This is a genomic window from Paenibacillus sp. sgz302191, assembly GCF_057749925.1.
In genome coordinates this window covers 1-56,874 of sequence record NZ_JBYLHY010000027.1, presented here as the reverse complement: position 1 = coordinate 56,874, position 56,874 = coordinate 1, and the positions used below count along the sequence as shown (strand labels likewise).

General features: G+C 52.9%; 59 protein-coding genes (1 of these 59 only partly in view). 54 read left to right on the top strand and 5 right to left on the bottom strand.

The window, feature by feature from the left end; all coding sequences use genetic code 11:
* From AC3G2T_RS29400 to AC3G2T_RS29285, 24 genes are all read left to right on the top strand, one after another.
* Positions 1-777, top strand: the 3' portion of a protein-coding gene (locus tag AC3G2T_RS29400) for a heptaprenyl diphosphate synthase component 1 (RefSeq protein WP_488437780.1). The gene continues 87 nt to the left of window position 1, outside the view; the window shows 777 of its 864 coding nt (coding positions 88-864); its start codon lies off the left edge, out of view; it ends in the stop codon at positions 775-777.
* A gap of 13 nt (positions 778-790) precedes the next feature.
* Positions 791-1,516, top strand: a complete 726-nt coding sequence (locus tag AC3G2T_RS29395) for a demethylmenaquinone methyltransferase (RefSeq protein ID WP_474681412.1) — start codon at positions 791-793, stop codon at positions 1,514-1,516.
* A gap of 6 nt (positions 1,517-1,522) precedes the next feature.
* Positions 1,523-2,398 carry a UbiA-like polyprenyltransferase gene (locus AC3G2T_RS29390; protein ID WP_488437779.1) on the top strand — a complete coding sequence of 292 codons (876 nt, stop codon included), beginning with the start codon at positions 1,523-1,525 and terminating at the stop codon, positions 2,396-2,398.
* Complete coding sequence (locus tag AC3G2T_RS29385; protein WP_488437778.1) at positions 2,395-3,015, top strand: UbiX family flavin prenyltransferase; 621 nt, start codon at positions 2,395-2,397, stop codon at positions 3,013-3,015. The genes AC3G2T_RS29390 and AC3G2T_RS29385 overlap by 4 nt, the downstream gene beginning before the upstream one ends.
* A complete protein-coding gene (locus AC3G2T_RS29380; RefSeq protein WP_488437777.1) occupies positions 2,996-3,859 on the top strand; it encodes a menaquinone biosynthetic enzyme MqnA/MqnD family protein in 864 nt (287 codons plus the stop codon). Before AC3G2T_RS29385 ends, AC3G2T_RS29380 begins: the two co-directional genes overlap by 20 nt.
* On the top strand, positions 3,856-4,833 hold the full coding sequence (locus AC3G2T_RS29375; protein ID WP_488437776.1) for a polyprenyl synthetase family protein: 978 nt from the start codon (positions 3,856-3,858) through the stop codon (positions 4,831-4,833). Before AC3G2T_RS29380 ends, AC3G2T_RS29375 begins: the two co-directional genes overlap by 4 nt.
* A gap of 92 nt (positions 4,834-4,925) precedes the next feature.
* Complete coding sequence (ndk, locus tag AC3G2T_RS29370; protein ID WP_488437775.1) at positions 4,926-5,369, top strand: nucleoside-diphosphate kinase; 444 nt, start codon at positions 4,926-4,928, stop codon at positions 5,367-5,369.
* A gap of 808 nt (positions 5,370-6,177) precedes the next feature.
* Complete coding sequence (locus AC3G2T_RS29365; RefSeq protein WP_474681406.1) at positions 6,178-6,957, top strand: CheR family methyltransferase; 780 nt, start codon at positions 6,178-6,180, stop codon at positions 6,955-6,957.
* Positions 6,958-7,171: 214 nt separating this feature from the next.
* The gene (locus AC3G2T_RS29360; protein ID WP_488437774.1) at positions 7,172-7,336 is read left to right on the top strand and encodes a hypothetical protein; all 165 of its coding nucleotides are present in this window, start codon (positions 7,172-7,174) and stop codon (positions 7,334-7,336) included.
* A gap of 300 nt (positions 7,337-7,636) precedes the next feature.
* Positions 7,637-8,800 carry a chorismate synthase gene (gene aroC, locus AC3G2T_RS29355; RefSeq protein ID WP_474681404.1) on the top strand — a complete coding sequence of 388 codons (1,164 nt, stop codon included), beginning with the start codon at positions 7,637-7,639 and terminating at the stop codon, positions 8,798-8,800.
* Between the two features lies 1 nt (position 8,801).
* Positions 8,802-9,896: a 3-dehydroquinate synthase gene (gene aroB / locus AC3G2T_RS29350; protein ID WP_474681403.1), complete on the top strand. Its 1,095-nt coding sequence runs from the start codon at positions 8,802-8,804 to the stop codon at positions 9,894-9,896.
* A 3-nt stretch (positions 9,897-9,899) separates the two neighbouring features.
* Entirely contained in the window at positions 9,900-10,277 is a 378-nt protein-coding gene (gene aroH / locus AC3G2T_RS29345) for a chorismate mutase (protein WP_474681402.1), read from the top strand.
* 882 nt (positions 10,278-11,159) lie between these two features.
* Positions 11,160-12,707 (top strand): anthranilate synthase component I, encoded by a 1,548-nt coding sequence (gene trpE, locus AC3G2T_RS29340; protein ID WP_488437773.1) that lies wholly within the window; start codon positions 11,160-11,162, stop codon positions 12,705-12,707.
* A 27-nt stretch (positions 12,708-12,734) separates the two neighbouring features.
* The gene (gene trpD, locus AC3G2T_RS29335; RefSeq protein WP_474681400.1) at positions 12,735-13,775 is read left to right on the top strand and encodes an anthranilate phosphoribosyltransferase; all 1,041 of its coding nucleotides are present in this window, start codon (positions 12,735-12,737) and stop codon (positions 13,773-13,775) included.
* Positions 13,765-14,550 carry an indole-3-glycerol phosphate synthase TrpC gene (gene trpC, locus AC3G2T_RS29330; protein WP_474681399.1) on the top strand — a complete coding sequence of 262 codons (786 nt, stop codon included), beginning with the start codon at positions 13,765-13,767 and terminating at the stop codon, positions 14,548-14,550. The genes trpD and trpC overlap by 11 nt, the downstream gene beginning before the upstream one ends.
* A 37-nt stretch (positions 14,551-14,587) precedes the next feature.
* Positions 14,588-15,286: a phosphoribosylanthranilate isomerase gene (locus AC3G2T_RS29325; protein ID WP_488437772.1), complete on the top strand. Its 699-nt coding sequence runs from the start codon at positions 14,588-14,590 to the stop codon at positions 15,284-15,286.
* Entirely contained in the window at positions 15,283-16,479 is a 1,197-nt protein-coding gene (gene trpB / locus AC3G2T_RS29320; protein WP_488437771.1) for a tryptophan synthase subunit beta, read from the top strand. Before AC3G2T_RS29325 ends, trpB begins: the two co-directional genes overlap by 4 nt.
* 3 nt (positions 16,480-16,482) lie before the next feature.
* Entirely contained in the window at positions 16,483-17,304 is an 822-nt protein-coding gene (gene trpA, locus AC3G2T_RS29315; protein WP_488437770.1) for a tryptophan synthase subunit alpha, read from the top strand.
* A gap of 10 nt (positions 17,305-17,314) precedes the next feature.
* Positions 17,315-18,415, top strand: coding sequence for a histidinol-phosphate transaminase (gene hisC / locus AC3G2T_RS29310; protein WP_488437769.1), 1,101 nt, complete (start codon positions 17,315-17,317; stop codon positions 18,413-18,415).
* A gap of 23 nt (positions 18,416-18,438) precedes the next feature.
* Entirely contained in the window at positions 18,439-19,527 is a 1,089-nt protein-coding gene (locus AC3G2T_RS29305) for a prephenate dehydrogenase (protein WP_488437768.1), read from the top strand.
* Positions 19,528-19,653: 126 nt separating this feature from the next.
* Positions 19,654-20,538, top strand: coding sequence for a polysaccharide deacetylase family protein (locus tag AC3G2T_RS29300; protein ID WP_474681393.1), 885 nt, complete (start codon positions 19,654-19,656; stop codon positions 20,536-20,538).
* A 474-nt stretch (positions 20,539-21,012) separates the two neighbouring features.
* Positions 21,013-21,594, top strand: a complete 582-nt coding sequence (locus AC3G2T_RS29295) for an RNA polymerase sigma factor (RefSeq protein WP_474681392.1) — start codon at positions 21,013-21,015, stop codon at positions 21,592-21,594.
* A 7-nt stretch (positions 21,595-21,601) separates the two neighbouring features.
* Positions 21,602-22,231, top strand: a complete 630-nt coding sequence (locus AC3G2T_RS29290; RefSeq protein ID WP_474681391.1) for an anti-sigma factor family protein — start codon at positions 21,602-21,604, stop codon at positions 22,229-22,231.
* A gap of 289 nt (positions 22,232-22,520) precedes the next feature.
* Positions 22,521-23,096, top strand: coding sequence for a histidine phosphatase family protein (locus AC3G2T_RS29285; RefSeq protein ID WP_474681390.1), 576 nt, complete (start codon positions 22,521-22,523; stop codon positions 23,094-23,096).
* Between the two features lie 459 nt (positions 23,097-23,555).
* Here AC3G2T_RS29285 and AC3G2T_RS29280 read toward each other — a convergent pair whose 3' ends face one another.
* Complete coding sequence (locus tag AC3G2T_RS29280; RefSeq protein WP_474681389.1) at positions 23,556-23,867, bottom strand: hypothetical protein; 312 nt, start codon at positions 23,865-23,867, stop codon at positions 23,556-23,558.
* Between the two features lie 871 nt (positions 23,868-24,738).
* Between AC3G2T_RS29280 and AC3G2T_RS29275 the strand changes: the two genes are divergently transcribed.
* From AC3G2T_RS29275 to AC3G2T_RS29235, 9 genes are all read left to right on the top strand, one after another.
* The gene (locus AC3G2T_RS29275) at positions 24,739-25,884 is read left to right on the top strand and encodes a hypothetical protein (RefSeq protein ID WP_474681677.1); all 1,146 of its coding nucleotides are present in this window, start codon (positions 24,739-24,741) and stop codon (positions 25,882-25,884) included.
* A 177-nt stretch (positions 25,885-26,061) separates the two neighbouring features.
* The gene (locus tag AC3G2T_RS29270) at positions 26,062-26,250 is read left to right on the top strand and encodes an IDEAL domain-containing protein (protein ID WP_474681388.1); all 189 of its coding nucleotides are present in this window, start codon (positions 26,062-26,064) and stop codon (positions 26,248-26,250) included.
* Positions 26,251-26,403: 153 nt separating this feature from the next.
* Positions 26,404-27,438, top strand: a complete 1,035-nt coding sequence (locus AC3G2T_RS29265) for an LCP family protein (protein ID WP_474681387.1) — start codon at positions 26,404-26,406, stop codon at positions 27,436-27,438.
* Between the two features lie 68 nt (positions 27,439-27,506).
* A complete protein-coding gene (locus tag AC3G2T_RS29260) occupies positions 27,507-27,950 on the top strand; it encodes a DUF2487 family protein (protein ID WP_474681386.1) in 444 nt (147 codons plus the stop codon).
* A 269-nt stretch (positions 27,951-28,219) separates the two neighbouring features.
* A complete protein-coding gene (locus AC3G2T_RS29255) occupies positions 28,220-28,765 on the top strand; it encodes a QcrA and Rieske domain-containing protein (RefSeq protein WP_474681385.1) in 546 nt (181 codons plus the stop codon).
* 17 nt (positions 28,766-28,782) lie between these two features.
* The gene (qcrB, locus tag AC3G2T_RS29250; protein ID WP_474681384.1) at positions 28,783-29,454 is read left to right on the top strand and encodes a menaquinol-cytochrome c reductase cytochrome b subunit; all 672 of its coding nucleotides are present in this window, start codon (positions 28,783-28,785) and stop codon (positions 29,452-29,454) included.
* Positions 29,455-29,474: 20 nt separating this feature from the next.
* The gene (locus AC3G2T_RS29245; protein ID WP_474681383.1) at positions 29,475-30,365 is read left to right on the top strand and encodes a c-type cytochrome; all 891 of its coding nucleotides are present in this window, start codon (positions 29,475-29,477) and stop codon (positions 30,363-30,365) included.
* A gap of 69 nt (positions 30,366-30,434) precedes the next feature.
* A complete protein-coding gene (locus tag AC3G2T_RS29240; RefSeq protein WP_474681382.1) occupies positions 30,435-31,103 on the top strand; it encodes a DUF1405 domain-containing protein in 669 nt (222 codons plus the stop codon).
* 55 nt (positions 31,104-31,158) lie between these two features.
* Positions 31,159-32,037: a sporulation protein YpjB gene (locus tag AC3G2T_RS29235; protein ID WP_474681381.1), complete on the top strand. Its 879-nt coding sequence runs from the start codon at positions 31,159-31,161 to the stop codon at positions 32,035-32,037.
* A gap of 57 nt (positions 32,038-32,094) precedes the next feature.
* On the opposite strand, the gene AC3G2T_RS29230 is transcribed toward AC3G2T_RS29235, so the two are convergent.
* Positions 32,095-32,964: a YitT family protein gene (locus AC3G2T_RS29230; protein ID WP_474681380.1), complete on the bottom strand. Its 870-nt coding sequence runs from the start codon at positions 32,962-32,964 to the stop codon at positions 32,095-32,097.
* Between the two features lie 144 nt (positions 32,965-33,108).
* Between AC3G2T_RS29230 and AC3G2T_RS29225 the strand changes: the two genes are divergently transcribed.
* From AC3G2T_RS29225 to AC3G2T_RS29160, 14 genes are all read left to right on the top strand, one after another.
* On the top strand, positions 33,109-33,447 hold the full coding sequence (locus AC3G2T_RS29225; RefSeq protein ID WP_474681379.1) for a nucleotide pyrophosphohydrolase: 339 nt from the start codon (positions 33,109-33,111) through the stop codon (positions 33,445-33,447).
* Positions 33,448-33,536: 89 nt separating this feature from the next.
* On the top strand, positions 33,537-34,037 hold the full coding sequence (locus AC3G2T_RS29220) for a tetratricopeptide repeat protein (protein ID WP_474681378.1): 501 nt from the start codon (positions 33,537-33,539) through the stop codon (positions 34,035-34,037).
* Between the two features lie 30 nt (positions 34,038-34,067).
* Positions 34,068-34,871, top strand: a complete 804-nt coding sequence (dapB, locus tag AC3G2T_RS29215) for a 4-hydroxy-tetrahydrodipicolinate reductase (protein WP_474681377.1) — start codon at positions 34,068-34,070, stop codon at positions 34,869-34,871.
* A gap of 14 nt (positions 34,872-34,885) precedes the next feature.
* Positions 34,886-35,314, top strand: a complete 429-nt coding sequence (locus AC3G2T_RS29210) for a methylglyoxal synthase (protein ID WP_474681376.1) — start codon at positions 34,886-34,888, stop codon at positions 35,312-35,314.
* Complete coding sequence (gene bshB1, locus AC3G2T_RS29205; protein WP_474681375.1) at positions 35,307-35,999, top strand: bacillithiol biosynthesis deacetylase BshB1; 693 nt, start codon at positions 35,307-35,309, stop codon at positions 35,997-35,999. Before AC3G2T_RS29210 ends, bshB1 begins: the two co-directional genes overlap by 8 nt.
* 16 nt (positions 36,000-36,015) lie before the next feature.
* Positions 36,016-37,188, top strand: a complete 1,173-nt coding sequence (bshA, locus tag AC3G2T_RS29200) for an N-acetyl-alpha-D-glucosaminyl L-malate synthase BshA (protein WP_474681374.1) — start codon at positions 36,016-36,018, stop codon at positions 37,186-37,188.
* Between the two features lie 19 nt (positions 37,189-37,207).
* The gene (locus AC3G2T_RS29195) at positions 37,208-38,500 is read left to right on the top strand and encodes a CCA tRNA nucleotidyltransferase (protein ID WP_488437767.1); all 1,293 of its coding nucleotides are present in this window, start codon (positions 37,208-37,210) and stop codon (positions 38,498-38,500) included.
* 98 nt (positions 38,501-38,598) lie between these two features.
* Positions 38,599-39,567, top strand: coding sequence for a biotin--[acetyl-CoA-carboxylase] ligase (locus tag AC3G2T_RS29190; protein WP_488437813.1), 969 nt, complete (start codon positions 38,599-38,601; stop codon positions 39,565-39,567).
* A gap of 295 nt (positions 39,568-39,862) precedes the next feature.
* Positions 39,863-40,717, top strand: a complete 855-nt coding sequence (gene panB / locus AC3G2T_RS29185; protein WP_488437766.1) for a 3-methyl-2-oxobutanoate hydroxymethyltransferase — start codon at positions 39,863-39,865, stop codon at positions 40,715-40,717.
* 32 nt (positions 40,718-40,749) lie between these two features.
* Positions 40,750-41,619, top strand: a complete 870-nt coding sequence (gene panC / locus AC3G2T_RS29180) for a pantoate--beta-alanine ligase (RefSeq protein WP_488437812.1) — start codon at positions 40,750-40,752, stop codon at positions 41,617-41,619.
* Positions 41,620-41,624: 5 nt separating this feature from the next.
* Entirely contained in the window at positions 41,625-42,008 is a 384-nt protein-coding gene (gene panD, locus AC3G2T_RS29175; RefSeq protein WP_474681371.1) for an aspartate 1-decarboxylase, read from the top strand.
* A 101-nt stretch (positions 42,009-42,109) separates the two neighbouring features.
* The gene (locus tag AC3G2T_RS29170; protein ID WP_488437765.1) at positions 42,110-42,703 is read left to right on the top strand and encodes a tetratricopeptide repeat protein; all 594 of its coding nucleotides are present in this window, start codon (positions 42,110-42,112) and stop codon (positions 42,701-42,703) included.
* A gap of 85 nt (positions 42,704-42,788) precedes the next feature.
* Complete coding sequence (gene dinG / locus AC3G2T_RS29165) at positions 42,789-45,653, top strand: ATP-dependent DNA helicase DinG (RefSeq protein WP_488437764.1); 2,865 nt, start codon at positions 42,789-42,791, stop codon at positions 45,651-45,653.
* Complete coding sequence (locus AC3G2T_RS29160) at positions 45,650-46,270, top strand: redox-sensing transcriptional repressor Rex (protein ID WP_474681368.1); 621 nt, start codon at positions 45,650-45,652, stop codon at positions 46,268-46,270. The genes dinG and AC3G2T_RS29160 overlap by 4 nt, the downstream gene beginning before the upstream one ends.
* 37 nt (positions 46,271-46,307) lie before the next feature.
* On the opposite strand, the gene AC3G2T_RS29155 is transcribed toward AC3G2T_RS29160, so the two are convergent.
* From AC3G2T_RS29155 to AC3G2T_RS29145, 3 genes are all read right to left on the bottom strand, one after another.
* Complete coding sequence (locus tag AC3G2T_RS29155) at positions 46,308-46,721, bottom strand: hypothetical protein (RefSeq protein WP_488437763.1); 414 nt, start codon at positions 46,719-46,721, stop codon at positions 46,308-46,310.
* An 808-nt stretch (positions 46,722-47,529) separates the two neighbouring features.
* Entirely contained in the window at positions 47,530-48,528 is a 999-nt protein-coding gene (locus AC3G2T_RS29150; RefSeq protein WP_488437762.1) for an inorganic phosphate transporter, read from the bottom strand.
* Between the two features lie 22 nt (positions 48,529-48,550).
* Positions 48,551-49,177 carry a DUF47 domain-containing protein gene (locus tag AC3G2T_RS29145; protein ID WP_474681365.1) on the bottom strand — a complete coding sequence of 209 codons (627 nt, stop codon included), beginning with the start codon at positions 49,175-49,177 and terminating at the stop codon, positions 48,551-48,553.
* 232 nt (positions 49,178-49,409) lie between these two features.
* Here AC3G2T_RS29145 and AC3G2T_RS29140 point away from each other — a divergent pair, with 232 nt between their 5' ends.
* The 7 genes from AC3G2T_RS29140 to AC3G2T_RS29110 all read left to right on the top strand — a co-directional run bounded on the left by AC3G2T_RS29140 (position 49,410) and on the right by AC3G2T_RS29110 (position 56,565).
* On the top strand, positions 49,410-50,705 hold the full coding sequence (locus AC3G2T_RS29140) for an amidohydrolase (RefSeq protein ID WP_488437761.1): 1,296 nt from the start codon (positions 49,410-49,412) through the stop codon (positions 50,703-50,705).
* A gap of 40 nt (positions 50,706-50,745) precedes the next feature.
* On the top strand, positions 50,746-51,234 hold the full coding sequence (locus AC3G2T_RS29135) for a cell wall elongation regulator TseB-like domain-containing protein (protein ID WP_488437760.1): 489 nt from the start codon (positions 50,746-50,748) through the stop codon (positions 51,232-51,234).
* 122 nt (positions 51,235-51,356) lie between these two features.
* Complete coding sequence (locus AC3G2T_RS29130) at positions 51,357-51,890, top strand: hypothetical protein (protein ID WP_474681362.1); 534 nt, start codon at positions 51,357-51,359, stop codon at positions 51,888-51,890.
* On the top strand, positions 51,883-53,385 hold the full coding sequence (locus AC3G2T_RS29125; RefSeq protein ID WP_488437759.1) for an AAA family ATPase: 1,503 nt from the start codon (positions 51,883-51,885) through the stop codon (positions 53,383-53,385). The genes AC3G2T_RS29130 and AC3G2T_RS29125 overlap by 8 nt, the downstream gene beginning before the upstream one ends.
* Positions 53,386-53,579: 194 nt before the next feature.
* The gene (locus AC3G2T_RS29120) at positions 53,580-54,452 is read left to right on the top strand and encodes a 3-hydroxyacyl-CoA dehydrogenase family protein (protein ID WP_474681360.1); all 873 of its coding nucleotides are present in this window, start codon (positions 53,580-53,582) and stop codon (positions 54,450-54,452) included.
* Positions 54,449-55,651 (top strand): acetate/propionate family kinase, encoded by a 1,203-nt coding sequence (locus AC3G2T_RS29115; protein ID WP_474681359.1) that lies wholly within the window; start codon positions 54,449-54,451, stop codon positions 55,649-55,651. The genes AC3G2T_RS29120 and AC3G2T_RS29115 overlap by 4 nt, the downstream gene beginning before the upstream one ends.
* A 233-nt stretch (positions 55,652-55,884) precedes the next feature.
* Positions 55,885-56,565: a DnaD domain protein gene (locus AC3G2T_RS29110; RefSeq protein WP_474681358.1), complete on the top strand. Its 681-nt coding sequence runs from the start codon at positions 55,885-55,887 to the stop codon at positions 56,563-56,565.
* The last annotated feature ends 309 nt before the right edge of the window (positions 56,566-56,874 follow it).

The window sequence follows — 56,874 nt, the reverse complement described above, 5'->3', positions numbered from 1 at the left end:
GAGCTTCGCACACGTTTGCTGTTTGCCTTTTTGAACGGAAATACGAAGTTTAGCGGGGAAAGCGAACTGTATTCGCTGGCGACCTCACTCGTGCAGTTGGCGCTGGATACGCATGAGCAAGTGTCTCCGGGAAACGAGCTGAAGGAGAAGAAGGCGGCGCGTTCGCGGCAGCTCAAAGTGCTGGCTGGCGATTATTTCAGCTCGCGATTTTACCATCTTCTGTCGCAGGCGGGCCATATCGATACGATCAAGCAGCTGGCCGGCGCTATTTGCGATGTGAACCGGATGAAGATGAGTGTATATACCAAAATGAAGCAGTTCAAAATGACGGCAGAAGATTATATTCACCATTCGGTGGAGATTAAGTCTCAGCTTTTTTTGTCTTTTTCGGAATATATGGCGGGCGTATACGACCGTGCCTGGCCGGAAATTTTAAACGGCTACACGAAGTGCGAAGTGCTGTCCGAAGAAATTTTCCGGGCCGAGACGACGGCTAATTTTCACGGAAGCTGGGGATTCTGGCACATTTTGCAGCACGGCACGAAGGAAGAGCGGAACCAGCTTCATGCCGAAGAAACGGATCAAGCCAAAATCCGCCTGCTGATGCATAAATATAACGTCTCATCGCAGCTTTACCAAATGCTCGAAACGAATGTCAAGCATTTGCATACGTTGATCGCACAGTTGGATTCCGATAAGCTCGTAAGTGAACTGTTTCACATTGGGGAGCCGTTCCTGCGGTTTTTGTCCAAACCTAAAGTGCTTGAAGAAATATGAGGTGACCTTCCTGATGACGACAAAATCCAAAGAGGAATTCGTTCATTCCGTGTTTGAGCGGATCGCTCCGAAGTACGATTTGATGAACGATATTTTGAGCTTCCGCCGGCATAAGGCGTGGCGGAAGTTCACGATGAACAAAATCCAAGTTAAGCCAGGCTCTACTGCGATCGATATCTGCTGCGGAACGTGCGACTGGACGATCAGTCTGGCGCAGGCAAGCGGAACCGGCGAGATGGTAGGGCTTGATTTTAGCCAGCAAATGCTTGACGTCGGGGCGGACAAAATCAGCCGGCTGGGGATGGACAAGCAGATCCGCCTCATCCGCGGGAACGCCATGTCGCTCCCTTTCGAGGACAACAGCTTCGATTATGCGACGATCGGCTTCGCGCTCCGCAACGTACCCGATCTGGCGCAAGTCATCCGCGAGATGCGGCGGGTGGTCAAGCCGGGCGGGCTGGTCGTGTCGCTGGAACTGTCCAAGCCGACTTGGCAGCCTTTTAAGTCGATCTACTACTTTTACTTTCAGCGCGTGCTGCCCGTTCTGGGCAAGCTGCTGGCCAAAAGCTACGAGCAGTACAAGTGGCTGCCGGAATCATTAATTCATTTTCCCGATCATAAAGAGCTGGCTGCCATATTCGCCAAGCAGGGTTTGCAGGAAGTGCAAGCTTACCCGCTGACCGGCGGCATCGCGGCGCTGCACATCGGCACCAAGGGGAAAACTAATTCGGGAGTGTAATACGATATGTTTACAAAACTAAAAGTATTTTTGGAAATGATCAAATTCGAGCATTCGCTGTTTGCGCTGCCGTTCGCTTTCATGGGAGCGATACTCGGCTCCGTGGTGCTGACAGGGCATCTGCCGACCTGGATGCAGATTCTTTGGATATCGCTGGCGATGGTCGGAGCCAGAACCGCCGCAATGGCTTTGAACCGCGTTATCGACCGCGCGATCGACAAAAAAAATCCGCGGACGGCGAACCGCGCCATTCCGGCAGGCTTGATATCGGTTAGACAAGTAATCATCTATATCATTCTATCGTTTGCGCTGCTGTTTTGGGCAACTTACAATTTAAACGCTTTAGCGATGAAACTGCTGCCGATTGCAGTGTTTTTTCTTGTTTTCTACTCCTACACCAAAAGATTTACGTGGACATGCCATTTCATTCTCGGCCTGACGCTCGGACTTGCGCCGCTCGGCGGCTGGGTGGCAGTTACCGGGCATATCACCTGGTCGTCGATCGTCTTTTATTTGACGGTTGCCTGCTGGAGCGCCGGCTTCGACCTCATCTACGCGTGCCAGGATACGGATTTTGACCGCAAGGAAGGGCTGTATTCGCTGCCCGGCCGGTTCGGTATCAAGGCGGCTCTGGTGACGGCCCGCGTGCTGCATGCGCTTACGGCCGTCGGTTTGGTCACGTTATTTTTCATGACGCATCTCAGCTGGTTTTATTTAATCGGACTGGTTATCGCTTACGTATTGTTGTACAAAGAACACAGACTGGTCTCACCCGACGATTTATCCAAGTTGAATACGGCCTTCTTCACGATGAACGGCGTGCTTAGCGTAGTCGTATTCGCGTTTACGCTGCTGGACGTCGTCGTCTCCAACCATCCATGAGCGGCAATAGCGGCAATTGGGTCGTAGGGATAACCGGCGCAAGCGGAGCGGTCTATGGGGTGAGACTGTGCAAAGCGATGCTGGCGCAAGGTTTGGACGTGCATCTGATGATTACGGAAGCCGGCTGGAGAGTTCTGCACGATGAGCTGGATTGGAACGCAGGCAAGCGGAAAGAAATGCTTCAGGAGCATTTCGGCGGGTTTGCGGGAACGTATACGTATCATCCGATCGCCGATATCGGAGCTTCCGTAGCCAGCGGCTCCTTTCGAACGAAAGGGATGGTCGTCGTCCCGTGCTCGATGGGGACATTATCGGGGATCGCTCACGGCGCTTCCGACAATTTGCTGGAGCGGACGGCTGACGTGATGCTCAAAGAGGGAAGAAAACTGATTTTGGTGCCAAGGGAAACGCCGCTGCATGCGATACATCTTGAAAATATGCTCACCTTGTCGAAGATGGGCGTGCGTATTATTCCGGCGATGCCGGCTTTTTACAACCGTCCCGGCTCGATCGGCGAAATGGTCGACTTTTTAGTGGGCAAAGTGCTGGACAGTATGGACATTGAGCATTCCTTGTACCGAAGATGGGGAGAAAACGATGAACAACCAGGAAGCTAAAATAAGAATCGGCCGTATCGACTATACGAATGTTTGGCCCATCTACTATTATTTCCCCGAGCTGATGACAAGCGGGGAGGTCGACATTATCGAACAAGTGCCCACCTCTCTGAATCGGGCGATGGCCGCGGGCGAGATCGATATGGGGCCGATTTCGTCATTCGCCTACGGCCAATCGTTCGAGCATTACATGCTCTATCCCGATTTATCCGTCAGCGCCTACGGCGACGTCAATTCGATTCTGCTGTTTCACGAGAAGCCGCTGCGGGAAATTACGAACGGGCGCATTGCGTTGCCGACCACATCGGCGACCTCGGTCAATCTGTTGAAAGTCATTATCGAAAAGTTTTACGGCGGCAAGCCGGAATACCACGATGCGGCCCCGAATCTGGAAGAGATGATCAAAGATTCGGACGCAGCGCTCCTGATCGGCGACGATGCCATTAAGGAAAGCTGGCGGAACGACAAGTATATGATTACCGATCTTGGGCAAGAATGGGCGAAATGGACCGGACAATGGATGTCTTTTGCCGTCTGGGCGATCCGCAGGGATACTGTGGATCGCTATCCGGAGCTGGTATCCGAAGTGTTCGCGGCGTTTGTAAAAAGCAAGGAAATGGCGCACCGCCAGCCGGAAGCGATGATCCGGGACGCCCGGGAGAGCGTCGGCGGAACGGAAGACTACTGGAATCACTATTTTCATACGTTATGCTACGATTTCGGTCAGGAACAATGGCAAGGCCTTCAGCTGTATTATCAGTACTGCTATGAGCTTGGCTTTTTACCGAAACAGGCGAAGATTGAGCTTTGGTCAGAGAAAGATAAAGCACGGGTGACAGAATGAAAAACCTATTGGATATTTATGCAAGAAAGAAAAAAGACATCGCCTCGATCGAAAGAGAGCTGGAAGAAAGCGTATATACCGATCATGCGATGCTGAAACAAACCTCGCTGCACCTGCTGAAAGCGGGGGGCAAGCGGCTTCGCCCCGCGATTGTTCTGTTGTCCGGCGAATTCGGGACCTACAGGCTGCAAACGATGAAACACGTCGCCGTATCGCTGGAGCTCATCCATATGGCTTCGCTTGTGCACGATGACGTGATCGATGATGCGAATACGCGCCGGGGCCAGCTGACGGTCCGTTCCAAGTGGGACAACCGGATCGCGATGTATACGGGAGACTATATTTTCGCCAAAGCGCTGACCGTCATTACTCAAATCCGGAAGCCTGCCGTGCATCAGGTCATGTCCAAGGCGATCGTGGAAATGTCGATCGGCGAAATGGAGCAAATCCGCTTCTTCTACCATGCGGAGCAGTCGGTTCGCGACTATTTGCTGCGGATCCGCCGCAAAACGGCGCTGCTTATCGCCATCAGCTGCCAGCTCGGGGCGATGGCTGCTGACAGCGAGGATTGGACGAGCAGCAAGCTCTATGCTTTCGGCTACAACGTCGGCATGGCGTTTCAGATCCGCGACGATATTTTGGATTTGACGGGAACGGAGAAGCAAATAGGCAAGCCGCCGGGCAGCGATATCAAGCAGGGGAACATTACGATTCCCGTCATTTTCGCGCTGCAGGATCCGTTGCTTAAGCCGCAACTGCTGCAGGAGCTGGACAGGATTCAGCAGTTGGACGGGCAGACGGACGTCACCCGCTTTCTCGATCTCATTCGCGGCAGCGAAGGCATTCGCAAAGCCGAAGAGCTGGCGCAAAAATATATCGACAAAGCGATCGCAGCGCTGGTTAGGCTTCCCGACATTCAAGCCAAAAAAGATCTTATCGAAGTTGCGCATTTTATTGGCAATCGTTCTTATTAACCGGTTCCCGTATCGTATATTTGAGAAATGCTTCCAAGAAGTGTAAACTATAGAGTGATGTACGTGTAAATATGATCAGGAGGCGATGATGCATGGAGAGAACGTTTTTAATGGTGAAGCCTGACGGTGTGCAGCGCGGGCTGATCGGCGAAATCGTAAAGCGGTTTGAGCAAAAGGGCTTTGAGCTCATTGGCGGCAAGCTGATGGTCATTACGAGAGAGCAGGCGGAATATCACTACGCGGAGCACAAAGGTAAAGATTTTTTTGAAAGATTGGTCAATTTTATTACGTCCGGCCCGGTTTTTGCAATGGTCTGGCAGGGCGAGCAGGTTATAGCGCTGTCCCGCACAATGATCGGCAAAACGAACTCGCTGGAAGCTCTTCCCGGAACTATTCGCGGAGATTTCGCCGTACATACGAATTTGAACCTGATCCACGGATCGGACTCCCCGGCCAGCGCGGAGCGCGAAATCGGCAACTTTTTCAGCCCGAACGAGCTCTGCGAGTATGCCAAAGCGATCGGTCCATGGATTTGATATAAACATACATAACATGGAGCCGGTCTCCGGAATAAGACAGCCTGCTGCTTAAGCCAGCGGGCTGTTTTTTGCTGCGTGGCTTGGTCGCCTGCGAATTCTGCAAGTCCCGCAAGTCCTGCAAGTCCTGCAAACCCAGCAAACCCAGCAAACCCTGTAAAAGTCAGGCTGTTGAGAAAACGTACACTGGAGAGACCCATCTCTATTAACGCGTAGAAATTCCGCAACAATCAGATAGTTAGTATACTGACTGGCTAGTGGCATCAGTGGTGGCGCAACCTCTCTTCGACAATTGCACGGGTTGCGGCGCTGAAGTGGGGGGCACAAGGTGGCTTGGCAGAGAGAAAACCTGCGAAAGTGCAGGCTTTCTCCGTGAAAAGGGGTCATTTCAGCGAAAAGCCTGCGATAGTGCAGGAATTTTCCGTGAAAAAGACTCTGAGCCCATATTTGCGTTGAAAAGCCTGCACAATTGCAGGAATTTTTCATTGCCAACGTATCAAGGCACAAATTCCTGTACTTTTGCAGGTTTTCTTCATGCAACCAGTCAGATTGTGCGACCGGCTCTGGCGTGCGGGTGGTTTCTGGGCATGTGGCCGATCAACTGCCGTCATGCAGCGCAACACCACGTACCGGGAGACGTCGCCCCACAGAATGAAAAGAATTCAAGTTTGCTATACACGGCCAAGCAGTTGCAGGTTTTTTTGCGCTCGGCAAGGCGAGTCTTACAGTCTTTGTCGTTATTTGCAGGAATTCTGTTTTATTTTACAGAATCCCTATAGTCAGCAAATGGTCAAGGCGGGTGAACAGCATGGAAGATCAGGATTTTTCCCTCTTTATAAAAAAAGTCAAAGATTATACGGCTATCGATCTTGCACAGTATAAAGAAGCGCAGATGAAAAGGCGTCTGACGACGCTTCGGATGAAGCGCGGATACAACACGTTCGTCGCTTTTTTCGATGCAATGATGAAGGACAAGGAACTGTTCTATGAGTTTCTCGACAGAATGACGATCAACGTATCGGAGTTTTGGCGCAACCCGAATCGCTGGGAGCTCGTCGAGCAGCGGTTCGTTCCCGAGATGCTGCGCAAAAACCGCCGCCTGAAAATTTGGAGCGCCGCGTGCTCGACAGGCGAAGAGCCTTATACGCTGGCGATGATTTTAGCGGAGCAGGGCGCACTTGCGGATACTCATCTGCAAGCTACGGACATCGACGACGGAGCGCTGGACAAAGCGCGCAAGGGCATCTACCTCGATCGCTCGCTGCGCGACGTGCCGGACAAGTACGTCAAAAAATATTTCCGCCAGGACCAGGTCATGTACAGCGTTTCGGACGAGCTGAAACGATCGATCAAATTTCAGAAGCAGAACCTGCTTGTCGATGCGTTTGACACGGGCTTCGATCTGATCGTGTGCCGCAATGTGATTATCTATTTTACCGAAGAAGCGAAACATGTGCTCTATCAAAAGTTTTCGAAGGCGCTGAAGCCGGGCGGGCTGCTGTTTGTCGGCTCTACCGAGCAAATTTTCTCCCCGGGACAATACGATTTCGAACCTGCGGAGACGTTCTTTTACCGTAAAAAGGGGTAGCTTCGCGCAGCGGCTGGTATAACTTTTTCCATATCTTCCTATACTAAGAATACTTATCCTTACGGCGGCGGCTCTGCAAAAGCAAGGCAGCGCTCGGCCGGCGCTTACGATGCAAGTTTTCTTGGAGTTTGGCGGGTGAACCCAGTAGCAGGCGGTATGCACACAAGCAGCTCCGTCGACAGACTCTCGGGCGAAAACTTTTAGGAGGGGCTTTATGGACAAAAGAAAAGTGATTACCGCCTACCGAAGGGGAATGATCACGATTCAGGAGTGCGCGCAAATACTGGGCATCGATTCGGTACAGCTCATGGGGCTGATGAACGACCCGCAGATGGCCGACATTCCGAGAGTGATTCAAAAACAGCACATGCACGGTTAAATGCGGATGCAGCGCGTATAGACACGCCTCGCAGAGAGAAGCTTTCTCCCTGATGAAGCGTGTTTTTGCTGTATGCAGACGGCTGCGCGGGGATGTTCCGTTACGGTAGCCGCCGATGGGTTCGTATCATTTCGGGAGCTTTGGCAGGTTGCCAAACGGGGAGAGCTATACTATAATGACAAAAGGTAATTACGCGTCAAAGCGCTAAAGTGTTTGGCGGACGCGTAAGGAGGAGTCAGGAGATCGGGAATGCTTGCGAAGCAGGTTGTTCTCGAAAAACTCTTTAGGGGGAAACGGAAAATGAGATACTTGACGGCTGGAGAAACGCACGGTCCGCAGCTCACGGCAATTATTGAGGGGTTCCCGAGCAATGTGACCCTGAATTTCGATGAATTGAACTTTCAATTACATAGACGTCAAAAAGGCTACGGCCGCGGTCGTCGGATGCAGATTGAAAAAGATACCGCCGACATCGTCGGAGGCGTACGCCATGGCAAAACGACAGGCGCGCCGATCGCGCTCGTTGTCGTGAACAACGATTGGAAGCATTGGACGACCGTAATGGGCATCGAGCCTGTGGAAGAGGATAACGAGGGCAAACGCCGGGTCAACCGTCCCCGTCCGGGACACGCCGATTTGAACGGCGGCCTTAAATACAATCAGAAAGATTTGCGCAACATTTTGGAGCGTTCCAGCGCCCGCGAAACGACGATGCGCGTGGCGACCGGCGCGGTTGCCCGCCAACTGCTTGCGGAATTCGGCATTAAAGTAGCCGGGCAAGTCATCCGCATCGGAGACGTTGAAGCTCAGCGCAAGGAACTGCCGATCGACGAGCTGATCCGGCTTACGGAGGAATCGCCGGTTCGCGTCGTGGATAAAGACGCGGAAGCGAAAATGATCGCCGCCATCGACGCAGCGAAAGATGACGGCGACACGCTGGGCGGCATCGTGGAAGTAATCATCGAAGGCGTGCCGGTCGGACTCGGCAGCCACGTGCAGTGGGACCGCAAGCTGGACGGCAAAATCGCGCAGGCGGTGCTTTCCATTCAAGCCTTCAAGGGCGTTGAATTCGGCATCGGCTTCGAAGCCGCAGAGCGCAGAGGCTCCAATGTGCACGATGAAATTTTGTACACGCCGGAAGGCGGCTTCCGACGCGCTACGAACCGCGCAGGCGGCTTCGAGGGCGGAATGACGACGGGCGAGCAAATCGTCGTGCGCGGCGTCATGAAGCCTATCTCTACGCTGTATAAGCCGCTGCAAAGCGTGGATATCGACACGAAGGAAGTGTTCACCGCCCAGGTGGAACGCTCCGATACGTGTGCGGTTCCGGCAGCCGGCGTCATCATGGAGAACGTTATCGCGTGGGAAGTGGCGAACGCGTTTCTCGATAAATTCGGCGGAGATTCGCTGGAAGAGATCCGCGCGAACTTGAACAATTACCTGGCGCAAGTGGGGAGCTACTAGGATGAGAGAGCTGACCGTCGATCTGGGAGAACGCTCTTATCCTATCTATATCGGCCAAGGCATTCTCGGCGATATCGCCGAACTGTTCGAGCGGCATAAGCTGAGCCGCAAATCGCCGCTGCTCGTCGTCACGGACGACGCAGTGGCTCCGCTGCACCTGGAGCGCGTGATGACGCGGCTCCGCGAGGGCGGCTATGCCGCCGAGGCCTGCGTCGTGCCCGCAGGCGAAACGTCCAAATCCCTCGCGCAGCTCGAGGGAATCGTCTCGGCCGCCCTCCGGGCGGGTCTCGATCGCAAATCCGCGATCGTCGCCCTCGGAGGGGGCGTGGTCGGCGACCTCGCCGGCTTCGCCGCGGCGAGCTTCATGCGCGGGATCCGCTTCGTGCAGATCCCGACGACGATCCTTGCCCACGACAGCAGTGTCGGCGGCAAGGTGGCCGTGAACCATCCGATGGCGAAGAACATCATCGGCGCGTTTCACCAGCCTGAGCTTGTCCTGTTCGACCTCGACACGCTGCTGACGCTGCCCGACCGCCAGGTGAAGGCCGGGCTGTCGGAAGTGATCAAGCACGGCTTGATCTGGGACGCCGCTTTTACCCAGTGGTGCGACGACAACGCAGACAAGCTGCTCGGCCTCGACTCGGATGCGCTAGGCTATGCGCTGTATCAAGGGTGCAAAGTCAAGGCCATCGTCGTCTCGCAGGATGAGCGGGAGAACGATCTTCGCGCCATTCTCAATCTCGGACATACGATCGGACATGCTTTGGAAGCTGTGGCCGGATACGGCGAGCTGCTTCACGGGGAAGCCATATCTATCGGTATGGTCGGCGCGGCCAAGCTGGCTCAGCAATTCGGTTACAGTGAGGACATCCATACGATCACGCGCAATTTGTTTCTGAAATTCGGTTTGCCTGTGCAGATTCCACCGCACCTGGATACGGATAGTATCATGAGCGCTATGATGCATGACAAGAAGTTCCAGGAAGGGACGATGGTCTACATCATACCGACCGAAATCGGCAAGGTGGAAATCCGCAAGGATGTGACCGTGGATCAGGTCAGACAAATTGTGGATTATTTAAAAGGGGAGAGCTAGTCTATGTTCGTCAGGGGAATTCGCGGTGCGACGACAGTGGAGCACAACGAAGAACAAGAGATTTTAGCGGCAACATCGGAGCTGCTTCATGCCATTATAGAAGCTAACGATTTTAGACCGGATGAGATTTGCTCCGTATTCATTACGGTTACGCAGGATCTTACAGCGACTTTTCCGGCGCGCGCCATTCGTTCGATGGCAGGATGGGATCTCGTTCCCCTCATGTGCTCGTTGGAAATTCCTGTGGAAAACAGCTTGCCCAGATGCATCCGCTTCATGGTGCAGGTGAATACGACTAAAAGTCAGTCCGAAATGAACCACGTCTATTTGAAAGAGGCGCAAGCGCTTCGTCCTGATATTGTAAAATTGACAAACCAATAAAAGTGGTAGTATATTGGTTGTAGTTGAGTAAGTAGCGAGTAGAGCCGAGTATAGTTATAGTAGAGCTGAGCGAAGTTGAGTGGAGAATGCAAAGTGGAACCCGGAGTCCGGATACGGATTTTTTTGATGCGGGAATTGTCTGCCCGTCCGGTGCAATCTTGTTTTCTTTGATTCAATTCATGCTGCCTTTCTGCTTATAACATGATCACCTCTACTTCGGTAGAGGTTTTTTTATTTGACTCCGTTCCTGGGGAGCTTGCCTGTTGCTTCAACGACTGGAGCAGGCGCCCCCCGCCGGCTTTGAAAGTGAGGATCGGCTGATCGCAATTAGCATTGCCGCGCCGAAACTGGCTTCGAACAACTCGCTGTACAGGATGGGAAACTTTTCAGAATGTTGAGAAAGTCTCGCCACGCTGTCAGGGCCGTTTCGTAGACGGCCTGGTACCTTGCGCCCGGCCCGGCCCCCTGGCAAAACCTGCGAAAGTGCAGGCTTTTTCCATAAAAGCAGCTTGTTTTGGCGAAAAACCTGCAATTGTGCAGGAATTTTCGGTCATTGCGGCTCAAGGTGCGAGTTTAGGGGGAAAAACCTGCAGTTTTGCAGGAATATTTCGAGGCAAGCGGATCTGCGGACAAAAAGCTGCACTTTTGCAGGTTTTCTGCATACGCCGGTAGATGTGATAGCTTTAGCGAGGAAATTCTACGGTAGTCTTGCTTTTGCAGGCTTTCCCGCGTTGCCAGGCAGATCATGCGGTCGACCGACCGCCGTCATGAAGCGCAATACCGCATGCCGGGAGCGGTGCGAAAGTGCGGGCGGCGCGCGCGATCGAGTTTCTCGGGCAGTCTGAATTTTAACAGGGATTTATTGAAAGGGGATGCCAAACCATGTACACACCGGAAATTCAAGAAGTCATACGTCTGGCAAAGGATTATAATCTGATACCCGTAGTCCGCAATTTGCTGGCCGATACGGAAACGCCGATTCGCGTCTTTCAGCATCTGTACTCGGAACCGCGCGCTTTTCTGCTGGAAAGTGTGGAGGGCGGCGTAAAATGGGCGAGATATTCGTTTATCGGCAGCGATCCGTTTTTGATGATCCGGGCGAAGCATGGCCAAACGGAAGTGCAGACGGCGGTGGAGACGAAGGTGACGGCGGATAAGCCGATCGATGTGCTCAAAGCTTATCTGCGCTCTTTTTCAAGCCCGCAGCTTCCCGATCTGCCGCGTTTTACGGGCGGCGCCGTCGGATTTTTCGGCTACGATCTGCTGCAATATTACGAGAACCTGCCGGCCCACCGGATCGACGATTTGCAAATGAACGACATCCAGTTCATGTTCTGCGACCAGGTAGTCGTATTCGACCACTTCAAGCAGCAGATCAAAGTCATTGCGAACGTGCATGTGGCGCAGTTTGCCACGGAAGAAGATATCGTCAGAGCTTACCACGAAACTTGCGCGAAGATCGACGTGACGATCGACAAAATCAAACGTCCTCTCAGCGTGGACACGATGACGCACAATCCGATTGCCGCTGAGCCCGAACTCGGCGAGATCCGTTCCAACATTACGAAGGAGAAGTTTATCGCCAATGTGGAAAAAGCGAAGGAATATATTCGCGCCGGCGATATTTTCCAAGTCGTGCTGTCCCAGCGGTTTGAAATCGAAACGGCGGTTTCGCCGCTTCAGGTGTACCGCGTGCTGCGCACGATGAACCCGTCCCCGTACATGTATGTGCTGAAAATGGACGACGAAGTCGTAGTCGGCACTTCGCCGGAGCTTCTCGTCCGCGTCGAGGAGGAGAAAGTCGAGACGCGGCCGATTGCCGGCACCAGGCCGAGAGGGAAGACGCCGGAGGAGGATCTGGCGCTCGAACGGGAGCTGCTCGCCGACGAGAAAGAATGCGCCGAGCATTTGATGCTCGTCGATCTCGGACGCAACGATATCGGCCGCGTGTCGGAGTTCGGCTCGGTCAAATGCGATACGTTCATGGATATCGAGCGATACTCGCATGTGATGCATATCGTCTCCAACGTATCCGGTAAGCTCGCGCCAAATAAAGATTTCTTCGACGCCTTCTTGTCCTGCTTGCCGGCGGGGACCGTATCCGGTGCGCCCAAGCTGAGAGCGATGGAAATCATCGCTGAGCTTGAGCCCGAAGCGCGCGGCGCTTATGCCGGAGCGATCGGCTATCTCGGCTTTTCCGGCAATCTGGATACGTGCATTACGATCCGGACGATCATTTTCAAACACGGCAAAGCTTACGTGCAGGCGGGAGCGGGCATCGTCTGGGATTCCGTGCCGGAGAGCGAGTACCAGGAGACCGTCAACAAAGCGAAGGCGCTTTTGAAGTCGATTCGCATGGCTGAGGCGATGTTCAGCCCGGCGCCGAAACCGGTAAGCGACATTAATAAAGATTACTATGTAAATTCCTAAGCGGGAATCGGGAGAAGGAGGACGCGTATGAACGGGCATATTTCGGTACAGGCGGCAATTGCCAAAGTTGTGAGCGGCGGGCATCTGAATCGCGCTGAGGCGCGCACTGTCATGGCGGAAATTATGGAAGGTGCGGCGACGCAAGCCCAGATCGGCAGCCTGCTTACGGCACTGAGAATCAAAGGCGAGACGCTGGATGAAATTACCGGCTTTGCCGAGACGATGCGCAGCAAGGCGACGCAGGTTCGCGTAGCCCAGGCGAACTTGCTGGATACGTGCGGAACCGGCGGCGACGGAGCGGATACGTTCAACATTTCAACGGCGGCTGCATTCGTGGCGGCGGCCGGCGGCATCCGCGTCGCAAAGCACGGCAACCGCGCGATGTCGAGCAAAAGCGGCAGCGCCGACGTGCTTGAAGCGCTCGGCGTCAACATTACGATCAACGGCGAGCAGGCGGCCCGCTGTTTGAACGAGACCGGCATCTGCTTCATGTTCGCCCAGGCGTACCATCAATCGATGAAGCACGTAGCGGCGCCCCGCAGAGAGCTGGGCATCCGCACCGTGTTCAACCTGCTCGGGCCGCTGACGAACCCGGCCTGCGCCGACCGCCAGGTACTGGGCGTGTTCGACCGTTCCAAAACGGAGCTGGTCGCGCATGCGCTGCAAAACCTGGGCCTCAAACGGGCGCTGGTGCTTGCCAGCGAAGACGGCTTGGACGAAATCAGCATCTCGGCGCCGACCAAAGTGACCGAGCTGAAGGTCGACACGGTTTCAACTTACATGGTCACGCCGGACGAACTTGGGCTGAAAGCCCACAGCATCAAAGATGTGGCGGGCGGCGACGCGCAGATGAATGCGGAAATTATCCGTCATATTTTCGCCGGTGACAAAGGCGCTCACCGCGATATCGTGCTGGCGAATGCCGCAGCATGCTTTTATGTAACGGGCCATTGCGGAACTTTGCAGCAAGGGGTCAAGCTTGCGGCCGACATTATCGACGCGGGCAAAGCGGAGCAAAAGCTGAACGAATACATTCAATTTACGGGAGAATTGAGCCATGTTTCTTGATAAAATCGTAGTCACCAAGCAAGCGGAAGTGGAAGCGATGAAGGACAGCTTTTCCGTGCGGGATGCGGAGAAAAAAATCGCCGAGCTGCCTCCGTGCCTCGGATTCGAAAAGGCGCTCACGGAGCGCAAAAACCGCCCGATGGGGCTGATCGCGGAAGTGAAGAAAGCATCGCCGTCCAAAGGCTTGATACGCCCCGATTTTGAGCCTGTGGCGCTGGCGCAGGCGTACGAGCGGGCCGGAGCGGACTGCATATCCGTTCTGACCGATGTCCAGTACTTTCAAGGCAGTAACGATTACTTGAGCGCAGTGCGCAAGGCGGTGGGCATCCCGCTGCTGCGGAAAGATTTTACGATCGACGAAAAGCAGATTTATGAAGCCCGTCTGATCGGTGCGGACGCCATTTTGCTGATCGCAGCGATATTGACTACGGAGCAAATGAAGCGGTTTTTGGCACTTGCAGGCGATCTTGGCCTGGATGCCCTTGTGGAGGTGCACGACCGCGAGGAACTGGAACGCGCTCTGGAGCTGGATACGCAGCTGATCGGCATCAACAACCGCAATCTGAAAACGTTCGTGACGGATTTGCGGACGACGGAAGAGCTGATCCGCCACATTCCGGCCGGCAAAACGGTCGTCAGCGAAAGCGGCATTTCTTCTGTGCAGGACATGGCTTACTTGCAGCAGATCGGGTCCCATGCGGTACTGATCGGCGAGCATTTTATGCGCCAGCCTGTCGTGGAGCAGGCGGTTCATGATTTGATGGGCGCGGTTTGACGCCATAACGAAGCTGTAACGGAAAGAGGCGGATAAGATGGCTGTACAGGCAGCTCCAACCGTAAAAATTTGTGGACTTCAAAGCGTTGAAGTGTTAAAATCAATCGTACATTTGCCGATAGACCATATCGGTTTTGTTTTTGCGCCAAGCAAGCGTCAGGTTACCCCCGAACAGGCGGGCGAACTGATTGCTTTTTTACGATCGGAGGCTGACCGCGGTGCCAGGACGCCGCTTGCCGTCGGGGTTTTTGTCAATCCCGGGGAAGCGGAGCTGGAACGGACGCTGGCGGCGGCTCCGCTAGATGTCGTTCAATTGCACGGACAGGAAACGCCGGAATTTTGCAGTCGGGTTCGGCAGCATTTTGGCGTGCTTGTATTTAAATCGGTGCCGATTTCCAAGTCGGCCGATGCTGCGCCTGCTTTCGAAGCTGTTGCAGCGCAGCTCGATCCTTATCGGGATTCGGTCGATGCCATCCTGCTCGACACGTTTGATCCGGTGTATGGAGGCGGCTCAGGCAAGACGTTTGCCTGGGACTGCATACCTGTATACCAGGAATGGGCCCGCCAGGCCGGAATCAAGCTGCTCGTTGCCGGCGGACTGCAGCCTGACAATGTCGAACTGCTCGTTCGCGAGTACGCGCCAGACGGCGTCGATGTGTCCAGCGGCGTCGAGACGGACGGCGTGAAAGACGTATCCAAAATAACAGCATTTGTGGAAAGGGTGACCCGTAAGTGACGCAAGTACCTGATGCTCAAGGCAGGTTTGGTAAGTTCGGAGGCCGTTATGTGCCGGAGACGCTGATGAATGCGCTCATCGAGCTGGAAGAAGCCTACAATCGATATAAAGACGATCCTGAATTCATAGAGGAAGTCCGCTATTTGCAAAAGCAGTATTCGGGCAGGCCGACTCCGCTTTATTATGCGGAAAGGCTGACGGAGAAGCTGGGCGGCGCCAAAATTTACTTGAAGCGCGAAGACCTGAACCATACAGGGGCGCATAAAATCAATAATACGATCGGACAAGCCGTCCTCGCCAAGCGGATGGGGAAAAAGAAGGTCATCGCAGAGACGGGCGCAGGCCAGCACGGCGTGGCCTCGGCTACGGTAGCCGCGCTGCTCGGCCTTGAATGCAAAGTGTTCATGGGCGAGGAGGATACGAAGCGCCAGCAGCTCAACGTATTCCGGATGAAGCTGCTCGGCTCCGAAGTGATTCCGGTCACTTCCGGCACGAGAACGCTGAAAGACGCATGTAACGAAACGCTGCGCTACTGGGTCAGCAACGTGCAGGATACGTACTATATCCTCGGTTCCGTAACCGGTCCGCATCCTTACCCGATGATGGTCCGCGACTTCCAGCGGGTTATCGGCGACGAGTCGCGCGAGCAGATTTTGGAAACGGAAGGCCGCTTGCCCGATGCGGTAATCGCCTGTGTGGGCGGAGGCAGCAACGCGATGGGCATCTTTTATCCGTTTGTCGGCGACGCGAGCGTCAAGCTGATCGGCGTGGAAGCAGCCGGACGCGGCGTCGATACGGACGAGCATGCCGCTACGATGACGATGGGAACGCCGGGGGTATTCCAGGGCTCGATGAGCTACTTGCTGCAGGATGAATTCGGCCAGGTGCAGCCTGCTCATTCGATCTCGGCAGGGCTTGACTACCCGGGCATCGGACCGGAGCACGCGTATTTGAAAGATATCGAGCGCGCCAGGTATTTCCCGATTACGGACCAGGAGGCGCTTGACGCGCTCCAACTGCTCAGCCGCACCGAAGGCATTATCCCTGCTCTGGAAAGCGCGCATGCGATTGCACAAGTGGTCAAGACGGCGCCTGCCATGAGCAAAGATCAAATTATCGTCGTGAGCTTGTCCGGACGCGGAGACAAAGACGTGGAAGCGATTATGGGCTATCTTGGGGTAGGGAGAGAATAAGCGATGAACCGTATAGATCAACGATTTGCCGAGTTGAAGGAGCGCGGGGAAACCGCATTGATTCCTTTCTTAACGATCGGAGACCCGTCCCTGGAGGCGTCTGTGGAGCTCATTCTTGAGATGGAGCGGGCGGGCGCCGATCTGATCGAGCTCGGGGTGCCGTATTCCGACCCGCTTGCAGACGGGCCTGTCATTCAGCGTTCGTCCGAACGGGCGCTGCAGCGCCGCATCACGATCTTCGATGTGATCGATACCGCCGGCCGGGCGCGAAGCAGAGGCTCCAAACTGCCATTTATTTTATTTACTTATTACAATCCGGTTCTGCAAATCGGGCTTGAAAAAATTTTCAAGCTGATGCGGGATCAAGACATAAGCGGCATCATTATACCTGATCTGCCTCTGGAAGAAGACGGCGAGACGAGAGCGATTGCAGAGAGCTTCGGCATCCATTTGATCCCGCTCGTCGCCCCGACATCGAATGAACGGGTAAAGCGGATTGCCGCGAACGCCAAAGGGTTCGTCTACTGCGTATCCTCGCTCGGCGTTACGGGCGTCCGTTCCGAATTTTTTGGCGGCATCGACGAGTTTCTCGCTACAGTGAGGGAAGCCGCTCAAGTGCCGATCGTTGTCGGCTTCGGCATATCCAGCCGCGAGCAGGTACAGCGTTTTGAAACACAATGCGACGGCGTCGTCGTAGGAAGCGCGATCGTCCGTAAGATTGAGGACGCGCTGCCGCATCTGCAAGCCGATGCCGCTCATCCGGAAGGACTCTTGCAAATTCATAATTTTGTGTCACAATTAAAAGGTTCGAATATTTCTGGATGAGGTGACTCAGGTGAAGCCGAAACAAACGATCGTCCATTTACCGGTGTATCAGCCGGGCAAGCCTATTGAGGAAGTGAAACGGGAACTGGGGCTCACGGAAGTCATCAAGCTTGCTTCCAACGAGAACCCGTTCGGAAGCTCCCCGAAAGCGAGAGCGGCCATCGAAGCCGAGCTTTCCAATATCAGCTTGTACCCCGACGGCGGCGCTGTGCAACTGACTGCGGCCGTGGCCAAGTATTTGGGCGTAGAAACGAATCAAATCATTTTTGGAGCAGGCTCGGACGAAGTGATTCTGATGCTGGCCAGAGCTTATTTGGTGCAGGGCGATGAAACGGTCATGGCTTCGCACACGTTCCCGCAATATAAGCATAACTGCGAGATCGAGGGTGCGGTATGCATTGAGGTTCCTTTGAAAGAAGGAACGCACGATCTGGACGCCATGCTGGACAAAATTACGGATCGCACCAAAATCGTCTGGATTTGCAATCCGAACAATCCGACAGGCACGATGAACACCGAAGCCGAAATCAAGGCGTTTCTGGCCAAAGTTCCGGCTCATGTGCTCGTTGTACTGGACGAAGCCTACTGCGAGTACAATACGACCGATGAATATCCGGACAGCATCGAGCTGATCAAGCAGTACCCTAACGTTATTGCGCTGCGCACGTTTTCCAAAATTTACGGACTTGCTTCCCTGCGTATCGGTTACGGCGTAGGTGACGCCGCTGTCATTCGTACGATCAATCAGGTTCGCGAGCCGTTCAACACGACCCGTTTCGCGCAAGCGGCGGCGATTGCTTCGATTCAGGACGACGAGTTCATCGCCCGCTGCCGCGAGGCGAACACGGCCGGCTTGAACTACCTGACCGGGGAATTCGCCAAATTGGGTTTGACAGCCTTCCCGGCTCACGGCAATTTTGTTATGGTTGACGTAGGGCGCCCGGCTGCCGCTGTATTCGAGGGGCTTTTGCGGCGGGGAATCATTGTCCGCGGCGGCCACCAGCTCGGTTTCCCGACTTCCCTGCGCGTGACGATCGGCAGCAGCGAACAAAACGAAAAATTTATTGCAGCATTAACGCAAGTACTTGCCGAGACAGCTGTGCAAGCCTAATTTCATGGTTAAAGGTTGATTTCATGACGAAAATTGCGATATTCGGCGTAGGGCTGATCGGCGGTTCGCTGGCCTTATGCTACAAAGGAAAGCCAAGTTTTACCGTCGTAGGACATTCGCCGAACCCGAAGTCTGTGGAAAAGCTGTTGAAACGCGGCGTTGTGGATGACGCGACGACTTCCATGGAGGAGGCGGCTCAGGACGCCGACTATATTTTCCTTTGCGTTCCGGTCGGACTGCTGGAAGATTATTTGCGGCAGTTGGTCAAGCTGCCTTTGAAGCAGGGCTGCATCATTACGGATGTCGGCAGCACCAAAGCTTCTGTTACGGAATGCGCAGCCGCTTTGGATTTGGGAGGCGCCTATTTTATCGGCGGCCACCCGATGGCGGGTTCCGAGAGACACGGTGTGGAAGCGGCCTCTTCCCACTTGTTTGAGAATGCTTTTTACGTGTTGACGCCGGCCGAAGGAACTCCCCAGGAGGCTGTGGATCGCTTGGCCAGCTTGCTGAAACCGACGCTGGCGCAAATTGTTCAGGTGGATGCCCGCGAGCACGACGATATTGTAGGAGCGATCAGCCATCTGCCTCACATCATTGCCGTAGCTCTGGTGAATCAGGTCCGGGGCTACAACTCGACTAATTCGTTGTACCAGAACCTGGCCGCGGGCGGGTTTCGCGATATTACCCGGATCGCATCCAGCGAGCCGACGATATGGCGCGACATTCTCGTGGGCAACCGGGAAGTGCTGCTGCGCCTGCTGAAGGACTGGAATTTGGAAATCGGCAGGTTCATCGATTTGCTGCAGCACGGCGACGGCGAAGGAATCGCCGAGCAGTTCCGCATCGCCGGAGAGTTTCGCAACCAGCTGCCGGAGCGCAGAAAAGGCATGATAACGTCATTGTTCGACATTTATGTGGACGTTCCCGATCATCCCGGAATTATCGCTCAAATTACGACGCTGCTTGGCAACGAAGCGATCAATCTCAGCAATATTCAAGTCATTGAAAGCAGAGAAGATGTGCCCGGAATTTTGCGGCTTTCTTTCCGCAACCAGGAAGATGCGGACCGGGCGGCTGCCGCGCTGGGCAAAGAATACGCGGTCCACGTATAGCCGTTCCATACGGCCTGATGGTTTTGTCGATAGATGAGACAGAAGCATCAGGTTATTTTTTTGATCAAATATGATATTATTAGTATTTGTGATGACCATTTACTAACGTTACAGGGAGCCGGGAACATGTCAGGAATTCGCAATAAAAGTGTGCTTGCATTCATTCTTATCCTCACTCTTTGCTTGAACTTTGCGCCGGTTACTTCCGGTGAAGTCGACGGGATCCGCTACAGCTCCCAGGTGGCCGTACTTGTCTATCATCATATCGACGATCAGACTTCCGGACCGGTTACCATTTCGTCGAAGCTGTTCCAAAGACAGCTGAAAAATTTGCTCAGGCACGGTTACAATTTTATTTCTTTGCAGCAGTTTCGCGGTTTTATGTCCGCTGGCGCAGCGATTCCCGACAATGCCGTACTGGTCACATTTGACGACGGCTACGAGAGCTTTTATACGAATGCTTATCCGGTGCTCAAAAAGCTGCAAATCCCGGCAGTGAATTTTGTCATTACGAAAGATCTGGACGCCCCGCAAGCCAGCGCGATACCTTCCTTGTCCAGGGAGGAGATTGCGGAAATAGAAAAGGAAGACCCGAACATCGAATTCCAATGCCATTCCGACCGGCTCCATGATATGAAGGACGGAAAGCCGCTTCTGTCCTACAAAATGAGATTAAAGGATGCATTCGAGACGGATCAGGATTACGAGCTGCGCGTAACGAACGATACGAAGACTTCGATCAGCAAGCTGGAGCCTTTGAACGGCGAAGCGATAGACGCTTATGCGTATCCTTTTGGCAGCTATAACGAAAAAGTCGTCGGTTTATTAAAACAAGCCGGTATGAAATACGGTTTCACCACGGCTAGCGGAATTGTAACGAGAAAGACGGATCCGATGCAGCTTCCCCGCATTAATGCCGGAAGTCCTTTCGTAAGAGGGAACTCCGTCAACAATCTGATTCAGCAATCGCTGCGGGGAGGAGGCAGGGCTGTTCCGCAAAAAATAGATTGATTTCATTCGTGAGTCGGGCCGGTACACGGTCCGATTCATATTTTTTTCACATTGCTTGTATCCGTTTTCAAAAAACTGTTGACAAATTGAAAACGGATACATATAATAAAAGTACAGTATGGTTTCTCTCCACTCCTATCCGATAATCGCACCAATAAGTGCAACCGCCGATTCGGCGGTTTTTTTTTGCTTTAAATACCATATTTATCTGAATTTTATTATACAATTGAAAAGACGGGTTGCTGCGCATGCGGCAGACACGCTTTTTTAACATGGCTTACAAATTTTTGTCGAAATAAGCAGGATTTTTGCCATCGATCAAGAATGATATTAGACTGCCTCTATTTTCGCTTCTAAAAATGATGGCTCTAAAAAAAATCGTTGCCGTCGCGCAACTTTTCACTCTCTGTGCAGTACAACAATGTATGAGCAGTTGGGAGTGCTACCCGGAATCGCGAGGAGGATCGCCGCGTAATGACCGATTCCCAGTTGATCAGAGAAATCAAGGATGGAAATGTTCAGCTTTACAACGAACTGATGCGTCGTTACGAGCGTAAAATCCTTGCATTCATATACCATATGCTCAAAAGTACACAGATGGAGGCAATCGCCGAAGACTTGTGCAATGAGACGTTTTATAAAGCGTACCGAAGTTTGCATTCGTTCCGCGAGGTGGAAGCCTCTTTTTCTACGTGGCTGTATACGATTGCCCGCAATACCGTGCTGAGCGAACTTCGTAAAAATAAAAGCGTGCAAGTCTCATTGGAGCAAAGCGGGCATACGCCTCTTGCTTCCTACGAATCCCTGCCGGAGCAAACCATGCTGCGCAACGAAAAAGTGGTCATGGTGCGCGAAGCCATCAACAGCTTGCCGGAGAAACAGAGATCGGCGTTGATTTTGCGCGAATACGATCAGATGGATTACCAGGAGATCGCGAATATTTTGGGCCAGACCGTCAGTTCGGTCAAATCTTTACTGTTTCGGGCGAGAGCTTCCGTCAAACTGCAGCTGGAGCCTTATTTCAGCGAACCGATATTTGAAGAGTCGAAGGGATGAAGCAACGATGAAGTGTAATGACATTCAGGAGTTATTTGGAGTCTATTGGGATTTGCCGAATGATGACCTGAGACGCGCAGCGGTAGATAAACATATCGTCTCTTGTCCTAATTGCGCGGAGGAATTTCAAATCTGGGAAGAGAGCACGATGCTGATTCGGACTACGGCGCTGGCCGAGGAATTGCCTGAATACGAACCGATCGTTTCGGATAAGGTGATGAGCCGAATTTATCAGGACGAATCGTGGCGCATCCCGATTCCTGAGCGTATGTACGCCATTTCATACAAGCTCAGGCGAAACCTCACGGCTGTCATCGCTTTTTGTTTGGCTTTGTTCATGTTCAGCTTTTTATTTGCCATCGTTTATAATGGCACTTCGGGATCGACGGTGGCGGCTGCCGACAATTCCTTGTTTGATTTGCAGGCCCCGCAAGCTTTGAAGAGCGATTCTTCGGAGTCGATGAACGGGCACAAGATGGTGGACGCGGTCGCCAGCTTGAATCCGAGCTTCATGGAGCCGTTAACTTTTCATGTCGGACCGATCCACTCTTATCCGCATTATTTGCTTGTAGTATCCATACTTGGATTAATCAGCACCATGCTGGTTATGAACTGGCTTTCGCGGACGAAAGCTTAAGCCGGCGAACAATAATTAACGAATGCAAAATGCTCCGTGGAGGAGCATTTTTCTATCATCTCGGATTGTTTGTAATTGGCGAAAAAAGCTGCCTAAGGGCGCGGTCGCTTATTTTCGAATGACCCAGGAGCCTGTCCGATGAACCACGCAGAAGGTATATTTATGCAAAATGATGGTGTTGATGCAGCGTGAGCGGCAGTATATGCAGTCAATATTCAGTGTGTATGCACAAAAGTAACTCCGTCGGACAGACTCCTCGGGTAGAGGTTTATCTCATTGGAGGGCAACTATGACAACGATTGGACTTATTAGACACGGCAGCACGGAATGGAACCGGCTTGGCAAGCTTCAGGGACAACTGGACACGGAGTTGACGGAAGAGGGGATTAAGCAAGCTGAACTGCTGGGAAGACGCCTGGCCAAAGAAGACTGGTCCGGCATCGTCTGCAGCGATTTGCGCAGAGCGAGCGAGACGGCAAGGATCGTCTCGGAGTTGTCGGGAATTCCGCTGCTCCGTACAGACGCAAGGCTTCGGGAGCGCAGTTTCGGCCTGGCGGAGGGGACGACGCTCGAAGAACGCCAGGAGCGCTGGGGAGCCGACTGGAAGAAGCTTGATTTGGGCGGCGAAACCGACGCTCAGGTTTGGGAGCGGTGGGTTCATTTTATAGAGGAACTGACGGCGGCGGAGCCTGAAGGCAAAATATTGATCATCTCGCACGGCGGATTCATCGTTCAGGTACTGCGCGGGCTCCGCATGGAGCGCGATGAGTTTTTGAACAACACTTCCTTGACGGTTCTGCAAAGGAAAGATTCTTCATGGGAGCTGCTGCTTTACAACTGCCAGGCTCACTTGGTTTCTTCGTGATAACGGCAGCGTGGGGGCTGGCGGAAGTGCCTTTAGCGGAAGTGGAGCGTGACGACGGGCGGACGGGAACCGACCGTGTAACGCGCACGCCGCATTGGAAGCATCGCTCTGTTACGGAGCGGTGTTTTTTTGTTTTTTGGGCAGCTTGGGAGGCTGCCCTTTATTGTACGGCCCTGCCCCGGAGGCGCGGCCTGGACTGAGCCTGGCGAAATAGTCGCCAGCCAGAGCTTTTACATCCACTTGAGGGCGTGGGGAGGGAATCTGTAAAGATTCCCATGACGCCGCCAAGTGGATGTCGCCCCACAGATTTTCGCACCGCGCGCAGCTCCCGACGTTGCAGTTTTGCGCTTCATGGTGGCGGTCGGTCGACCACATCAGGTCTGCTGCTACAACTCAACTTCAAGCTTTAAAAGCGAATCAGTTGGAAACCAGTGCATTATTTTCGTATAAAGTGCGGCTTTATGCCAGTAGATACAGCTGCAACGAAACATTCCTGGAAATGTCAGGCCACCCAGAAACCCGTACGCCAGAGCCGGCAGCACATTCCGCCTGTTTGTGCGAAGAAAACCTGCAAAAGTGCAGTTTTTTCTCGATGGGTGCACTGGCCACGAAAATATTCCTGCAATTGTGCAGGCTTTTTGCCGCGAACATAAGCTCAGGTTCATTTCGGTGAAAATTCCTGCACAATTGCAGGCTTTTCACCGAAATGAACCATTTTTGCGAAAAAACCTGCACTTTCGCAGGTTTTCTCCTGCCGAGCCACTTGCCCACTTGCCCCCGCCCCTTTCAGCACAGCAACCAGTACAAGGAGAGGCGTAGAGGTTAGGGAAGAGCTGCTCGCGCCCCTTGTGGTTCATCTAACCTGTCACTCCAATCAACAATATAACTTTCGGAGGTTTTCTACGCGTTAATAGAGATGCGTTTCTTTAGTGTATGTACGTTTTCTCAGCAGCCTGCAAATGTGCAGTTTTGTAAGCTCGAACTTGAGCTGAGTCTCATTTTGATGGGGAATTTCTGGACAATCGCAGGCTTTTTAGCAAAACGGACCTTTCCTGCGAAAAGCCCGGCAATCACTGACAATCGCAGGCTTTTCCCCTAGTCAAGCCGCTTCATGAACGGCTGCGGTCTTTTTCACCGCAAGCAGATCCCGGCGTCCGGTGTGGCGCTGCATGACGGCGGTCGATCGTATGGTCGACCACATGCGTCCATGTTGATCAGTGCAGGCTTTTTCGATGGAGGAGACTGCCACAGGCCGTCTGGTGCACTTTGGACCTTCACCGGATGGTGACAGCGGCAGCCGCAACCAGCCCGCCAGTGGGAGGCCTGGCCTCCCCATCGGCGCTGTTTGAGCGAAGGCAAGCCGCAGAGGCTTTAACAGCAGCGCCGGAAATCATCGCCAAGCATCGTGCAAGATCGCACCGCAGGTGTCCGTCCGAGGCCTCCGCTTGGCGGCAGGCTCATGCAGGAACGCCGCCCGCCACCGGTCGTAACTATTTTGCCATAACCCTTCATTTGCTCCGCTTTTTAAGCCCCTCATTTTATTTCTTATCGGTTCTTCGAATATTTTCGGAAAAAATTCCCATAATGGTTACTAGAAACCACGGAGCAGCAAGCTTCGCAAACTGGGGGGTATACGATGGAAATGAATCTGGCGGACATGCTCAGCTATGCCGATATCCATGATTTGAGCAGAATAGCCCGTACCTACGAATGCGAGTGCAACGGTCATTCCAAAAACGAGTTGATCCAGTCGATCCTAAGCGCCGCGCTGAGAAGGGAGATTTTTGAGAAGTATGTCCAAAAGCTGAGCATGGAGGACATCCGGTTTCTGAACTCTCTTCTGTTTGACGGACGTAATGCGTTCAGTCTGGAAGAATTGATCGCCAGAGCCCAACAGTCGCGGTTTCAAAAAAATGAAAGTGAGGACTGGAACCCTCGCGACATGATCGTCCGTTTCAAGCAGTTAGGGTGGCTGTTTAACGGCTACTCGCTGCAAACGAAATATTTGTTTCACGTCCCTCAAGATCTCAAGAAAAAGTTTGCCGAGGTACTGGCTGCCGATTTTAAGCGCCAGTTGGTGATCAGCGGCGAGCCCGGCGTATACCGCGACGAACAGATGCTGATTGTAGACGATATTTTGCATTTCCTAAGCTATGTTTACAGGCAGTCGGAAATACCGCTTACCGTCGAAGGCACCATGTACAAAAGGCAGCTGCAGCAAATGATGGATTGCCTGTCGGTTCAGGAAGATATGGTTGCCAAAGGCGCCTGGAGATTCGGATATGGGCGAATGTTTAAAGATTATCCGAACCGGTTCTCGCTCATTTACGACTACTGCTATTATCACCAGCTGATTGCGGAGGATCATCAGAGCCTTTCTTTGACGGAAGGAGGAAAATCGCGGGTGCTCGAAGGCCGCAGGGAGAATCTTTCCCACGTTTACCGGTTTTGGCTCCGGCTTTACAAGAATCCGGTTCCGAACGTACAGGTTATTGCGGGGTGGATCGACCGTCTGGCCGGGCAATGGGTAACTTCGGCATCGCTTGCCGAAGTGCTTTGCAAGCTGATCAAACCGTTTTATTACGACACGTCGGAATCGATTTTCGAACAAAGAATTTTGCAGATGATGATGCATTTGGGGCTGCTTCGAATCGGGGAGGACGAGCAGCGCAGGCCCATTCTTCAGGTTACGAAGCTGGGAAGCAGCGTGATTCAGGGAACGTTTGTCGCTGCGGACGATAAAATCGACCTGATGTTTGAAAAAATGATCGATTCGTCCATGCGCTAGGTAAAGGCACATTCCTTGGCATAGAGGGCTGATGCAGGCAACGGCGAAGGAATGCGTGAATATGCTTAAAGTAGGAGCATACACTTTTGAGAGATTTAAAGTTGCTTGATCATCGACGTACTCTCTGGACAATGAATGTTCCTGACAATGCGCGGACATAATTTGGAGGTAGGTCCTATGGGAAAAATGAATGTATCCAATGATGCGCTGTTGGCACTTTTCGCGGAGATGGTTTGGGACGACGCCATACGCAAACATAAAGAGGAAAATCTCTACAAAGAGATTGACCGTGCTTTAGCCAAAGGCGATCAAGCTACGTTCCTGGCCCTAACTTCTGAGCTGAAAACGTTACAATCACCGGGTTAGATCGTGTTCTTGACTGCCGCCATTAGCATATTTGCAAAGAAAGACATGTGACAGCCATTCATATGTCTTTTTTTTCATGAATGAAAATAGAACCAATCGGAGTGCGCACTCGTCAAAATTATTGACGATTCTTGTAATGAGGAGTGTGCATGTATGAGAAATTTGCGATCCAATCCCAGGCTGCGTACTGTTGTAACGTTGACGATTATTGCCGCCGGCGTTTTGCTGGCTGCAGCTTCCGCCTATGCCGCATATTTGTATAATAAAGTGAATAAAACGATTGAACAGATTGCCGCGCCGCAGCCCGCGGAGAGGAACTCGAATTCCTTTCCGGTCGAACAGCTGTCACATGAGTCGAATGCGGCTCTCAAGGAAAAGCCGCTGTCCTTTTTGCTGGCTGCGGTTGACGCGCGTGAAGGCAGCGAAGGTTCGCTCAATACCGATGTCATGATGCTGGTCAGCGTCAATCCGGCTTCAGGCGAGGCTACTATCGTGTCCATACCGAGGGACCTGGAAGTAACCCCGGAAGAATCCGGCTTGGATGACTCGCATAAAGCAAACTATTTTTACGCTTATTTTTACAACAAAAACAGCAGCACAGCTTTGCAGCAAACGAGAGAGCTGTTTTCCGGCATGTATCATGTGCCGATCGATTATATGGCCATCATCAATTTCGAAGGATTCCGCAAGCTGATCGATCAAGTGGGCGGGCTTAAGGTCAACGTCGATATGGATATGAAATATTCGGATGAAAGCGACGGCACGTACATTAACCTGAGCAAAGGCGAGCAGTTGCTGAACGGCAAGCAGGTGCTGGATTTCGTACGCTATAGGAAGTCGAACCTCGGAACGGAGGAGTCTTCGGATACGGTGCGGAATCAGCGGGAGCAATTGGTGCTGGATCAAATCTTAAACAAGCTGACTTCGTTCAGCGGCATATCGGCATGGAGCAAATTGCTGGACATTATCGGCGGCTCGGTAAAAACGGATATTCCTGCCGAAGAGCTGAAGCGGCTTACAGGCTCATATCAGGAGCTGAAACCGGATACGATCCATTACATTCATTTGGAGGGCGACTGGCAAAGCCCGTATCTGGTCGTCGACAGGCAGGATATGGCCAGAGCGTTCGAAGCGCTTCGCAATACGCAAGCAGGACTTTCAATTGACAGCGAAGAAAAGACAAATTAAAGTAGCTAATAGAGCTTGCTTACATAGCAAGCTTTTGTTTTGCAAATTATATGTGGGGGGGATCATTTATGAAATTCAGCGATATCCAGGGAGAACAGTGGCCGGAGCTGAAGCCGTATTTGGATACATGCTTATTGCCGCTCACCGGGCTGACCGGTTCAGAGGAGCCTTGGCAGGCTACGATCGCTCTGGAGCAGCTGCGGGATGCGCTGGAAACCATAGAAATTCCTTTTACAGGCAGAGTGGTGACTTATCCCGCCCTGCACTATTTGACGGGAACAGATGCCGGGAAGCAGATCGGTGAACTGAGCCTCCAGCTCAAAAACGCCGGTTTTCGCTTTGTCATCGTTCTGACTATACATACGGATGCGCTGCAGGCGAAGCCTGAGCCGACGGATTTGCTGATCGTTGTCGATATGAAGGAGTGGGCAGGCAAACAGCGCGAATGGAAGGCGGACATTGCCAGACAAGTTCAGCAGCTTTGGCAAAGCGGCGATCATTTGCAGGAATGAGTGTATTATTGGAAATAAATTTGCGCAGGATAAGAGAAGTAAACGGTTTCTCCACGGACAAGAAGTTGTGACAATTTCGTTAAAATTTATTTGAAGCCTGACAAAACTGTGTCCGAAAACAAGTCGCGCATTCTTGACGCCCTAGAGGTCGTAGGCTATTATTAGAAATGTCCTAGTTATGTAGTGTAATGTCGAACGACACGTGATAGAGGTTTCTGAACGTCCGGTGTAACGGACGCGTCGGCCAATGTAGGAGGGTAGACCTGAGAATGAGTGACCACAACAATCACAATGAAGAACAGCACGGAAAGAAAGCGGGAACAAAACGCGAGATGTCCCGCCGGCAGTTTCTTTCTTACACCCTTGGTGGCGCTGGAGGATTCATGGCGGCCGGTATTATGGTACCGATGCTGAGGTTTGCCGTCGATCCAGTCCTTCAACCGAAGAAAGCATCCGATTGGGTTAAAGTCGTGGAAGAGAGCAAAATTACGAACGAACCCAAATCGTTTACTTTCCAAGTTCACCAGGTGGACGGCTGGTATGAAAGCGATCCGGAGCTTGCGGCCTGGATTACGAAAGACAGCAACGGCAAAATTTACGCTTTGAACCCGACTTGCAAACACCTTGGATGTACGGTGAACTGGAACGACAATCCAGCTTACAAGGATCAATATTTTTGCCCTTGCCACGGCGCGCACTATACGGTAGACGGCAAAAATCTGGCCGTAGCGCCAAAGCCGTTGGATGAATATGACGTTAAGATTGAAAACGGCTTCGTGTACTTGGGGCCGCTGCACCCTAACACTAGAGTATAAGGAGGCGTCACCATCAGATGTTTAAAAATGTATACAACTGGATTGACGAACGTCTTGATATCACGCCGATGTGGAGGGATGTAGCAGACCACGAGGTTCCCGAACACGTTAACCCTGCCCATCACTTTTCCGCATTCGTTTATTGCTTTGGCGGATTGACGTTTTTCATTACAGTCATTCAAATTTTGTCAGGCATGTTCCTCACGATGTACTACACGCCTGATATTATCAATGCATACGCAAGCGTTGACTATCTTCAGCATAAAGTGGCATTCGGCGTCATCGTTAGGGGGATGCACCACTGGGGAGCCAGCCTTGTGATCGTTATGATGTTCTTACATACGCTGCGCGTGTTCTTTACCGGTTCTTACAAAGCACCGCGCGAAATGAACTGGGTTGTCGGGATGCTTATTTTCTTCGTCATGCTCGGTCTCGGTTTTACAGGATACCTGCTTCCTTGGGACAACAAAGCGTATTTTGCTACCCAGGTAGGTATTAAAATCGCCGCGTCCGTTCCGTTCATTGGACAATACATTCAGACGCTGCTGCAGGGCGGAGAAATCGTAGGCGCGGAAACATTGACTCGTTTCTTTGCCATTCACGTGTTCTTCCTGCCAGGCGTTCTGCTCGCTTTGCTTGCCGGACACTTCTTCATGATTCGCAAACAAGGCATTTCCGGACCGCTATAATTGAAAGGAGGGCTAACAGCGTGGCGCATGGTCATAAATCTGACGAAAAAATCGTTTACGTAGGGGATTCCCGCGTCATTAAAAAAACACCGGAGCAGCGTTTAATTCCAAGGGATTATTCGGCTTATCCGGGCAAATCGGAAGCGTTTATTCCTAACTTCCTGTTAAAGGAATGGATGGTCGGCGTTGTCGTACTGGTCGGCATGCTGGCGCTTGTCATGTCCGATCCGGCACCTCTCGGTTATCCGGCGGACCCGAAAAATACACAGTTTATTCCAATGCCTGACTGGTACTTCCTGTTCATGTACCAATTGCTTAAATATCCGTACACTTCGGATCAGTTTGTCGTACTCGGGGCTGTAGTCGTTCCCGGCTTGTTGTTCGGAGGCTTGCTTTTGGCGCCGTTCCTCGATACGGGTAAAGAACGCAGATTTTACAGAAGACCGATCGCTTCTTCCTTAATGATCTTATCTTTAATCGCTTGTACGTACCTGACTTACACTTCCTGGTCTCACTACCAAGTGGAGCTTAAGGATAAAAATATGATTCCTGAGCACATCAAGCGCGAAGAGGAATTGAAAGCAAGCAAAGGTGCAACCGGAGGCGGAGCCGGCAAAGCAAGCACGAAAGCGCCGGCGATCGTGGCCGCGGACGACCCGGGAGCCGAAATTTACAAGAAAGCAACATGCTTGTCTTGTCATGGCGCCGGCCTCAAAGGAATGCCGACTTCCGGAGTTCCTGCGCTGCTGGGTGTAGGCGACAAGCATTCCAAGGACGAAATCCTCGGCATTATCAAAAACGGCAAAGGCAACATGGGCGCGCAGTACAAGGATAATATCGCAAAAGGCTTGACAGATGCCGACATCGACAAGTTGGCCGACTGGTTATCCAGACAAAAGAAAGCAGAGTAAGAATGAAAAACCTGACCGATTTAACCGGTCAGGTTTTTTTGGATCAGAGCATCGTGAGGAGGAGCTTCATTGCAGGACGGACTAACGGTTTCTTACTTTTGGAGCAAGTCTTTTTTATTGAGCAAACAAATGTTGTGGCTGTTTTTAATTTGCAATGCGCTCGGCACGGTATATGGTTATATTTGGTATTGGAATCAGTTGGTCGATACGATAGCGGAGGATCCGCTTTGGTACGTATTTTTCGTACCGGACAGCCCGACGGCCAGCTTGTTTTTTTCAGGCTCGCTCATCTACTTGCTGATCGACCGTTACTCGAACCGCAAGCATTCCAAGCTGTTTACAGCTTGCCGCGGCTTTGTCGAAGCTTTTGCATTGATCACCTCGTTCAAATACGGAGTCTGGGCTGTGACGATGATTTGGGCGGGCGCCTGGCAGGGTGTGCCGGTCGGCTGGGACGGCTGGATGCTGACAGCTTCGCACCTCGCGATGGCCGTAGAGGCGCTGCTTTTTGCAAGGTGGTACGTTTATAAGCTTCCTGCGGTAGCTCTGGTAGCCGTATGGGCGTTCTCGAACGATTTTATGGACTATGAAAGAGGCGTGTTCCCCAGATTGCCAAGAGAGCTTTGGGACGATCTGCCGATCATCGAAATGTTCACCATCGGTTTAAGCGTAATAGGCATCTGCATCGCTATTTGGTTCATAGCCCGGCGAAAAACAAAAAAAATTACAGCTTCATAGCATGGTCTAATTTGGGACAATCCTCCATATGATGTGGTGAAGGAGGGAATGTCCCATGTTTGTTTATCCAGGTTTGAAGCGGGTTGTCTTGATGATATTTGCATTGGCGCTAGTGTGCGTTGTCTCGGCGTGCGGAGCGGCCGGCAGCGGGAAAGGACAAGCTTCCGTCCAAACAGACCCCGAGCAGCTCCGTAAAATGGAGTTTTTGAACGAAATCGCGGAAGATATGTACAAAAAAACGATGGAAGGCCAAGTGGTGGAAGCCCGCACCAAACTGATTCAAATGTCGGATCAAATTCCAAAAATCCGCTTTGAAGGCATCACCTCCGTCGAAGGCTTGAACGCGTTGACCGAATCAATTACACAGGCGAAGCGCGTGTATAATGCAGTGAATTATTCCCAGGAAGAAGCGCGGGTCGCCGTGGCCAAAATACGTCTGGCCGCCGACGCGCTAACCCATAAAAATCAACCGATGTGGCTTCAATATTACAAGCTGCTGCGCAACGATTTGTCGGTGCTGGAGAAAGCCGTAAGGGACAACAGGCAGCAGGAGGCCGTCTCGAAGTTCGCCAGCTTGTCGCAGCATATCTCCGTCATCCGCCCGTCGCTGCTTATCAGCCGGGACCCGGCTGATGTAGAGAAGCTGGATTCCTTGATGACGTTTGTCCGCAGCAGCTTGAACAGCTCGCCGATGAACGTCAAGCAGACGGAATCGGGATTAGAGCAATTGCAGCGGACGATTGACGAGCTGTTCATGAGAAAATCGGATGCGGCGGCATACTTGCCGCTGACGGACCCGAAACAGCCGATTATTTGGTCGATTGGAATCGGGCTGATTATCATCAGCGTGCTCACCTATACCGCATGGAGGATGTTTCGCTCCGGACGGAACGTCGTGACCGTCAAGCAAAAGACGGAAAGCGAGCAGCCGTAACTCACATATGCAAAAGCAAATCCCGGGCCGCCGTCACAGCGGTGCCCCGGGATTTTTTCATGGCGTTTTGAAGCCTTCGCCGAGCACTTCGTGCACATCGCCGATAATAATAAAGGCGGCCGGATCGATCGATTTGACGATTTCCCGCAGCTTGCGCGTTTCGTGCCGGTAGACGACACAGTAAATGACTTCCTTGTCTTTGCCGGAATAGGCGCCGCGGGCGGGAAATAAAGTGACGCCCCGGTCGAGCTCCGACGTAATGGCTTGGGCGAGCGGCCCCGTATGCTCGCTAATGATCGTAAAAGCTTTGGCCGCGTAGGCGCCTTCGGAAATGTAATCGATCATTTTCGAGGACACAAAGACGGCGACGAGCGAATACAGCACTTTTTCCTTCGGCAAATAAAGCAGGGAGGAGCCGATGACGAGGACGTCTATCGCCAAAATCATTTGGCCGACGCTCCAGCCCCGCATTTTATGTCCGATGCGGGCGAGGATGTCGGAACCCCCGGTTGTGCCGCCATAGCGGAAAACAAGGCCGAGACCGGCGCCTAAAGTCAAGCCGGCATATAAAGTGGCGAGGAAATAATCCTGCGTCGTTTTAAAAGGGACAATCCACTGCTGGCGGATCAACAGCTCCATCACCCACAAAAAAACGGATAAGGAGATGACGCCGAAAATGGTGAAAACCATCGAAGATCTTCCGAATATTTTCCAGCCTAAATAAAATAAAGGGATATTGATCAGCAGTGTGGATACGGAGGGCGGGATGCCCAGCACATAGTTGCACAGCAGGGAGATGCCCGTTACGCCGCCTTCCATCAGCTCGTTGGAAATAACAAAATAATGAAGACCGAATGCGTAAATCGCGGTTCCCAGCATAATGGCGAAAAATTGGGTGAATCGGCTGACGATAAGATCCTTCAACATCGGGAAACCTCCATTTGACAGCATTTAACAGCGGATAAAAGTATTATAACCTTTTTGGATAACGAAAAAAATTTGTCAACTTTTCCTCTTTAGTTTAACATGGTAATGATATCTTCGTATGTGATCATGGAAAGAAGGGTGAGCATGTCGGAACGTACACTTAAGGACCTCCAGGCAGAGGTTGATGCTTATATTTCACAGTTCAAGGAAGGCTATTTCAGTCCGCTTTCGATGCTGGCGAGAATGTCGGAGGAAGTGGGGGAACTGGCGAGAGAAGTTAACCACAAGTACGGCGAGAAGCCGAAAAAGTCAAGCGAGGCCGACAATTCGATCGAGCTCGAACTGGGCGACATTTTGTTCATTACGATCTGTTTTGCCAATTCGCTCGGCATCGATTTGACGGAGGCTCACGACAAAGTGATGCACAAATTCAATACTCGGGACGCGAACAGGTGGACTAAAATTAACACCGAAAATACATAACCTTCATAAACTGTACCATCCCCGCTTGCGGGAGTCTTGTCGAGCGAGCTTGCGAAGCAAGTATGGCTCTGGGAAGGGAGGATGGGCAGATGAATGGGGCGAACCAAATCCAAAAGGCGTACGAATCCATTCTTGGCCACGATTTTCAAAAAGCCATCGAATGGTTTGAAAAAGCGATAGCGGCTGAACCGGACAACGCTGCCTATCACCACAAGCTGTCCATCACTTACGCGAGAAGCAACAAGCTGAGCAAAGCCATCGAGCATGCTTCGACAGCGGTGAAACTGCAGGAGGGCAACGAAGCGTACAAGTACCACCTGCAGAACCTTCATGCCAGAGGGCTGGTGGAGCAGGCACAAAAGCATATTAGCGGCAAAGCCGAGCACGCGGAGATCGCCATATTTTTGCTGAAGGAAGCGATTGTCCTCGATCCGCTCTTGATTGAAGCTTACTTAATACTGGCCGAGGTATTCGCCGAACGTCAGGATTATGCAAGAGCGTATCAAACGGTCATGGAAGCACTGCGCATGGAGCCTTACCACGAGCTTGCGATGCAGCAGGCCGATTTGTACCAGCAGAAGTTGAAATGAGATCATGCAAACGAAGGAGAAACAGCCGATATGGATCGTAAAATAAGAGTGGCAGTCGTAGGAGCAAGCGGAAGAATGGGCAGAGAGGTCGTCAAAACGGTGCTCAGAGAGCCGGATATGGAGCTGGTGGCAGGTATTTCCCGTTCATCCGGCCCTGTCGATTTGGGCAAGCTCGTAGGGATGGAGCCTTGCGGAGTTGCGATGAGCAGCGACGTAGAGCTCGCTTTCGTCGAGTCGAAGCCGGACGTAGTCGTTGATTTTACCGGCCCGCAGTTTGCGATAGCCCATACGAATTTGGCGATTCGCCACGGAGTCCGTCCCGTGATGGGAACAAGCGGGTTCACTGCCGAGGATATCGCAGCGTTGGACAAGCAATGCCGGGAACAAGGGATCGGAGGACTGATCGCCCCGAACTTTTCCATCGGTGCCATTCTGATGATGAAATTTGCCGCGCAGGCGTCGAAATATTTCCCGAACCTGGAAATTATCGAGTACCATGGCGATCAAAAGCTGGATGCCCCTTCGGGGACGGCGGTCAAAACGGCCGAGCTCATCTCGGAAGTGAGGGAAGAATTGCGCCAAGGCAACCCTCAAGAAGAGGAAACGATTGAAGGCTCGCGCGGCGGGTATTACAATGGATTTAGAATACATAGCGTTAGGCTGCCGGGCATATTTGCACAGCAGGAAGTCATTATGGCCGAACCCGGCCAGGCGCTCAAAATTCGCCATGATTCTTATGATCGAGCGGCTTACATGCCCGGAGTTGCGCTAGGGGTCAGAAAAGTAATGACCTACACGGGGATGATTTACGGATTTGAGCATTTTATAGATTAGGGAGTGGAGTCGGCATGTTGAAAATTGCATTGATCGCGCATGATCGAAAAAAAGATGAAATGGTGAACTTTGTTACGGCTTACGAGCACGTATTCAGCGGGCATAAATTGTACGCTACCGGAACGACCGGGCAGCGCATTATGGACAACACGCAGCTGGATGTGCACCGCTTCATGTCCGGACCGCTGGGCGGCGACCAGCAAATCGGCGCGCTTGTGGCCGAGAACGAGATGGATCTCATCATTTTCCTGCGCGATCCTTTAATGGCGCAGCCGCACGAGCCGGACATCATCGCGCTGCTTCGGCTTTGCGACGTTCAGGGAATTCCGTGCGCGACGAACATCGCGACAGCCGAGATTTTGGTCAAAGCGCTTGACCGTGGCGATTTCGCATGGCGGGAGCTTGTGCATAAATACAAACCGGGAATTGATTCCAATGAGTGAGCCGCTGGATATTCTTATATTCGGCGCCCACGCCGACGATGCCGAGATCGGGATGGGGGCGACGATCGCCAAGCATACGGCTTTGGGCTACCGTGTCGGAATATGCGATCTGACATACGCCGAAATGTCCTCCAACGGCACCGTGGACAACCGGAAGCGGGAAGCGGAAGAAGCGGGACGCATTCTCGGGCTGGCCATGCGTTCCAATCTGGGGCTGCCCGACCGCGGGCTTTTGCTGACGCCGGAGCATATCGAACGGATTGTTCAGGAAATACGCAAGCACAAGCCGAGGATCGTGTTTGCGCCTTATTGGCAGGACCGGCATCCGGATCATATCGCCTGCTCGCACCTGGTGCAGGAAGCGGCGTTTAATGCCAAGCTGCGCAAATATTTGCCGGAGACCGAGCCGGTGAACGTGCAGCAGCTGTACTTTTATTTTATCAACGATGTGTACGAAGCCGATGTGATGGTGGACGTCACCGACGTCTACGAGAGCAAAATCGCCGCGCTGAGCGCATATCGTTCGCAATTCGAATCCGGCCAAGGGACTGTGGCGACTCCGCTGAATCAGGGTTACGTGGAGCGGGTGGAGGCGCGCGACAGGCTGATGGGGCAAAAACGGATGATTACCTATGCCGAAGGCTTCATCTCGAAACTGCCCTTTGTGGTGAACCGTTTCGAGTGATGAGAAAGAGGGAACAATGAGCGATAAGCTGAAAATAGGCATTACCTGCTATCCGACTTTGGGAGGCTCCGGCGTCGTGGCGACGGAGCTCGGAAAGCTGCTGGCGGAAAAAGGCCACGAAGTGCACTTTATTACGCACAGCATGCCGTTCCGGCTGGGGAAATACCATAAAAATATATTTTACCATGAGGTTGAGGTCAGCGATTATTACGTTTTTCGCTATCCGCCTTACGATCTTTCCTTGGCGAGCAAGCTGGCTCAGGTAGCGAAGATGGAGGACCTGGATCTGCTGCACGTTCATTACGCGATCCCGCACGCCGTGTGCGCGCTGCTGGCCAAGCAGATGATCGGCAGCAAGCTGAAAGTCGTCACGACGCTTCACGGAACCGATATTACGGTTCTGGGGCAGGACCAATCGATCAGCGACCTGATCCGCTACGCGATTAACGAAAGCGACGCCGTAACGGCGGTGTCCCAGGATTTGATCAAAGAGACGCGAGAATCGCTGGCGATCGACCGGCCGATTGACCTTGCCTACAATTTCGTCGATAAACGGGTGTATTACCCGCGGGACGTCAGCAAATTGAGGCCGGAATTCGCCCGTCCCGATGAAAAAATTTTGATCCACATTTCGAATTTCAGACCGGTCAAACGGGTTTCCGATGTCGTCGATATTTTTGCCAAAGTGAGCGAAAGACTGCCTGCGAGGCTGCTGTTCGTCGGCGAAGGCCCGGAACTGTCGAAAATTATTGCCAAAGTGAAAGAGCTGGGGCTGAGCGACCGGGTTACGTTTTGCGGAAAACAGGACGATGTGGCGCAGGTTATTTCTTTGGCCGATGTGATGCTGCTTCCTTCGGAAAAAGAAAGCTTCGGACTGGTCGCGCTGGAAGCGATGGCTTGCGGAGTGCCGACGGTCGGTTCCAACGCCGGGGGAATTCCGGAGCTGATTACGCACGGAGAGACCGGATATTTGGCGGAAATCGGCGATACGGAGCAAATGGCCGAGTATGTGTATCAAATGCTGAGCCAGCCGGAGCAGTACGAGCTGATGGTGGAGAAATGCTTGTACCGCGCTCGGCAAACGTTTTGCAACGATATTACGACTGTGCAGTATGAGGAAATTTATTACCGCGTTCTTGGAAGAGAGCTTCCCGAGTCCCACCGGCTGGTCGCCTCATCCTGTCAGTAGCGGCTAGGAGGGCGGGAGCATGACGGAACAACCGTCGGTTATACAAATGAAGGCAGGGGCCGAATATGTGCTCGCCCGGCTTGCGGAAGAAGGATACCAGGCCTATATGGTCGGAGGCTGCGTCAGGGATACCGTATTGGGCAAACCTGTCAAGGATATCGATATCGCCACCTCCGCCCTGCCGGAGCAGGTGATGGCCTGCTTTAAACGGACGGCGCCGACCGGACTGCAGCACGGCACCGTTACCGTCATCCTGGAGACGGGGACGTACGAGGTGACGACGTTCCGCAAGGAGTCGCAGTACGAAGAGTTCCGCCGCCCGGCTTCCGTGGAGTATATCTCCGACCTTACGGAGGATATGCGGCGGCGCGATTTTACGATGAACGCCATGGCGATGGACAGGGCGGGCGCGATCATCGATCCTTTTGGCGGGCAAAAGGATCTGGAAGCAGGCGTCCTCCGCTGCGTCGGAGCCGCGGAGGAAAGATTCGGCGAAGATGCGCTGCGCATGCTTCGCTGCATTCGTTTTGCCTCGACCTACGGACTGGAGGTCGAGGCGGCGACGTGGCAAGCGCTGCTCGCGCAAGCGTCGCTGCTGCGCCACATCGCCATGGAGCGCGTGCGCAGCGAGCTGCAGCGCATGATCGAAGGCCCGGCCCCGGCGCGGGCCGTCCGTCTGCTGCTCGCGAGCGGCCTGACGGCGCACGTCAAAAAGCAGCTGCCGCTGCCTTTTGACCGCTGGCTCGCGCACGACCTCGCGCTGGCCGCCGTCAGCGCGTTGGAGCGGCAGCACACCCGCTGGGCGCTGCTGCTGCTGCTCCTGGAGACGCCGGCGGCGTTATGCCGCGAGGCGCTCCAGGAGCTGACCTTCTCCCGCGCCGACACGGACGCGGTCGCGGACATCCTCGGCCTGCGCGAATGGCTGGCCGAGGCGCCGGCAGACCCGGCGCAGCTCGCGCGGGTCTGGAAGCTTGGCGCGGTCCGCCGCGGCGAGCCGGCGGCCCGCGATTTGCTGCGGCTGCTGCGCGTGCTGCCGCCGGAGGAAGGGCGCGGCTCGTCGGAGCTGGCGCGCTTCTTGGGGACAGCCGCGCCGGAGCTCGTCCGGCGCGGGGAAGCATGGCTGAGCGAGATTCCTTGCTTCAGCCTGAAAGAGCTTGCCGTCGGCGGCGGCGAGCTGACGGCGGAGCTGGGCAAGCAGCCGGGCCCATGGCTGGGCAAGCTGCTGCAGCAACTGCTGGAGCGCACCGCGCTCGGCGAGCTGCGCAATGAGCGCGCGGCTTTGCTGCAAGCCGCGCGGGATAGTTTGGATTAACGCTAACGTCAGGAGTCTATCCGGTGAAGTTACGTTGAACTCATCGGACCGACTCCTAACGGTTCAAATATGGACAGGAATGTGAGTGAATGCTACGAATGAACGAACGCATTTTGCAGCTGTTCGCGGAGTTTGAGGGCGCCTATGTGTCGGGGGAGGAGCTGAGCCGCAGACTGGAATGCAGCCGTACGGCGATATGGAAGCATATCGCCGAGCTGCGCCAGGCCGGCTACGTATTCGAGTCGGCACCGCGCAAAGGGTACAGGCTGATCAAAAAGCCGGACAAATACGATAAGGCAAGGCTGCTCTCCGGGCTGCGGACGAAGTCGCTCGGACAGCGCCTGCACATACACGGGGAGGTCGACTCCACACAGACGATAGCGCACGCGCTCGTCGCTTCCGGCGCTCCGGAAGGCACGCTCGTCCTGGCTGAGGCGCAAACCGCCGGGAGGGGCCGGATGGGCCGCAAGTGGCATTCTCCGGCAGGCAAAGGCATCTGGATGAGCCTCGTGCTGACGCCGCGCATCCCGGTTTATTTTATGCCGCAGCTGACTTTGCTCGCCGCCGTTGCGCTGTGCCGGGCGATCCGGGAAGTATGCAGCGTGGCCGTCGGCATCAAATGGCCGAACGACCTGCTGATCGGCGGTAAAAAGGTAAGCGGCATTTTGCTGGAAAGCAGCGGCGAGGATGAACGGCTGAAATACGTCATTGCCGGGATCGGCATTAGCGCGAATTTGCAGCGCGAAGATTACCCCGAAGAGCTGCGCCAAGTCGCAACTTCGCTGGCTATCGAATCGGGAGCGGAGATCAGCCGGGAAGGGCTGGTACAGGCATTTCTTAAACAATTCGAAGATTTGTACGCTCTCTACGCCGAGCAGGGTTTTGCTCCGATCCGCCTGCTGTGGGAAGCGCTCAGCGTCACTTTGCACAGGCCGATTCGGACGCATGCCCCCGGCGGCATCATCGAAGGCATTGCCGAATCGCTGGACGATTCGGGCGCGTTAACGATCGTGACGGGCTCGGGCGAGCGGGTTAAAGTGTATTCGGGCGATATTGAGCTACGATAGATTTGGTTGCGGCGGGCCGGAATTAAGGGTATCGAAATAGTGCAAAATTTGTTATACTTGTGTCAAAGCTTTAGTTTTTTGCTATGACCCGGGGCTGTATCCGTGAAGGAACGGCACTCGCGAGCCGTAGGAAAGCTTTGTACAACCGAAAGTACGAAATTCAAGCAAGATGTCGGATTCTGCTCTGAGCCTTAAGGGACCGAGACGGAAGGATCATTGGATTCTTTTGCGTGCGCTCCTTTTAGCTCTGAGGCTAAAAGGTTTTTTTATTTTTATGACGAAAGCAGGGATTCCTATGGTACAGCGCAAGCCGCTAACGACAGCAAAAATGAGGAAAATGAAACAGGACGGCGTTCCGATCGCGATGGTTACCGCCTACGACTATCCGTCGGCAAAGCTCGCCGAAGAGGCGGGCGTCGACGTTATTTTGGTCGGGGATTCGCTTGGCAACGTTGTGCTCGGCTACGATTCGACTTTGCCCGTAACGCTGGATGATATGGTCTATCATACGCGCGCGGCGGTGCGGGGAGCGTCTTCTACGTTCGTTGTCGCGGATATGCCGTTTATGACGTATCACGGCAGCGTCGATTTGGCGCTGCAGGGCGTTGCCCGCTTGATGCAGGAGGGCGGAGCGCAGGCGGTCAAGCTGGAAGGCGGCGAGGAAATCGCGGCGACGGTGGAGGCGATTACGAAGGCGGGCGTTCCCGTCGTCGGGCATCTCGGGTTGACGCCGCAGTCCGTACACCAGATCGGAGGCTTCCGCGTGCAGGGCAGAAGCTCGGAACAGGCCGAGAAGCTGCTTAGCGATGCGAAGGCACTGGAGCGTGCCGGTGCGTTTGCCGTCGTGCTGGAGCTCGTTACCGATGAGCTTGCCGCATGGGTAACGAAGGAGCTGTCCATCCCGACGATCGGGATCGGGTCAGGCGTGAATTGCGACGGCCAAGTGCTCGTTTTTCACGATTTGCTCCAATACGGACCGGAGACGCCACCCAGAAAATTCGTTAAATCGTACGCGAATATTGGAGAAACTATTCGAGAAGGAATCGGCGGGTATGTGAAAGAAGTGAAAGAACGGAGCTTTCCCGCAGCCGAGCATACGTTTCATATGGACAACGAAGTCGTTCAATATTTATACGGGGGCAAGGAGTGATGTCTGCGATGGAAGCGACTCAAACTCAAACGATGGAAGTCATTCGCACCATTGCCGGGCTGCGCGCCAGGATTGCGGAATTTCGGCGCAGCCGCAGCGGGGAAGTCGGGTTCGTGCCGACAATGGGATATTTGCATGACGGGCATATGAGCCTTCTGAAAACGGCCAGGGAAAAAAGCGGACTTGTCGTGCTGAGCATTTTTGTCAATCCGCTGCAATTTGGCCCGAATGAAGATTTTGAACGCTATCCGCGGAATACGGAGCGCGATTTGCAGTTGGCGGAAGCCGCGGGTGTTGATATCGTCTTTTTGCCCGAAGTCAAGGAAATGTATCCGCGGGAAATACGCACGACGGTTAGCGTGTCGGGGATAACTTCCCGGTTGTGCGGAGCGTCCCGTCCGGGGCATTTTGACGGCGTTGCGACGGTTGTGAGCAAGCTGTTCCAGATCGTACAGCCGGACAAAGCTTATTTCGGGCAAAAGGATGCCCAGCAGGTCGCGGTCGTTCAACAAATGGTCGACGACTTGAACATGCCTGTCGAGATTGTCCCTTGCCCTACGCTGCGCGAAGCGGACGGACTAGCCATGAGCTCGCGCAACGTCTACTTGAGCGGCGAAGAGCGGCAGCAGGCGGTTGTGCTTTCCCAGGCTTTGCAAAAAGCCTCTGCCGCGGTGCGGGACGGCTCGGCTTCGAGCTCCGCATCTTTGGTCCGGATCGTGAGCGAGCATATTGCCACGGCGCCGCTGGCAAACATTGATTATGTCGAAGCTTTGCAATATCCGACTTTGGAACCTTATGAAACGTTGTCCGCCGCGGAAACGTCATCCGTCATTGTTGCGGTAGCCGTCAAATTCGGACAAACGAGACTTATCGATAATATCATTTTACCCGTTAGGAAGTGAGCCCAATGTTTCGTACGATGATGAAAGCCAAAATACACCGCGCCACCGTTACCGAGTCCAATCTCAACTATGTGGGCAGCATTACGATCGATGAGGACTTGATCGATTTGGTGGATATGCTGCCGAACGAAAAAGTGCAAATCGTCAACAACAACAACGGCGCCAGACTGGAAACCTATATTATACCCGGCCCCCGCGGATCGGGCGTCATTTGCCTGAACGGCGCGGCCGCCCGGCTTGTGCAGGCAGGGGATACGGTCATTATCGTCTCCTATGCGATGATGACCGACGAAGAAGCGAAGCGGCATACGCCGACGATCGCCATTATGGGCGAGAACAATAAGGTGACGCAGCTGCTGAAAGAAGAAATCCATTCGACCGTGCTTTGATCCGTCTTCCCTTGATCAATCTTCCTTGAAGGGGCATGCATGAAATCGGCACTCTTAACAAAGAATGAGGATAAGCTTTCGAAGCAAAGGTGGGATGGCAAATGTTCAAGCATTTATTTTCCACGATGAACGAGGTTTTGGAAGAAATCCAAAAAGAGTATCCGAATGCCGCAGACCACAAAAAAGCCGAGCTTGACGAGCAGCTTCAAGTTCTGAAGCTGATGAGCGACGAGTTTATCGAGTCTTGGCTTCAATTCGAGGAGAAACTGGGAAAGTTTTATGGGGGCGTACCGATGGATACTCAAACCCTGCATAAAGAGCTCATGGATCTGGATGTAACCGGCAAGCAGACCGATGAGTTTTTGCGGGGACAGGGCTATTACAAGCTGTCGATGTACGATCAGGCGATTCGGGAGTTCGAGTCGCTGATGAAGCGGCGGCCGGATTTTTTGCTCGCCCGGATGTATTTGGCGATGGGTTATTTAAGGAAAGGGGAGTTCGGAGAAGCTTACAGGCATTTCCAATTCCTCCTTCCGCTAACCGAGAATGCGAAGATGAAAGCCATTTCCTATAACGCCATGGGCTGCATACAGGTGCAAAATCATAATATGGAAAAAGCTTTCGAATATTTTCAAAAAGCTTATCATACAGACCCGACTTGCATGGAACCGCTCATTAATTTCGACGAATCATAACGAACCGGCAAGTGGGTATTCCCTTTTCCTGAACAGATTTGGTATGCTAGAGGAAGAGCAGGACGAAGGGATTGAAGGATACGTCATGAAATTTGCAGTTTTGGATTTTGAAACGACAGGAAGCCAGTCTTCGGATGAAATTATTCAGGTTGGGCTTGTCATTATAGATCAATTTCAAATTGTCGACAGGTATACTTCCCTGGTCAATCCAGGAATGGGTATACCTTCTTCTATTACTACGCTGACCGGCATTACCGATGAAATGGTGGAGCATGCGCCGCAGCTTGACGAAGTGATGACGGCGATGTTTCCGCTTCTTTTTGACTGCGTTCTCGTCGGCCATCATGTGCAATTCGACTTATCGTTTTTGCAGAAAGGCTTGACGAAATGCGGATTTCCTCCGTTTTCGGGCCGCGTGCTCGATACGATGGATATGCTGCGCATGCTGTTCCCGTCGACGCCGAGCTTGCAGCTTGGCATGGTGGCGGACATGTTCGGACTGGATCATGAGAGGCCGCATCAGGCCGACAGCGATGCCGAGGTTACCGCTTTGATCTGGATCATTTGCATGGAGCGCATACTCGGTCTTCCGCTCTTGACCGTGCAGCGGCTCAGCCACATATTCGAAAGCGGTGCCAGCGATTTGGGCTGGTTTTTGGATGAAATCCGCGCCTACAAGGAAATGAATACGAGCATCGATACCGATACTCACCGTTATTTCCGGCAGTTTACGATGAACGTAAGCGATTGGGGCGAGGACGAAGAGGAAAGAGACGCGCAGGACATTCAGAAGCTCGGTGCTGCTTTTTCCGAATTTCATGATAGTTTGAAGCAGGCGCTTCAGCAGCGGTTTGACATGTTCGAGGACCGCCCGGCGCAGGAGCAGATGATCCATGAAGTGGAGCAGTCGCTGGAGGCCGACACGCATTTAATGATTGAAGCGGGTACGGGTACCGGCAAATCGCTGGGCTACCTGATTCCTGCGTTGTATTACGGAATCAAACACGATAAAAAAGTGATCGTCAGCACGCATACGATTAATTTGCAGGAACAGCTGCGCGAGCGGGATATTCCGCTGCTGAAGGACATTTTTCCGATACCTTTTAAAGCGGCCGTATTGAAAGGCAGAAGTCATTATCTTTGCTTGCGCAAGTTCGAAAACAAGCTGGTCACGCGCGATTACGAGTACGGCAAGGACGACTCGGTCACAGCGGCTCAAATGGTCGTATGGCTCAGCGAAACGAAACACGGGGACGAAGAGGAGCTGAATTTCGGCAATAAAGGCGCGCAGTTCTGGCATTCGGTGGCCAGCGATACCGATTCCTGCCTGAACCGGATGTGCCCCTGGTTCAAAAAATGTTTCTACCACCGCGCCCGCCACGATGCGAACACGTCAGATGTCATCATAACGAACCATTCGCTGTTGTTTACCGATATGAAGGCCGAGAACCGCCTGCTGCCCGGCTACAAGCATCTGGTCATCGACGAAGCACACCACTTTGAAGAAGTGGCCAGCAAGCATCTGGGGATCGAGCTGCACTCGGGCGCGTTTTACCATTCTTTGCAGTGGTTGTATAAAGACAACCGCAGCGGGCAGCTGCCTATGCTCCGTTTTCGTCTTCAGAAGGCGGCGGAAGAGCAGGAGAGAGCTTTGGCCTGGAGCGCAGCGATAGACGGTTTGTACCCGAAAATCGTGCAGATCAAGGAAGACTGGGAGCGTTTGAGCGAAGGGTTGTACGAGCTGCTTACGGCAAAAAGCGACCCGTCGCAATCGGAGAACTCGCAATATGTGCTGCGCATGAAGCCCGAGGCGCTGCCGGCGCATTGGAGCGAGCTGACGATGATGGAGGACAACATTTATTTGAGCATGAACGATACGCTCCGCACGCTCGACAAAATGCTGAGCGAGATCAAAGAGATGCAGGAAGTTCTGGAAGTCCAGAGCATCGTGACGGATTTGAACGGAACTTTGAAGGAGCTTTACGGGCACCGGGATGCGCTTCATTTTTTCATGAAAATGGAGGATCAAGGTTACGTATACTGGATGGAAGCCGGCACGTATTCCAAGAGCAAGTCGCTGCAGCTGATCAGTGTGCCGACGGATGTGAGTCCGCTGCTTCAGGAGCATTTTTTCAAAAATAAAGACAGCATCATTTTGACTTCGGCTACGTTATCCGTGAACAAATCGTTCCAATACTCGGCCGATCAGCTCGGTTTGCAAATTCCCGTCGGCGAAGAGGCCGGCAAGCTCAAAACGGTGCAGCTTCCGTCCCCGTTCAATTACAGGGAGCAGGCGCTGGTCTGTATTCCCAGAGATTTTCCGACGATTAAAGGCCCTTCCGGGGACGCCGTTTTCATACAAGCACTTATCGATTCTTTAAGCAATGTCGCTTTGGCTACCAACGGCCGAATGCTCGTGCTGTTTACATCCAACCGGATGTTAAAGCAGATTCATGCCGGCATGAAGGAGCGGTTAAAGCCGCATGGGATTACCGTGCTTGGACAGGGCGTAGACAGCGGCAACCGCAGCAAGCTGACCCGCATGTTCCAGGACCACCATTCCTGCGTGCTGCTGGGTACAAGCTCGTTCTGGGAAGGCGTGGACATCCCGGGCGATGCGCTGTCCTGCTTGGCTATTATTCGGCTTCCGTTTCAGCCTCCGAATCACCCGCTCATTGAAGCCAAATGCGAAAATATTAAAAAGCGGAACGAAAATCCGTTTATGAAATTTTCCGTGCCGCAGGCGGTCATACGTTTCAAGCAAGGATTCGGGCGGCTCGTGCGGCGGGCTACGGATAAAGGAATCGTTATTATTTACGATACCCGCGTTATCGATACGCAGTACGGCAAATATTTTCTTTATTCGCTGCCCGGTCCGAAGATTGAACATATGACGACGGAACAAATGATTCCAAGAATTGAGGAATGGATGGGGGAGGCGCAGCGGTGAAGACACAAAAAATATCCGAAGCTGTAGTCCGCCGGCTGCCGATTTATTTGCGGTTTTTGAACGAGCTGGCGATGAAAAATATTATGACGGTCTCGTCGCAGGATCTGGGGCAAAAGCTCGATTTGAACCCCGCGCAAATCCGCAAAGATTTGGCCTATTTCGGGGAATTCGGCAAAAAAGGGATCGGCTACGACGTCGGCTATCTCATCGAGAAGATCAGGCAGATCTTGAAGCTGGACCGCCATATCCGGGTCGCTCTGGTCGGGGCGGGCAACCTGGGGCGGGCACTGTGCAACTACAACACATATTTGCGCAACGATATGAAAATTGTCGCCGTATTCGACGCGATGCCCGAGAAAACGGGCGAGACGATCAATAATTTGATCGTGCAGCCGACGCACGAGCTGAAAGAAGCGATATCGCGGCTTGGCGTCAGAATCGGCATCATTACGGTACCGGCAGCGGAAGCACAAAATGTGGCGAATCAATTCGTCGAAGCCGGCATTGAAGCGATTCTTAATTTTGCGCCGGTCATCATTAAGGTGCCGCCCGAAATCCGTGTGCACCATGCCGATTTCACGACCGAGCTGCAGAGTCTGGCCTATTATTTGGACTAGGCCAAGACTCCGGCCGCAAAGGCCCTACGGGCTCGCGCTATGCGGAAATTTGCAGCAGAACGCAGGGGAAAGCTGCAGAAACTGCGGAGGAGAAACGAACCTGTGGAAACTCGCGGAAACCTGCAGAAACCCGCAGAAAACTGCAGAAACCCGCAGAAACCTGCAGAAACCCGCAGAAACCTGCAGAAGAGAAACAAAACCCTGCAGAAGCCTCCGGAAGCTGGATCGGCGAAAAACTCGCATGGCAGCAGGCAGTACATTTGCTTAGCAACGTGGAGAAAACCTGCAAAAGTACAGTTTTTTGCTCGCTGATGCGCTGGATACGAAAAATTCCTGCAAATGTGCAGGCTTTTCGCCGCGAACATGGGCTCAGAGGCGTTCTTAGCGAGAATTCCTGCACAATCGCAGGCTTTTTGCCGAAATGAACCATTTCTGCTGAAAAAGCCTGCACTTTCGCAGGTTTTTTCTGTGCCAGGCTGCTTGTTCCAACGCCGTAACCCGTACAGGAGAGAGCCGTAGGTTACTGAAGAGTGATTGTGCCCCTTTTGGTTCCTCTACCCCGTTACTTTATCAACAGTCTGGTTTTCTACCCGTAATATGATGCGTCTCTCCAATGTATGTTTTCTCAGCAGCCTCTATTTTAACGAAAATAATGTACTCGTTTCCAACTTTTACGCTTTTAAAGCTTGAAATTGTTTCAGTAGACGATTGTTTTCATTCTGTGGGGGTAACGTCTACGGCGTCATGGGAGTGTTGTAGGTTTTTCCGGCTGTCGAGCCAAACCGTTTCATTGGCGCGAAGTGCCGTCTTTGGGCGGACGGCAAAAAGAAGCGGAAACCGGTGAAAGTTCGGCTTTAAAACCGCTCCTGATTGCGAAGCTCAACAAACAAAACAAATACGCGATCTTGCGCACACATCTAACGTGCTGTAGCCATTCAATTCGACGCTGAGAGCGGCTATCGCAGAGCGTTAACAAGCGGCTCGTAAAACAACGCAAGGAGTGTGCAAGCGCACGTTCCAGAGCGCAAGCAGTGCACAAGTGCCTCACTCCACAGCCGTATACAGCGTTCAAGCGCTCGCTCCACAGCGCAAGCAACATGCAAGCAGCTCGCTCCACAGAGCATGCAGCGCACAAGCGGCTAGCTCCACAGCCACATGCAACGCACAAACGGCTCGCTCCATAGCCGCATTGCAGCGCCCCGCCGCGCTTTGCAAAAATAACAAAAAACCCGAGCCACATACTGGCCCGGGTTTTTCATCTAAAACAACTTAAACAACACGAAGTAAATCGTGTAAGACAAGACGATGCTGATCGGGATGGTAATGACCCAGGTCATGATCATTTTGCCGACCGTCGCCCATTGGACTTCATGGAAGCGCAGGACGCTTCCCGTTCCGATAATGGACGATGAAATGACGTGCGTCGTTGACAGAGGCATCCCCATATGGGTGGATGCTTGTATAATGATCGACGACGTCAAATCGGAGGCGAAGCCGTTGATCGGCTCGATTTTAATAATTTTGCGGCTGATCGTTTTGATGATGCGCCAGCCGCCGATGGACGTTCCGAGGCCCATGGCTGTAGCCGCGGCGATTTTTACCCATAAAGGCACATCCAGATCCGTTTGATAACCCGCTGCAACAAGCCCGAACACGATGATGCCCATCGCCTTCTGCGCGTCGTTGCCGCCGTGGGAGTAGGACAGCAGCGCGGCTGACAGTACCTGCAAAGAACGGAACATCCGGTTCAGCTTGGAACGCGAAGTGTTGCCCGACCAAAGGATGATATACTTAATCAGGATCATGATCACAAAGCCCGCTGCAAAAGCAATGATCGGCGATAAAATGAGGATGATGATAATTTCGGTGAAACCGCCCCAGTTCACGGAGCTCATGCCTGCTCCGGCAATGACCGCACCGGCCAGGGAGCCGAGCAGCGTATGCGAGGAGGAGGAAGGAATGCCGAAATACCAGGTCACAAGGTTCCAGATAATGGCGGCTATAAGCGCCGCGATTACAATTTCAACGCCGTGGTCGATTTTGGCCGGGTTGGCGATTTTGCCCCCGACTGTTTTGGCGACTTCGGAAGAGACGATCGCTCCGACAAAGTTCAGTACCGCCGCCATAACAACGGCGACCCGGGGGTTTAACGCTCTTGTAGAGATGGATGTTGCAATTGCATTCGCCGTATCGTGAAATCCGTTGATGAAGTCAAACAAAAGTGCGAGCGCCACGATAACGATTAGATAGGTTAACATGTTTTCCTCCTAATCCGTTTCCTCAAGAGTACCGAAGAACGACACTCTCCAGAATGTTGGCCACATCTTCGCACGCGTCCGTTGTTTCTTCCAGTCTTTCATACACTTCTTTGAGTTTGAAATCTTCATAAATATCTTTTTTGGCGAGAAAAATTTGCCGTATGCCTTCGCGCATCAGCCGGTCGCCGTCGTTTTCCAGGCTGTTGATGGCAACCGTGTGCTCCGTAATTTGCATGTACTTTTTCTTGGCGAGCAGTTTGAACGCATCCAGCATATGTTGGCAGGAGTCGACGATAACCGCGGAAAAGTCTCTCATAAATTGATCGGTATGCGAAATGCCGAGGTAGTCGAAACGGGCGATCGTGGCTTCAATGCCGTCCGTGACATCGTCGATTTTGGAGGCGAGCTCCATGATGTCTTCGCGGTCCAGAGGAGTGATGAACACTTTGTTCAATCCTTTGAAAATCTCATGCGTGATCGAATCGCCTTTATGCTCCAGGTCGTGGATGGCTTTTACATAATCGACGGGCGGTTTCTCACCCATCATCGCCGTACGGAACATTTGAGCGGTTTCCAAGGCATTCTCGGCAGACCCGATGAGAAGCTGGAGAAAATCGACGTCCCCTTTTCTAGTAAATAACGTTGTCATAAAACCCTCCCAATATTTTCTATATGTACAAAATTTTGATCGATTTTTGCTACAAAACAGACCAATTTGTTGAAAACTCACGAAGTTAAAAATATCATAACATTTATACGGAAAGCAATGCTAAATAACTTGGATTTTGCATTTGCCGGTTTTCTTGATTTTACGGGTGCGAAGTTGTACATTGGAAAAAGCGGTGTTCGTTAGAAGAATGCCTGGAGAGGAACCTTTACCTATGAAAAAAATGTGCATACGCAACGGAATATTTGTAACGGCGGATTCGTCCAGACCTGTTGTCAAAGGATGGATGGTTATCGAAGACGGCCGCATTGCTTATTTGGGCGAACAGGAGCCCCCTGCCGGAGAGCAGTACGATGAAGTGATAGACGGCACAAACAAGCTGTACATGCCGGGTCTGGTGAACACTCACGGCCATGCGGCGATGTCGTTGCTTCGCGGATACGGCGACGATTTGGCTTTGCAAATTTGGCTGGAGGAGAAAATGTGGCCGATGGAAGCCAAATTTTCTTCGCAGGATGTAAAATGGGGCACTTTGCTGTCCATCGTTGAGATGATCAAAGGCGGCACCACAACTTTCGTCGATATGTACGACCATATGAACGAGGTGGCGCAAGCCGTCGAGCAATCGGGGATGCGCGGCTGCCTGACGCGGGGAGTCATCGGTCTGTGTCCGCCGGAAGTTCAGGATGCGAAGCTGAAAGAGGCGACCGAGTTTGCAAAAAGCTGGCACGGCAAAGCTGACGGCAGAATTACGACGATGATGTCTCCGCATGCGCCTTATACATGCCCGCCGGATTACATTGAGCGTATCGTGCAGGCAGCGCATGATTTGGATCTTCCTATACATACGCATATGTCGGAAACGAATCGGGAAGTTCAGGCCAACGTGGAGCAGTACGGGCTGCGTCCTGTCACCCACCTGGAAAAGCTCGGCGTATTCAGCCGGCCGACGCTCGTCGCCCACGGGGTGCATCTGACCGATGAAGAAATCGAAATCGTGAAAAAGTACGATGTGCGGATTTCCCATAATCCGGGAAGCAATTTGAAGCTGGCCAGCGGCGTTGCCAGAGTGCCTGAACTGCTTCGCGCAGGCGTGAAGGTGTCCCTGGGGACGGACGGCGCGGCTTCCAACAACAATTTGGATATGTTTGAGGAAATGAGGCTCGCCGCCTTGATTCATAAAGGCGTTTCCGGCGATCCGCTTGCGGTGCCTGCCGCCGACGCGCTTCAGCTCGGAACCCGGATGGGTGCCGAATCCATTTGGTTGGACCGGGTAGGACAGCTTGCGCCAGGAATGAAGGCCGATTTCATCGCGCTGGATATCGATCAGCCGCATTTTTTGCCCAAGACGGATTTCGTGTCTCATATTGTTTATTCCGCATCCGCCAAAGACGTTGTCGATGTGTGCGTAGACGGCAAATGGATCGTCCGCGGCGGCGAATGCCTGACTTTGGACGAAGAAAAGATCAAGCGCGAATTCGAGCTTCGTTTTGAAAAGCTGATCGGGTAACGTCCGTTCCCGGGCGGCTGCAGAAAGGGGAGCGGCATAAGTGAGCTGGAAAAGAACCGTCATGTTCGGCACGTTTATCGTTTTGACGCTTGTTGTTGTTATCAGCCGTTTTTATCTCAACGTGCAGAACACGCACTGGGATGCGAACAGCCAAGCTGTGGAAACCGCTTATGAGAAAACCATTTTGACCAAAGCGACAAAAGTGGAAGCTTTTTACGGTGACGAGCCGTTCCAAATCGTTCGGGGCGAAGACAAAATCGGCCAGCCCGTCATCGTCTGGATCTCGGACAAGGAAGTTCATACGGAGATGGCCGCAGAAGCTTTTACGGAAGAGCAAGTGCGCGAAAAGATGCTTAAAAAAGATAGCGCCATCGACGTGCTGCGCATTTTACCGGGCAAACTGGGTGCGCAATACGTGTGGGAAGTGTTTTACAAAAAGCAGGATGCGAATGGAGAACGCTATTTTTACGATTATTACGCTTTTAAAGACGGAACTTTTGTCGATACGTACCGGCTCAGCCTGCAATAGGCTGGGCTTTTTTTTCTTTCCACACTTTGTATAAGGAATAAGTATATCGCTTATGATATACTCTTCGTATAGCGAGCCGGTAAACAAAACAAAATAGACTATAGAAAGGGGGACGTTGTCTGATGAAGCTGCGTCTCTTACCTGTTGTCATAAGCGTCATCGTATCTTCCACAGTATTGTTCGGTGGTTGGTTTGCATATAATAGTCTGGCTATGGAAAATCCGTTATCCGACATTGTGACCGCAACGACCGGAGTGGAAAGCTCTGCGATACAATTGGACAGCGATCAGGTAAATATTACTTTAACTTTGAAGCCCGATGCCGATTTGCGCACGATCGTGAACCGCATTTCGAAGGAAGGATCGTCGATCATCGGCAAACGGACGGTTCATTATAATCTGCAGTCCAAAACTTCTGCGGAACTCGATACTTGGTGGTCGAAAGCTTTGTTTGACGTCGCCCAGGCGATGGAAACGAAGCATTATGCCGATGTTCCGAAAACATTGCAAAGCTACGCGGGTCAGCTTGCGAATTTGAAGGTCGATACGGAAATGGACGAACATTACGTATACGTTCGTTTGACGGACGGCGATTCCAGCAAATTCGTGATGCTCCCACGGACTCCGGGAAAGATAGGAGTGTGGCCGAATGAGTAAATTGGGCAAAGAGATTTGTATCGGATTCGTTCCGGTTCTGCTGATTTTTCTCGTATTTATCGGGGTTAACATTGTTCCCGTGTTGTTTGCAGGCGTACTTGGCATCTCCTTATTTTTGATGATTCGCAGCCGCGGCGGCTTGGGGCTGGCGGCCGGCGGCGAACGCAAAAGCAAAAACCGCACGCCCTCTTATTTGACTTTCGACGAAATCGGGGGTCAGGACCGGGCCAAGCGCGAGCTGATGGAGGCTCTTGATTTTCTCATCAAGCACGATCAGATTCAGAAGCTCGGCATTCGGCCGCTGAAAGGCATTCTGCTTACCGGGCCTCCGGGCACCGGGAAAACGCTGATGGCCAAAGCGGCGGCTCATTATACGAACTCCGTGTACCTTGCAGCGTCGGGAAGCGAGTTCGTCGAGATGTACGTCGGCGTCGGCGCAAGCCGCGTCCGTGACCTGTTTAAAGAGGCGAGAGCGCGTGCCGCCAAGGAAGGCAAGGACAGCGCGATCATCTTTATCGACGAAATCGACGTCATCGGCGGCAAAAGGGACGGCGGCCAGCATCGGGAGTACGATCAGACGCTGAACCAGCTGCTTACCGAGATGGACGGCATTCATACGAACGATGCGCCGAAAATTCTCATTATGGCGGCGACGAACCGCAAGGAAATGCTGGATAGCGCGCTGCTGCGCCCGGGCAGGTTCGACCGTCATATCGATGTCGATTTGCCGGACAAGAAAGGCCGTTTGTCCATCCTGCACATCCATAAGAAAAACAAGCCTTTGGCCGAACACGTATCGCTCGACAAAATTGCCGAGCAAACTTTCGGGTTTTCGGGAGCGCAGCTGGAAAGCGTGCTGAATGAAGCGGCGATCTACGCGCTTAGGGAGGACAAGGAAGCGATCGAGCAGCAGCATCTGGCTTCCGCGATCGACAAAGTGATGATGGGCGAAAGAACGGATAGAGAAACCGCTCAAGACGAAAAGGAACGCGTTGCGTATCACGAACTCGGCCATGCTATCGCAGCCGAAATCGTCCGCCCCGGTTCCGTGTCGCAAGTGACCGTAAGTCCGCGGGGAAAAGCGCTTGGATATGTGCGCCATAATCCGCCGAAGGACCAGTATTTGTACACGAAGGATTACATCGAAGAGCAGATCATGATCGCGCTGGGCGGCGCGGCTGCCGAAGAAATCATTTATGGCGGGCGCAGCACCGGCTCGCGCAACGATTTTGAACAGGCACTTTCGATGGTCCGCAATATGATGGATTCGGGCTTGACTTCGCTTGGGATTATCGACCGCAATATGGTTACCAAGGAAGAGCTGATGAAAGAAAACAGCGCCATTCTGGACGATCTGATGCTGCGTACGAAGCAAGTTCTGGAGCAATACCGGGACGTGTTCGACCAATCGTTCGATGTGCTGATGGAAGAAGAAGTGATTTCCGGCGACAAGTTCCGGCAGTTGATCCGGGCGCACATCGGACAAACCGCATAATTTACAACCGGCGGCCGCTGACTATTGGGTCGGCGGTTTTTTCTTTTTTGCAAAAGTGTGTCCAATATTCGGAAGCATCATGAATGTTTTGTGTATACTAATGCAATAAGTTTGTAAACGGTGTATGATGAAGAGTGAGAACTCATTGAGAATCATATAGATAAAGCCGAACTTGGGGCAGATAGGAGAAACATATGGCATTCAAAACGATCGGTGTTGTCGGCGGAGGAACGATGGGGCAAGGAATTGCCGAAATGTTGGCTGCTCGCGGTCTGGAAGTGTTGCTCGCAGAAAAAACTGCAGACAAACTGGACAATGCGATGCGGATGATTACGGTCAGTCTGGACAAACAAATAGAACGATGGGCGCTTACCGAGGCGGAGAAGAAGCTCATACTGGCAAAAATCAAGAGAGCGGAGTCCATAGAGGAAATGGCCGCTTGCGATATGGTTATCGAAACGATTACGGAAGATTTGAACGCGAAAAAGCACGTGTTTTTCCAATTGAATCAAATTTGTCCGCCGCATGTCATTTTGGCCAGCAACACGTCGACACTGAGCGTGACCGAAATTGCTGCCGTTACGACGAGCCCGGGACGGATTATTGGCCTGCACTTTTTGCATCCGGTAGCTAAAATCAATTTGGTAGAAATTATCAGAGCGATGAAAACGTCGGATGAGACATACGAAAATACAAGAGCGTTCGTCGACGAGCTGATTCAAAAAAAGAGCATCAAAGTGAACGAGTCGCCAGGATTTATTACGACAAGGCTAATTTGTACGCTGATCAACGAAGCGCTGCATACGCTGTCCGAGGGCGTGGCCTCTGCGGAGGACATCGATACGGCGATGCGCATCGGCTACGATTTCCGCTACGGTCCTTTGGAGATGTGTGACCGCTTCGGTCTTGACTCCGTACAGGCGGCGCTTGAAGTTATGTTCCGCGATTACGGGGATATTAAATACCGGCCGTCTTTTCTGCTCAAGCAAATGGTGCGCGCCGGCCATCTCGGCGTGAAGACCGGAGAAGGATTTTTCCGCTACGATAAGGACGGTGACCGGCTGTGAACATACTCGTTATTAATGCAGGCAGCTCATCCTTGAAGTATCAGCTTTTCAATATGACCGACGAACATGTGCTGGCCAAAGGCAAAGTGGAGCGCATCGGCATGGAAACCGCGATCTTGACCCATGAGCCGGAAGGCAAAGCGGATGTCAATGAGGTCAGCGAGATTTTGGAACATACGACGGCGATCCGCAAAGTGCTGGACATGCTCGTACATAAGCAGCACGGCGTGCTGGAGTCGATCGAACAGATCGACGCCGTCGGCCACCGTGTCGTGCACGGCGGCGAAAGCTTCAAAAACTCCGTCATCGTCGATGACGAAGTGAAGCGGGAAATCCGCCGCCTGTTCGATCTTGCGCCGCTGCACAATCCGGCGCACATGCTAGGTATCGCAGCGGTGGAGGCGAACATGGAGGGCGTGCCGCAGGCCGTCGTATTCGATACCGCCTTCCATCAAACGATGCCGGCGGCGGCATACTTGTACCCGGTGCCGATGGCGCTGTACCGGAAGCACAAGGTGCGCCGCTACGGCTTCCACGGTACGAGCCACAAATACGTCAGCGAGCGCGCTGCCGCCTTGCTAGGCCGCCCGCTGGAGCAGCTGAAAATCGTGACGTGCCACATCGGCAACGGATGCAGCTGTACGGCCGTCGTGGGCGGCCGGTCGGTCGATACGAGCATGGGGATGACCCCGCTCGAAGGTCTGATGATGGGCACGCGCAGCGGCGATCTGGACCCGGCCATCGTGCCTTACGCGATGGGCAAGGAGGATTTGACGCTGGGCGAGATCAGCTCCATGCTGAACAAGCACAGCGGCCTGCAGGCGATCTCCGGCATCAGCAGCGACATGCGGGAGGTTGTGGAAGCGATGGAGGCTGGCGACAGGAACGCCGCGCTGGCTTTCGAGATGTATGAGTATCGGATTCGCAAATACATCGGCGCCTACGCCGCGGCGATGAACGGCATCGATGCGATTGTTTTTACCGCGGGCGTCGGAGAGAACTCCGAGCTGCTGCGCAAAACGGTTTGCGACAAGCTCTCCTTCCTTGGCGTGGAGCTCGACGACGAGCGCAACAGATCAGGCAGAGGGACGGAGCGCCGAATTACGAAAGACGGCTCCAGAGTCGAGGTATTGGTCATTCCGACGAACGAGGAATTGGTCATTGCCCGGGATACCTACGCACTTGTTCAAACGAACTGATTGTTGGCCGAAAATGGTGTACAATAGAAAAAGGTTCGTATGAACGTTGGACAAGAGGTAGGAGGTACGACATTTCGTGAAATGCAGGATCAATGAATGGGAACGCCATCTCCGCGATACCGCAACGATACGCAGCCGGCGGTTGAACGTGAACCGTTTGGGCGGCGGCATGTACCGCCTGTACCCGTAACCGATGTTCGTTTATCGGCATAAAGAGGGGGTACAGATGAAAAATGAATCGAAATGAAGCTCACCGCAGGCAGCTTGAAGCGGTTTTTCAGATCGGTATTCAAGAAGGCAGCGTGGCAATTCCGTCCCTGCTGCTGAAACATTACCGCAGTCTTCGGCTAAATGAAACCGAAGTGATGACACTGATCCAACTGATGGCATTTTTGGAAAAAGAGCGCAACGACTTTCCGACGATCGAGGAAATTCAAGCCCGCATGTCGGCGGCTCCGGATCAAGTGATCGCCAGTCTGCAAAAACTGCTCGGTGAGCAGTTCATCGCCATCGACGAGGATGTCGAGCCGGAAACCGGCAAAAGATGCGAGCGCTACAACATAACGCCGCTTTATCAAAAATTGGCCGCTTTCGTGATCGAACAGCAGACAGCTGCTTTTGCCGCCGTACGGAGCCCGATCCAGGCCGACTCGCAGGCCAAAGACATTTATACGACGTTCGAAAACGAATTCGCCCGGCCGCTTACGCCGATGGAACTGGAGACGATCAGCGGGTGGCTGGACAAAGACCAGTATCCGAACGAGCTGATTTTAACCGCCTTGAAAGAAGCCGTGTTTGCCGGCAAAGTATATTTTCGCTACATCGACCGGATCCTGCTGGAATGGAGCCGCAACCGCGTAGCGACAGTCGAGCAGGCGAAAGAATACGCCCAGCGGTATCGGCAGTCCCGATAAGCGCGGTGCGGAGCCGCAAAGAGCAGCCGGCGCCGCGCGCAGTTCCCAGCGCGCGGTGTTTTGCTGCATGCCGTCGGCCGTCGGCTCCAAGCTAAGCAGTCCGAAAAACCTGAGAGAGTGCAGGCTGTTGAAAAACTCGCGATGCAGGGGGAAGAACATCCACTCGACAACGCGGAGAAAAGCCTGCAAAAACCCCATGACGTCGTGGACGTCACCCCACAGAATGAAAATAATTCAGGTCTACAGCTCCAGTTTCAAGCTTGAAAAGCGTAAGAACTGGAAACGATGAAACTAACAAACCAAAGGACG

Bases quoted from the DNA above. Each gene is read 5' to 3' on its own strand.
- AC3G2T_RS29365 (WP_474681406.1), top strand. From the start codon at position 6,178: ATGGAAGATCAGGATTTTTCCCTCTTTATAAAAAAAGTCAAAGATTAT.
- AC3G2T_RS29255 (WP_474681385.1), top strand. From the start codon at position 28,220: ATGAGTGACCACAACAATCACAATGAAGAACAGCACGGAAAGAAAGCG.
- dapB (WP_474681377.1), top strand. From the start codon at position 34,068: ATGGATCGTAAAATAAGAGTGGCAGTCGTAGGAGCAAGCGGAAGAATG.
- AC3G2T_RS29380 (WP_488437777.1), top strand. From the start codon at position 2,996: ATGAACAACCAGGAAGCTAAAATAAGAATCGGCCGTATCGACTATACG.
- AC3G2T_RS29290 (WP_474681391.1), top strand. From the start codon at position 21,602: ATGAAGTGTAATGACATTCAGGAGTTATTTGGAGTCTATTGGGATTTG.
- AC3G2T_RS29385 (WP_488437778.1), top strand. From the start codon at position 2,395: ATGAGCGGCAATAGCGGCAATTGGGTCGTAGGGATAACCGGCGCAAGC.
- bshA (WP_474681374.1), top strand. From the start codon at position 36,016: ATGAGCGATAAGCTGAAAATAGGCATTACCTGCTATCCGACTTTGGGA.
- AC3G2T_RS29210 (WP_474681376.1), top strand. From the start codon at position 34,886: ATGTTGAAAATTGCATTGATCGCGCATGATCGAAAAAAAGATGAAATG.
- trpC (WP_474681399.1), top strand. From the start codon at position 13,765: ATGTTTCTTGATAAAATCGTAGTCACCAAGCAAGCGGAAGTGGAAGCG.
- panC (WP_488437812.1), top strand. From the start codon at position 40,750: ATGGAAGTCATTCGCACCATTGCCGGGCTGCGCGCCAGGATTGCGGAA.
- AC3G2T_RS29195 (WP_488437767.1), top strand. From the start codon at position 37,208: ATGACGGAACAACCGTCGGTTATACAAATGAAGGCAGGGGCCGAATAT.
- bshB1 (WP_474681375.1), top strand. From the start codon at position 35,307: ATGAGTGAGCCGCTGGATATTCTTATATTCGGCGCCCACGCCGACGAT.
- AC3G2T_RS29225 (WP_474681379.1), top strand. From the start codon at position 33,109: ATGTCGGAACGTACACTTAAGGACCTCCAGGCAGAGGTTGATGCTTAT.
- AC3G2T_RS29285 (WP_474681390.1), top strand. From the start codon at position 22,521: ATGACAACGATTGGACTTATTAGACACGGCAGCACGGAATGGAACCGG.
- AC3G2T_RS29360 (WP_488437774.1), top strand. From the start codon at position 7,172: ATGGACAAAAGAAAAGTGATTACCGCCTACCGAAGGGGAATGATCACG.
- panD (WP_474681371.1), top strand. From the start codon at position 41,625: ATGTTTCGTACGATGATGAAAGCCAAAATACACCGCGCCACCGTTACC.
- trpE (WP_488437773.1), top strand. From the start codon at position 11,160: ATGTACACACCGGAAATTCAAGAAGTCATACGTCTGGCAAAGGATTAT.
- AC3G2T_RS29270 (WP_474681388.1), top strand. From the start codon at position 26,062: ATGGGAAAAATGAATGTATCCAATGATGCGCTGTTGGCACTTTTCGCG.
- AC3G2T_RS29275 (WP_474681677.1), top strand. From the start codon at position 24,739: ATGAATCTGGCGGACATGCTCAGCTATGCCGATATCCATGATTTGAGC.
- AC3G2T_RS29390 (WP_488437779.1), top strand. From the start codon at position 1,523: ATGTTTACAAAACTAAAAGTATTTTTGGAAATGATCAAATTCGAGCAT.
- AC3G2T_RS29130 (WP_474681362.1), top strand. From the start codon at position 51,357: ATGAAGCTGCGTCTCTTACCTGTTGTCATAAGCGTCATCGTATCTTCC.
- AC3G2T_RS29260 (WP_474681386.1), top strand. From the start codon at position 27,507: ATGAAATTCAGCGATATCCAGGGAGAACAGTGGCCGGAGCTGAAGCCG.
- AC3G2T_RS29110 (WP_474681358.1), top strand. From the start codon at position 55,885: ATGAATCGAAATGAAGCTCACCGCAGGCAGCTTGAAGCGGTTTTTCAG.
- AC3G2T_RS29145 (WP_474681365.1), bottom strand. From the start codon at position 49,177: ATGACAACGTTATTTACTAGAAAAGGGGACGTCGATTTTCTCCAGCTT.
- AC3G2T_RS29395 (WP_474681412.1), top strand. From the start codon at position 791: ATGACGACAAAATCCAAAGAGGAATTCGTTCATTCCGTGTTTGAGCGG.
- dinG (WP_488437764.1), top strand. From the start codon at position 42,789: ATGAAATTTGCAGTTTTGGATTTTGAAACGACAGGAAGCCAGTCTTCG.
- AC3G2T_RS29190 (WP_488437813.1), top strand. From the start codon at position 38,599: ATGAACGAACGCATTTTGCAGCTGTTCGCGGAGTTTGAGGGCGCCTAT.
- AC3G2T_RS29140 (WP_488437761.1), top strand. From the start codon at position 49,410: ATGAAAAAAATGTGCATACGCAACGGAATATTTGTAACGGCGGATTCG.
- trpD (WP_474681400.1), top strand. From the start codon at position 12,735: ATGAACGGGCATATTTCGGTACAGGCGGCAATTGCCAAAGTTGTGAGC.
- AC3G2T_RS29220 (WP_474681378.1), top strand. From the start codon at position 33,537: ATGAATGGGGCGAACCAAATCCAAAAGGCGTACGAATCCATTCTTGGC.
- AC3G2T_RS29305 (WP_488437768.1), top strand. From the start codon at position 18,439: ATGACGAAAATTGCGATATTCGGCGTAGGGCTGATCGGCGGTTCGCTG.
- AC3G2T_RS29300 (WP_474681393.1), top strand. From the start codon at position 19,654: ATGTCAGGAATTCGCAATAAAAGTGTGCTTGCATTCATTCTTATCCTC.
- AC3G2T_RS29295 (WP_474681392.1), top strand. From the start codon at position 21,013: ATGACCGATTCCCAGTTGATCAGAGAAATCAAGGATGGAAATGTTCAG.
- ndk (WP_488437775.1), top strand. From the start codon at position 4,926: ATGGAGAGAACGTTTTTAATGGTGAAGCCTGACGGTGTGCAGCGCGGG.
- AC3G2T_RS29325 (WP_488437772.1), top strand. From the start codon at position 14,588: ATGGCTGTACAGGCAGCTCCAACCGTAAAAATTTGTGGACTTCAAAGC.
- AC3G2T_RS29120 (WP_474681360.1), top strand. From the start codon at position 53,580: ATGGCATTCAAAACGATCGGTGTTGTCGGCGGAGGAACGATGGGGCAA.
- AC3G2T_RS29230 (WP_474681380.1), bottom strand. From the start codon at position 32,964: ATGTTGAAGGATCTTATCGTCAGCCGATTCACCCAATTTTTCGCCATT.
- panB (WP_488437766.1), top strand. From the start codon at position 39,863: ATGGTACAGCGCAAGCCGCTAACGACAGCAAAAATGAGGAAAATGAAA.
- aroH (WP_474681402.1), top strand. From the start codon at position 9,900: ATGTTCGTCAGGGGAATTCGCGGTGCGACGACAGTGGAGCACAACGAA.
- AC3G2T_RS29150 (WP_488437762.1), bottom strand. From the start codon at position 48,528: ATGTTAACCTATCTAATCGTTATCGTGGCGCTCGCACTTTTGTTTGAC.
- AC3G2T_RS29265 (WP_474681387.1), top strand. From the start codon at position 26,404: ATGAGAAATTTGCGATCCAATCCCAGGCTGCGTACTGTTGTAACGTTG.
- AC3G2T_RS29235 (WP_474681381.1), top strand. From the start codon at position 31,159: ATGTTTGTTTATCCAGGTTTGAAGCGGGTTGTCTTGATGATATTTGCA.
- AC3G2T_RS29125 (WP_488437759.1), top strand. From the start codon at position 51,883: ATGAGTAAATTGGGCAAAGAGATTTGTATCGGATTCGTTCCGGTTCTG.
- qcrB (WP_474681384.1), top strand. From the start codon at position 28,783: ATGTTTAAAAATGTATACAACTGGATTGACGAACGTCTTGATATCACG.
- AC3G2T_RS29375 (WP_488437776.1), top strand. From the start codon at position 3,856: ATGAAAAACCTATTGGATATTTATGCAAGAAAGAAAAAAGACATCGCC.
- aroB (WP_474681403.1), top strand. From the start codon at position 8,802: ATGAGAGAGCTGACCGTCGATCTGGGAGAACGCTCTTATCCTATCTAT.
- aroC (WP_474681404.1), top strand. From the start codon at position 7,637: ATGAGATACTTGACGGCTGGAGAAACGCACGGTCCGCAGCTCACGGCA.
- AC3G2T_RS29170 (WP_488437765.1), top strand. From the start codon at position 42,110: ATGTTCAAGCATTTATTTTCCACGATGAACGAGGTTTTGGAAGAAATC.
- trpA (WP_488437770.1), top strand. From the start codon at position 16,483: ATGAACCGTATAGATCAACGATTTGCCGAGTTGAAGGAGCGCGGGGAA.